Annotated in this window: 47 protein-coding genes, 5 tRNA genes, 3 rRNA genes and 1 riboswitch (1 of these 56 cut by a window edge); of the genes, 34 read left to right on the top strand and 21 right to left on the bottom strand. The window is 55.7% G+C overall.

What is annotated here, in order from left to right; all coding sequences use genetic code 11:
* Window positions 1-489, bottom strand: partial view of a type I pantothenate kinase gene (coaA, locus tag BWI95_RS00820; protein ID WP_076768837.1) — the 5' portion only. Its footprint begins 462 nt before the window's first position; the window shows 489 of its 951 coding nt (coding positions 1-489); its start codon is at window positions 487-489; its stop codon lies off the left edge, out of view.
* A 411-nt stretch (window positions 490-900) separates the two neighbouring features.
* Here coaA and BWI95_RS00815 point away from each other — a divergent pair.
* From BWI95_RS00815 to BWI95_RS00740, 14 genes are all read left to right on the top strand, one after another.
* A tRNA-Thr gene (locus tag BWI95_RS00815) sits at window positions 901-976 on the top strand.
* An 8-nt stretch (window positions 977-984) separates the two neighbouring features.
* Window positions 985-1069 (top strand) — tRNA-Tyr (locus BWI95_RS00810).
* Between the two features lie 111 nt (window positions 1070-1180).
* Window positions 1181-1255 (top strand) — tRNA-Gly (locus BWI95_RS00805).
* Between the two features lie 5 nt (window positions 1256-1260).
* A tRNA-Thr gene (locus tag BWI95_RS00800) sits at window positions 1261-1336 on the top strand.
* 114 nt (window positions 1337-1450) lie between these two features.
* The gene (tuf, locus tag BWI95_RS00795; protein WP_076768836.1) at window positions 1451-2635 is read left to right on the top strand and encodes an elongation factor Tu; all 1185 of its coding nucleotides are present in this window, start codon (window positions 1451-1453) and stop codon (window positions 2633-2635) included.
* A 228-nt stretch (window positions 2636-2863) separates the two neighbouring features.
* Entirely contained in the window at window positions 2864-3247 is a 384-nt protein-coding gene (gene secE, locus BWI95_RS00785; RefSeq protein WP_003033128.1) for a preprotein translocase subunit SecE, read from the top strand.
* 1 nt (window position 3248) lies between these two features.
* The gene (gene nusG / locus BWI95_RS00780) at window positions 3249-3794 is read left to right on the top strand and encodes a transcription termination/antitermination protein NusG (RefSeq protein WP_006816549.1); all 546 of its coding nucleotides are present in this window, start codon (window positions 3249-3251) and stop codon (window positions 3792-3794) included.
* A gap of 141 nt (window positions 3795-3935) precedes the next feature.
* The gene (gene rplK, locus BWI95_RS00775) at window positions 3936-4364 is read left to right on the top strand and encodes a 50S ribosomal protein L11 (protein WP_054804427.1); all 429 of its coding nucleotides are present in this window, start codon (window positions 3936-3938) and stop codon (window positions 4362-4364) included.
* 3 nt (window positions 4365-4367) lie between these two features.
* Window positions 4368-5072, top strand: a complete 705-nt coding sequence (gene rplA, locus BWI95_RS00770; RefSeq protein ID WP_023479399.1) for a 50S ribosomal protein L1 — start codon at window positions 4368-4370, stop codon at window positions 5070-5072.
* A gap of 298 nt (window positions 5073-5370) precedes the next feature.
* On the top strand, window positions 5371-5868 hold the full coding sequence (rplJ, locus tag BWI95_RS00760) for a 50S ribosomal protein L10 (protein WP_007704673.1): 498 nt from the start codon (window positions 5371-5373) through the stop codon (window positions 5866-5868).
* A 66-nt stretch (window positions 5869-5934) separates the two neighbouring features.
* Window positions 5935-6303, top strand: a complete 369-nt coding sequence (gene rplL / locus BWI95_RS00755) for a 50S ribosomal protein L7/L12 (protein ID WP_023479395.1) — start codon at window positions 5935-5937, stop codon at window positions 6301-6303.
* 321 nt (window positions 6304-6624) lie between these two features.
* Complete coding sequence (rpoB, locus tag BWI95_RS00750; protein ID WP_023479402.1) at window positions 6625-10653, top strand: DNA-directed RNA polymerase subunit beta; 4029 nt, start codon at window positions 6625-6627, stop codon at window positions 10651-10653.
* A gap of 76 nt (window positions 10654-10729) precedes the next feature.
* Window positions 10730-14953: a DNA-directed RNA polymerase subunit beta' gene (rpoC, locus tag BWI95_RS00745; RefSeq protein WP_023479382.1), complete on the top strand. Its 4224-nt coding sequence runs from the start codon at window positions 10730-10732 to the stop codon at window positions 14951-14953.
* A gap of 142 nt (window positions 14954-15095) precedes the next feature.
* Complete coding sequence (locus BWI95_RS00740) at window positions 15096-16157, top strand: alpha/beta hydrolase family protein (protein ID WP_076768835.1); 1062 nt, start codon at window positions 15096-15098, stop codon at window positions 16155-16157.
* Here BWI95_RS00740 and BWI95_RS00735 read toward each other — a convergent pair.
* The 10 genes from BWI95_RS00735 to BWI95_RS00690 all read right to left on the bottom strand — a co-directional run bounded on the left by BWI95_RS00735 (window position 16087) and on the right by BWI95_RS00690 (window position 24386).
* On the bottom strand, window positions 16087-17124 hold the full coding sequence (locus BWI95_RS00735; protein ID WP_076768834.1) for a helix-turn-helix domain-containing protein: 1038 nt from the start codon (window positions 17122-17124) through the stop codon (window positions 16087-16089). The two genes, BWI95_RS00740 and BWI95_RS00735, sit on opposite strands and share 71 nt — an antisense overlap.
* Before the next feature lie 136 nt (window positions 17125-17260).
* Window positions 17261-17578, bottom strand: a complete 318-nt coding sequence (locus BWI95_RS00730; RefSeq protein WP_023479392.1) for a PTS lactose/cellobiose transporter subunit IIA — start codon at window positions 17576-17578, stop codon at window positions 17261-17263.
* Window positions 17579-17582: 4 nt separating this feature from the next.
* Entirely contained in the window at window positions 17583-17888 is a 306-nt protein-coding gene (locus BWI95_RS00725) for a PTS sugar transporter subunit IIB (RefSeq protein WP_023479403.1), read from the bottom strand.
* Window positions 17889-18225: 337 nt separating this feature from the next.
* Window positions 18226-19380 carry a 2-iminoacetate synthase ThiH gene (thiH, locus tag BWI95_RS00720; protein ID WP_076768833.1) on the bottom strand — a complete coding sequence of 385 codons (1155 nt, stop codon included), beginning with the start codon at window positions 19378-19380 and terminating at the stop codon, window positions 18226-18228.
* Window positions 19377-20147 carry a thiazole synthase gene (gene thiG / locus BWI95_RS00715; RefSeq protein ID WP_054804423.1) on the bottom strand — a complete coding sequence of 257 codons (771 nt, stop codon included), beginning with the start codon at window positions 20145-20147 and terminating at the stop codon, window positions 19377-19379. The genes thiH and thiG overlap by 4 nt, the downstream gene beginning before the upstream one ends.
* A gap of 1 nt (window position 20148) precedes the next feature.
* Complete coding sequence (gene thiS, locus BWI95_RS00710) at window positions 20149-20349, bottom strand: sulfur carrier protein ThiS (RefSeq protein ID WP_054804422.1); 201 nt, start codon at window positions 20347-20349, stop codon at window positions 20149-20151.
* Window positions 20333-21088, bottom strand: a complete 756-nt coding sequence (locus BWI95_RS00705; protein ID WP_054804421.1) for a HesA/MoeB/ThiF family protein — start codon at window positions 21086-21088, stop codon at window positions 20333-20335. Before BWI95_RS00705 ends, thiS begins: the two co-directional genes overlap by 17 nt.
* The gene (gene thiE, locus BWI95_RS00700) at window positions 21081-21716 is read right to left on the bottom strand and encodes a thiamine phosphate synthase (protein WP_076768831.1); all 636 of its coding nucleotides are present in this window, start codon (window positions 21714-21716) and stop codon (window positions 21081-21083) included. The genes BWI95_RS00705 and thiE overlap by 8 nt, the downstream gene beginning before the upstream one ends.
* Entirely contained in the window at window positions 21716-23608 is a 1893-nt protein-coding gene (gene thiC / locus BWI95_RS00695) for a phosphomethylpyrimidine synthase ThiC (RefSeq protein ID WP_076768830.1), read from the bottom strand. Before thiC ends, thiE begins: the two co-directional genes overlap by 1 nt.
* Before the next feature lie 83 nt (window positions 23609-23691).
* Window positions 23692-23828: riboswitch (TPP riboswitch) on the bottom strand.
* A 54-nt stretch (window positions 23829-23882) separates the two neighbouring features.
* On the bottom strand, window positions 23883-24386 hold the full coding sequence (locus BWI95_RS00690) for an Rsd/AlgQ family anti-sigma factor (RefSeq protein ID WP_023479394.1): 504 nt from the start codon (window positions 24384-24386) through the stop codon (window positions 23883-23885).
* A gap of 79 nt (window positions 24387-24465) precedes the next feature.
* Here BWI95_RS00690 and nudC point away from each other — a divergent pair, with 79 nt between their 5' ends.
* From nudC to BWI95_RS00660, 6 genes are all read left to right on the top strand, one after another.
* Complete coding sequence (gene nudC, locus BWI95_RS00685; RefSeq protein WP_054804420.1) at window positions 24466-25239, top strand: NAD(+) diphosphatase; 774 nt, start codon at window positions 24466-24468, stop codon at window positions 25237-25239.
* A gap of 39 nt (window positions 25240-25278) precedes the next feature.
* Window positions 25279-26343, top strand: a complete 1065-nt coding sequence (hemE, locus tag BWI95_RS00680; RefSeq protein ID WP_023479397.1) for a uroporphyrinogen decarboxylase — start codon at window positions 25279-25281, stop codon at window positions 26341-26343.
* A gap of 9 nt (window positions 26344-26352) precedes the next feature.
* Window positions 26353-27033 (top strand): deoxyribonuclease V, encoded by a 681-nt coding sequence (gene nfi / locus BWI95_RS00675; protein WP_034812663.1) that lies wholly within the window; start codon window positions 26353-26355, stop codon window positions 27031-27033.
* 33 nt (window positions 27034-27066) lie between these two features.
* Window positions 27067-27657 carry a YjaG family protein gene (locus BWI95_RS00670; RefSeq protein ID WP_023479398.1) on the top strand — a complete coding sequence of 197 codons (591 nt, stop codon included), beginning with the start codon at window positions 27067-27069 and terminating at the stop codon, window positions 27655-27657.
* A 186-nt stretch (window positions 27658-27843) separates the two neighbouring features.
* Window positions 27844-28116, top strand: a complete 273-nt coding sequence (gene hupA / locus BWI95_RS00665; protein WP_002884342.1) for a nucleoid-associated protein HU-alpha — start codon at window positions 27844-27846, stop codon at window positions 28114-28116.
* 12 nt (window positions 28117-28128) lie between these two features.
* Window positions 28129-28821, top strand: a complete 693-nt coding sequence (locus BWI95_RS00660) for a DUF1481 domain-containing protein (protein WP_180344366.1) — start codon at window positions 28129-28131, stop codon at window positions 28819-28821.
* Window positions 28822-29007: 186 nt separating this feature from the next.
* Here the strand turns inward: BWI95_RS00660 and purD are convergent, their stop codons facing one another.
* A complete protein-coding gene (gene purD / locus BWI95_RS00655) occupies window positions 29008-30303 on the bottom strand; it encodes a phosphoribosylamine--glycine ligase (RefSeq protein ID WP_076768829.1) in 1296 nt (431 codons plus the stop codon).
* A 15-nt stretch (window positions 30304-30318) separates the two neighbouring features.
* Window positions 30319-31908, bottom strand: a complete 1590-nt coding sequence (gene purH, locus BWI95_RS00650) for a bifunctional phosphoribosylaminoimidazolecarboxamide formyltransferase/IMP cyclohydrolase (RefSeq protein WP_054804419.1) — start codon at window positions 31906-31908, stop codon at window positions 30319-30321.
* A gap of 569 nt (window positions 31909-32477) precedes the next feature.
* Between purH and BWI95_RS00635 the strand changes: the two genes are divergently transcribed.
* The 5 genes from BWI95_RS00635 to BWI95_RS00615 all read left to right on the top strand — a co-directional run bounded on the left by BWI95_RS00635 (window position 32478) and on the right by BWI95_RS00615 (window position 39097).
* A 16S ribosomal RNA gene (locus BWI95_RS00635) occupies window positions 32478-34019 on the top strand.
* Window positions 34020-34103: 84 nt separating this feature from the next.
* A tRNA-Glu gene (locus BWI95_RS00630) sits at window positions 34104-34179 on the top strand.
* Window positions 34180-34380: 201 nt separating this feature from the next.
* Window positions 34381-37290: ribosomal RNA gene (locus BWI95_RS00625) — 23S ribosomal RNA — on the top strand.
* 91 nt (window positions 37291-37381) lie between these two features.
* Window positions 37382-37497: ribosomal RNA gene (gene rrf / locus BWI95_RS00620) — 5S ribosomal RNA — on the top strand.
* Together the 16S, 23S and 5S rRNA genes with 1 tRNA gene alongside form the textbook arrangement of a ribosomal RNA operon.
* Before the next feature lie 301 nt (window positions 37498-37798).
* Window positions 37799-39097, top strand: a complete 1299-nt coding sequence (locus BWI95_RS00615; protein ID WP_054804436.1) for an MFS transporter — start codon at window positions 37799-37801, stop codon at window positions 39095-39097.
* Here the strand turns inward: BWI95_RS00615 and BWI95_RS00610 are convergent.
* The 5 genes from BWI95_RS00610 to trxC all read right to left on the bottom strand — a co-directional run bounded on the left by BWI95_RS00610 (window position 39094) and on the right by trxC (window position 44814).
* A complete protein-coding gene (locus tag BWI95_RS00610) occupies window positions 39094-39417 on the bottom strand; it encodes a YfiM family lipoprotein (protein ID WP_054804437.1) in 324 nt (107 codons plus the stop codon). The two genes, BWI95_RS00615 and BWI95_RS00610, sit on opposite strands and share 4 nt — an antisense overlap.
* Before the next feature lie 47 nt (window positions 39418-39464).
* Complete coding sequence (gene pssA / locus BWI95_RS00605; protein WP_042714812.1) at window positions 39465-40820, bottom strand: CDP-diacylglycerol--serine O-phosphatidyltransferase; 1356 nt, start codon at window positions 40818-40820, stop codon at window positions 39465-39467.
* A 113-nt stretch (window positions 40821-40933) separates the two neighbouring features.
* Complete coding sequence (locus BWI95_RS00600) at window positions 40934-43594, bottom strand: bifunctional acetate--CoA ligase family protein/GNAT family N-acetyltransferase (RefSeq protein ID WP_076768828.1); 2661 nt, start codon at window positions 43592-43594, stop codon at window positions 40934-40936.
* 32 nt (window positions 43595-43626) lie between these two features.
* Window positions 43627-44325: a tRNA-uridine aminocarboxypropyltransferase gene (locus BWI95_RS00595; protein WP_054804438.1), complete on the bottom strand. Its 699-nt coding sequence runs from the start codon at window positions 44323-44325 to the stop codon at window positions 43627-43629.
* A 69-nt stretch (window positions 44326-44394) separates the two neighbouring features.
* Window positions 44395-44814, bottom strand: a complete 420-nt coding sequence (gene trxC, locus BWI95_RS00590) for a thioredoxin TrxC (protein WP_054804439.1) — start codon at window positions 44812-44814, stop codon at window positions 44395-44397.
* Between the two features lie 204 nt (window positions 44815-45018).
* On the opposite strand from trxC, the gene BWI95_RS00585 reads away from it, so the two are divergent.
* Window positions 45019-46113, top strand: coding sequence for a tRNA/rRNA methyltransferase (locus BWI95_RS00585; RefSeq protein WP_042714816.1), 1095 nt, complete (start codon window positions 45019-45021; stop codon window positions 46111-46113).
* A gap of 248 nt (window positions 46114-46361) precedes the next feature.
* On the opposite strand, the gene ung is transcribed toward BWI95_RS00585, so the two are convergent.
* A complete protein-coding gene (gene ung, locus BWI95_RS00580; RefSeq protein WP_076768827.1) occupies window positions 46362-47051 on the bottom strand; it encodes a uracil-DNA glycosylase in 690 nt (229 codons plus the stop codon).
* 315 nt (window positions 47052-47366) lie between these two features.
* On the opposite strand from ung, the gene grcA reads away from it, so the two are divergent.
* The gene (gene grcA / locus BWI95_RS00575; protein ID WP_023481164.1) at window positions 47367-47750 is read left to right on the top strand and encodes an autonomous glycyl radical cofactor GrcA; all 384 of its coding nucleotides are present in this window, start codon (window positions 47367-47369) and stop codon (window positions 47748-47750) included.
* 42 nt (window positions 47751-47792) lie between these two features.
* Here the strand turns inward: grcA and srmB are convergent, their stop codons facing one another.
* Entirely contained in the window at window positions 47793-49127 is a 1335-nt protein-coding gene (gene srmB / locus BWI95_RS00570; RefSeq protein ID WP_042716759.1) for an ATP-dependent RNA helicase SrmB, read from the bottom strand.
* A gap of 130 nt (window positions 49128-49257) precedes the next feature.
* On the opposite strand from srmB, the gene trmN reads away from it, so the two are divergent.
* Entirely contained in the window at window positions 49258-49995 is a 738-nt protein-coding gene (gene trmN, locus BWI95_RS00565) for a tRNA(1)(Val) (adenine(37)-N(6))-methyltransferase TrmN (RefSeq protein ID WP_054804440.1), read from the top strand.
* Here the strand turns inward: trmN and nadB are convergent.
* Complete coding sequence (gene nadB / locus BWI95_RS00560; protein WP_054804441.1) at window positions 49980-51599, bottom strand: L-aspartate oxidase; 1620 nt, start codon at window positions 51597-51599, stop codon at window positions 49980-49982. The two genes, trmN and nadB, sit on opposite strands and share 16 nt — an antisense overlap.
* Window positions 51600-52015: 416 nt before the next feature.
* On the opposite strand from nadB, the gene rpoE reads away from it, so the two are divergent.
* The 6 genes from rpoE to lepB all read left to right on the top strand — a co-directional run bounded on the left by rpoE (window position 52016) and on the right by lepB (window position 57636).
* Window positions 52016-52591 carry an RNA polymerase sigma factor RpoE gene (rpoE, locus tag BWI95_RS00555; RefSeq protein ID WP_042716751.1) on the top strand — a complete coding sequence of 192 codons (576 nt, stop codon included), beginning with the start codon at window positions 52016-52018 and terminating at the stop codon, window positions 52589-52591.
* Between the two features lie 31 nt (window positions 52592-52622).
* Window positions 52623-53273, top strand: a complete 651-nt coding sequence (gene rseA / locus BWI95_RS00550) for an anti-sigma-E factor RseA (protein ID WP_023481278.1) — start codon at window positions 52623-52625, stop codon at window positions 53271-53273.
* Window positions 53273-54226, top strand: a complete 954-nt coding sequence (gene rseB / locus BWI95_RS00545) for a sigma-E factor regulatory protein RseB (RefSeq protein ID WP_023481233.1) — start codon at window positions 53273-53275, stop codon at window positions 54224-54226. Before rseA ends, rseB begins: the two co-directional genes overlap by 1 nt.
* Window positions 54223-54702 (top strand): SoxR-reducing system protein RseC, encoded by a 480-nt coding sequence (rseC, locus tag BWI95_RS00540; protein ID WP_023481219.1) that lies wholly within the window; start codon window positions 54223-54225, stop codon window positions 54700-54702. The genes rseB and rseC overlap by 4 nt, the downstream gene beginning before the upstream one ends.
* A 144-nt stretch (window positions 54703-54846) precedes the next feature.
* The gene (lepA, locus tag BWI95_RS00535) at window positions 54847-56646 is read left to right on the top strand and encodes a translation elongation factor 4 (RefSeq protein ID WP_023481268.1); all 1800 of its coding nucleotides are present in this window, start codon (window positions 54847-54849) and stop codon (window positions 56644-56646) included.
* Window positions 56647-56661: 15 nt separating this feature from the next.
* Window positions 56662-57636, top strand: coding sequence for a signal peptidase I (lepB, locus tag BWI95_RS00530; RefSeq protein WP_023481224.1), 975 nt, complete (start codon window positions 56662-56664; stop codon window positions 57634-57636).
* Window positions 57637-57671: the final 35 nt, after the last annotated feature.

Here is a 57671-nt window from a genome sequence, read left to right as displayed (position 1 = left end):
GATATCTGACACGAATTTCACAAGGCGATGCATATCATAGGATTGCGGAAAGCCCTTCTTCTTCATCAGACCGCGATCTTTCAACACCTGGTTTGGATGCAAAAAACCATCGGTAGTAATGAGTTCAACGCGACGATGCTCGGGCCAGCGGCTCAACAAGGCTTGCAGTACACGTGCCGTGGTGCTTTTACCTACCGCCACGCTTCCGGCAATGCTGATGATATAAGGAATGCGCTGCCCATTAGTGCCAAGGAATTGTTCAAGCACGGCCTGGCGGCGCAAGTTAGAGCTGATATAGAAATTGAGTAAACGGGAAAGAGGGAGATAAATTTCCGCCACTTCTTCTAAAGAAAGGTCTTCATTAATGCCTTTTAATCTCGCGATTTCGCCCTCGGTCAGGGTCATAGGAACCGAAGCACGAAGGGCAGCCCACTGGCTGCGATTAAACTGTAGGTAGGGCGTCATTAACGTTTGCTCTTTTTTACTCATACGCTTTTATCAGCCTGCCATGGCTCTCTGCGGTGCGCCCGGCGGCGCGCAACGAGAGCATCTCTTTAGATAATGCTATGGCTCGGCGTTATTAAATAAGTGGGAACAATGGGCAGGAGGTTAACACCAGATGACAGTGAATAATATGAAAAATCACGCCCCGGAGAGTGTTTCCCACACATCGCTCATGCCTATTAAGATGGATCCTCAAACAGGCAATGTAATCAAAGGGGACGAGTGGACCTTTTGGCGCACCCAATTCGCGAGCAGAAATGGTGGTTTTTTCCACGGTGTTGCATGAAATTACAGCATTTATTCGTGTTGTCGTGCAAAATGTGAGCGATAGAGCATTTTGTGCAATTTTTTTGTTGCATCCCTCCGCAGGTCTCCCTAGAATGCGCGCTACTTGATGCCGACTTAGCTCAGTAGGTAGAGCAACTGACTTGTAATCAGTAGGTCACCAGTTCGATTCCGGTAGTCGGCACCATCAAGTCCGGTGGGGTTCCCGAGCGGCCAAAGGGAGCAGACTGTAAATCTGCCGTCACAGACTTCGAAGGTTCGAATCCTTCCCCCACCACCATTTTCGGTTACGCTAAAACGTAACCTGAGTTGGTGTCAGTAGTGAATCAGCTCTCAGGGAGAGAATCTTCTCCCGGCAATACAGAAGCACTGGGTAGCCGAGTTTCAGGATGCGGGCATCGTATAATGGCTATTACCTCAGCCTTCCAAGCTGATGATGCGGGTTCGATTCCCGCTGCCCGCTCCAGACGTGCTGATATGGCTCAGTTGGTAGAGCGCACCCTTGGTAAGGGTGAGGTCCCCAGTTCGACTCTGGGTATCAGCACCACTTCACTTCTCCTTCCTGGTTTCTCTTCTGTTATTTAGCATTCAACGAGTCGGGCATGTTGCCTGGTTGATGTGGTGATATCACCGATTTATCCGTGTCTTAGAGGGACAATCGATGTCTAAAGAAAAGTTTGAACGTACAAAACCGCACGTTAACGTCGGTACTATCGGCCACGTTGACCATGGTAAAACAACGCTGACTGCTGCAATCACTACCGTACTGGCTAAGACCTACGGCGGTGCTGCTCGCGCATTCGACCAGATCGATAACGCGCCGGAAGAAAAAGCTCGTGGTATCACCATCAACACCTCTCACGTTGAATATGACACCCCGACTCGCCACTACGCGCACGTAGACTGCCCGGGCCACGCCGACTATGTTAAAAACATGATCACCGGTGCTGCGCAGATGGACGGCGCGATCCTGGTTGTTGCTGCGACTGACGGCCCGATGCCGCAGACCCGTGAGCACATCCTGCTGGGTCGTCAGGTAGGCGTTCCGTTCATCATCGTGTTCCTGAACAAATGTGACATGGTTGATGACGAAGAACTGCTGGAACTGGTTGAGATGGAAGTGCGTGAGCTGCTGTCTCAGTACGACTTCCCGGGCGACGACACCCCGATCGTTCGCGGTTCCGCGCTGAAAGCGCTGGAAGGCGAAGCTGAGTGGGAAGAGAAAATCATCGAGCTGGCTGGCTACCTGGATTCCTACATCCCGGAACCAGAGCGCGCGATTGACAAGCCGTTCCTGCTGCCGATCGAAGACGTATTCTCCATCTCCGGTCGTGGTACCGTTGTTACCGGTCGTGTAGAGCGCGGTATCATCAAAGTTGGTGAAGAAGTTGAAATCGTTGGTATCAAAGACACCGCGAAATCTACCTGTACCGGCGTTGAAATGTTCCGCAAACTGCTGGACGAAGGCCGTGCTGGTGAGAACGTTGGTGTTCTGCTGCGTGGTATCAAACGTGAAGAAATCGAACGTGGTCAGGTACTGGCTAAGCCGGGTTCCATCAAGCCGCACACCAAATTCGAATCTGAAGTGTACATCCTGTCCAAAGATGAAGGCGGCCGTCATACTCCGTTCTTCAAAGGCTACCGTCCGCAGTTCTACTTCCGTACAACTGACGTGACTGGCACCATCGAACTGCCGGAAGGTGTTGAGATGGTAATGCCGGGCGACAACATCAAAATGGTTGTTACCCTGATTCACCCGATTGCGATGGACGATGGTCTGCGTTTCGCAATCCGTGAAGGCGGCCGTACCGTTGGCGCGGGCGTTGTAGCAAAAGTTCTCAGCTAATCGCTGATAACATTTGACGCAATGCGCAAGAAAAGGGCATCATTTGATGCCCTTTTTGTACGCTTTCGACCCAGAACCTGGCTCATCAGTGATTTTTTTGTCCATAATCATTGCTGAGACAGGCTCTGAAGAGGGCGTGAGTCCGAAACTCGCCAGAGCATTTCGGTTTGGTTGCCTCGCTTATGCGGGGCAAAAATGTTTGTCTGAATTCTTGTGACAGGTTGGTTTATGAGTGCGAATACCGAAGCTCAAGGGAGCGGGCGCGGCCTGGAAGCGATGAAGTGGGTTGTTGTTGCAGTACTGCTGCTCGTGGCTATCGTTGGCAACTATCTTTATCGTGACATGATGCTGCCGCTCCGCGCGCTGGCAGTTGTAATTCTGATTGCTGCAGCAGGTGGTGTCGCGCTGTTGACGACGAAGGGAAAAGCGACCGTTGCTTTTGCCCGTGAAGCGAGAACCGAAGTACGTAAAGTGATTTGGCCCACTCGTCAGGAAACATTGCACACCACGTTGATTGTGGCTGCGGTCACCGCAGTTATGTCACTGATCCTGTGGGGGCTGGATGGTATTCTGGTCCGCCTGGTTTCCTTTATCACTGGCCTGAGGTTCTGAGATGTCTGAAGCTCCTAAAAAGCGCTGGTACGTCGTTCAGGCGTTTTCCGGTTTTGAAGGCCGCGTAGCAACGTCGCTGCGCGAGCATATCAAATTACACAACATGGAAGAGTTGTTTGGCGAAGTTATGGTGCCGACCGAAGAAGTGGTCGAAATCCGTGGCGGCCAGCGTCGCAAAAGCGAACGCAAATTCTTCCCGGGCTACGTACTTGTCCAGATGGTAATGAACGACGCCAGCTGGCACCTGGTGCGCAGCGTTCCGCGCGTAATGGGCTTCATCGGTGGCACCTCCGATCGTCCGGCGCCGATTAGCGACAAAGAAGTGGATGCGATCATGAACCGCCTGCAGCAGGTTGGTGATAAGCCGCGTCCGAAAACGCTGTTCGAGCCGGGTGAAATGGTCCGCGTTAGCGATGGTCCGTTTGCCGACTTTAACGGTGTGGTTGAAGAGGTGGACTACGAGAAGTCCCGCCTGAAAGTTTCCGTTTCTATCTTCGGTCGTGCGACCCCGGTAGAGCTGGACTTTAGCCAGGTCGAAAAAGCCTAAATATTCGGCGATCAAACGTTGCACAAGGCGCGAAATTGACATACAATTTCGCGCCTTTTGTTTTTACGGGTTCTGAACCGGTAAAACAGTTTTAACCACGGGGAGCCTTTCGGGGCGCTATACCCAAACGAGGAAATTTCAATGGCTAAGAAAGTCCAGGCCTACGTCAAGCTGCAGGTTGCAGCTGGCATGGCAAACCCGAGCCCACCGGTTGGTCCGGCTCTGGGTCAGCAGGGTGTTAACATCATGGAATTCTGCAAAGCGTTCAACGCAAAAACAGAATCCATGGAAAAAGGTCTGCCGATTCCGGTTGTTATTACCGTTTACGCTGACCGTTCCTTCACTTTCATTACCAAAACGCCTCCGGCAGCAGTTCTGCTGAAGAAAGCGGCTGGTATCAAGTCTGGTTCCGGCAAGCCGAACAAAGACAAAGTGGGCACCATCTCCCGCGCTCAGCTGCAGGAAATCGCTCAGACTAAAGCCGCGGACATGACCGGTTCTGACATTGAAGCGATGACTCGCTCAATCGAAGGTACTGCGCGTTCCATGGGCCTGGTAGTGGAGGATTAAGAAATGGCTAAACTGACCAAGCGTATGCGCGTGATCCGTGACAAAGTTGATGCGACCAAACAGTACGACATCAACGAAGCCATTGCTCTGCTGAAAGAGCTGGCCACTGCTAAATTCGTAGAAAGCGTAGACGTTGCCGTTAACCTCGGCATCGACGCACGTAAATCTGACCAGAACGTACGTGGTGCAACTGTACTGCCGCACGGTACTGGCCGTTCTGTTCGCGTAGCCGTATTTGCCCAGGGCCCGAACGCTGAAGCTGCTAAAGCAGCTGGCGCTGAGCTGGTAGGTATGGAAGATCTGGCTGACCAGATCAAGAAAGGCGAAATGAACTTTGACGTTGTTATTGCTTCTCCGGATGCAATGCGCGTTGTTGGCCAGCTGGGCCAGGTTCTGGGTCCGCGCGGCCTGATGCCGAACCCGAAAGTTGGTACTGTAACGCCGAACGTTGCTGAAGCGGTTAAGAACGCTAAAGCGGGTCAGGTTCGTTACCGTAACGACAAAAACGGCATCATCCACACCACCATCGGTAAAGTGGACTTTGACGCTGACAAACTGAAAGAAAACCTGGAGTCTCTGCTGGTTGCGCTGAAAAAAGCAAAACCGTCTCAGGCGAAAGGCGTGTACATCAAGAAAGTTAGCATCTCCACCACCATGGGTGCTGGTGTTGCGGTAGACCAGGCTGGTCTGAACGCAGCGGCGAACTAATATTCGCCTTTACGTGGGTGGCGGATTTGTCTACAATCTTCCCCCACGTTTTGCTCGCGTAAGCTAGCAAACAAACAGATTTGTTCGTTGGAGCCTGGCCTATCCAGGCCTCCGTCGAAGACCGCAGGTGTTTCGCAAGAGACTTAATTCCCTGCGTAGACGGTGACAGAACCTGAAGAATATTTTTTAAGTACTCTTTGGCTTGTTTCTGCTCACCGTATTAAGACGCTCTTTTCGTTGAAAAGAGTGAAGTGAGTTCCAGGGCATGAGCCCTGGCAAACATCCAGGAGCAAAGCTAATGGCTTTAAATCTTCAAGACAAACAAGCGATTGTTGCTGAAGTCAGCGAAGTAGCCAAAGGCGCGCTGTCTGCGGTTGTTGCGGATTCCCGTGGCGTTACCGTAGATAAAATGACCGAACTGCGTAAAGCAGGTCGCGAAGCCGGCGTTTACATGCGTGTTGTTCGCAACACCCTGCTGCGCCGTGTTGTTGAAGGTACTCAGTTCGAGTGCCTGAAAGACGCGTTCGTTGGTCCGACCCTGATTGCATATTCTATGGAACACCCGGGCGCTGCTGCTCGTCTGTTCAAAGATTTCGCGAAAGCGAATGCAAAATTTGAGGTCAAAGCCGCTGCCTTTGAAGGTGAGTTGATCCCGGCGTCCCAGATCGATCGCCTGGCAACCCTGCCGACCTACGAAGAAGCAATTGCACGCCTGATGGCAACCATGAAAGAAGCCTCTGCTGGCAAACTGGTTCGTACTCTGGCTGCTGTACGCGATGCGAAAGAAGCTGCTTAATCGCAGTTTTCTCTATAACGCATTCGCTTACGTATAAACTTATTCTGATATTCAGGAACAATTTAAATGTCTATCACTAAAGATCAAATCATTGAAGCAGTTTCCGCTATGTCCGTAATGGACGTTGTTGAACTGATCTCTGCAATGGAAGAAAAATTCGGTGTTTCTGCTGCTGCCGCTGTAGCTGTTGCTGCTGGCCCGGCTGCTGAAGCTGCTGAAGAGAAAACTGAATTCGACGTTATTCTGAAAGCTGTTGGCGCTAACAAAGTTGCTGTTATCAAAGCAGTACGTGGCGCAACTGGCTTGGGTCTGAAAGAAGCTAAAGACCTGGTAGAATCTGCTCCGGCCGCTCTGAAAGAAGGCGTGAGCAAAGATGACGCTGAAGCTCTGAAAAAATCTCTGGAAGAAGCTGGCGCTGAAGTTGAAGTTAAATAAGCCAACCCTTCCGGTTGCAGCCTGAGAAATCAGGCTGATGGCTGGTGACTTTTTGGTCACCAGCCTTTTTGCGCTGTAGAAGGCGCTGGTAGTGTTTCACACTGTTTGACTACCTGTTGCCTTTTCAATGCTTGTTTCTATCGACGACTTAATATACTGCGACAGTCGCTCGGCGCTGTGTAAATCGCAATGAAATGATTTAAGCGTGATAGCAACAAGCATTGCGGAAAGTGCTCCACTTTCCGGTCAAAAAAATAGTGTTGCACAAACTGTCCTTTCCCTGGGCAGATGGGTCGACTTGTCAGCGAGCTGAGGAACCCTATGGTTTACTCCTATACCGAGAAAAAACGTATTCGTAAGGATTTTGGTAAACGTCCACAAGTACTGGATGTTCCCTATCTCCTTTCTATCCAGCTTGACTCGTTCCAGAAGTTCATCGAGCAAGATCCTGAAGGCCAGTACGGGCTCGAAGCGGCATTCCGCTCCGTGTTCCCGATCAAGAGCTACAGCGGCAATTCGGAACTGCAATACGTCAGCTACCGTCTTGGCGAACCCGTATTTGACGTTAAAGAGTGTCAAATCCGTGGTGTGACGTACTCCGCCCCGCTGCGCGTAAAACTGCGTCTGGTGATCTACGAGCGCGAAGCGCCGGAAGGCACCGTAAAAGACATTAAAGAACAAGAAGTCTACATGGGCGAAATTCCGCTCATGACCGACAACGGTACCTTTGTTATCAACGGTACTGAGCGTGTTATCGTTTCTCAGCTGCACCGTAGCCCGGGCGTCTTCTTTGACAGCGACAAGGGTAAAACCCACTCTTCCGGTAAGGTGCTCTATAACGCACGTATCATCCCTTACCGTGGGTCATGGCTGGACTTTGAGTTCGATCCGAAAGACAACCTGTTCGTTCGTATCGACCGTCGTCGTAAGCTGCCGGCCACCATCATTCTGCGCGCGCTGAACTACACCACTGAACAGATCCTTGACCTGTTCTTTGAAAAAGTGGTCTTTGAGATCCGCGACAACAAGCTGCAGATGGAACTGGTACCGGAACGTCTGCGTGGCGAAACCGCCTCCTTCGATATCGAAGCCAACGGCAAAATGTATGTTGAGAAAGGCCGCCGCATCACCGCGCGCCACATTCGTCAGCTGGAAAAAGACGAAATCCAACATATCGAAGTGCCGGTTGAGTACATCGCAGGCAAAGTTGCGGCGAAAGACTACGTTGACGAATCCACTGGCGAGCTGATCTGCCCGGCTAACATGGAGCTGTCGCTCGATCTGCTGGCTAAACTGAGCCAGGCTGGTCACAAACGTATCGAAACGCTGTTCACCAACGATCTGGATCACGGCCCGTACATCTCTGAAACCGTACGCGTCGACCCAACTAACGATCGTCTGAGCGCGCTGGTAGAAATCTACCGCATGATGCGCCCGGGTGAGCCGCCGACTCGCGAAGCGGCTGAAAGCCTCTTCGAAAACCTGTTCTTCTCCGAAGACCGCTACGACCTTTCTGCGGTAGGCCGCATGAAGTTCAACCGTTCTCTGCTGCGCGACAGCATTGAAGGTTCCGGTATCCTGAGCAACGACGACATCATTGAAGTGATGAAGAAGCTCATCGGTATCCGTAACGGCATCGGTGAAGTGGATGATATCGACCACCTCGGCAACCGTCGTATCCGTTCCGTAGGCGAAATGGCGGAAAACCAATTCCGCGTTGGCCTGGTGCGTGTAGAGCGTGCGGTGAAAGAGCGTCTCTCTCTGGGCGATCTGGATACCCTGATGCCGCAGGACATGATCAACGCCAAGCCGATTTCAGCGGCGGTGAAAGAGTTCTTCGGTTCCAGCCAGCTCTCCCAGTTTATGGATCAGAACAACCCGCTGTCTGAGATTACGCACAAACGTCGTATCTCTGCACTTGGCCCGGGCGGTCTGACCCGTGAGCGCGCAGGCTTTGAAGTTCGAGACGTACACCCGACCCACTACGGTCGCGTATGTCCAATCGAAACGCCTGAAGGTCCGAACATCGGTCTGATTAACTCCCTCTCCGTCTATGCACAGACTAACGAATACGGCTTCCTCGAAACGCCGTACCGTAAAGTGACTGACGGCGTGGTGACTGACGAGATCCATTACCTCTCTGCAATTGAAGAGGGTAACTACGTTATCGCTCAGGCGAACACCAACCTGACGGAAGAAGGGCGTTTTGCAGAAGATCTGGTAACGTGCCGCAGCAAAGGCGAATCAAGCCTCTTCAGCGCAGACCAGGTTGACTACATGGACGTATCCACCCAGCAGGTGGTTTCCGTCGGTGCATCCCTGATTCCGTTCCTGGAACACGATGACGCCAACCGTGCATTGATGGGTGCGAACATGCAACGTCAGGCGGTTCCGACTCTGCGCGCTGATAAGCCGCTGGTTGGTACCGGTATGGAACGTGCTGTTGCCGTTGACTCCGGCGTAACTGCCGTTGCGAAACGTGGCGGTACTGTTCAGTACGTGGATGCTTCCCGTATCGTTATCAAAGTTAACGAAGACGAGATGTACCCGGGCGAAGCAGGTATCGACATCTATAACCTGACCAAATACACCCGTTCTAACCAGAACACCTGCATCAACCAGATGCCGTGTGTTTACCTGGGTGAGCCGATTGAGCGCGGCGACGTGCTGGCAGATGGTCCGTCCACCGACCTCGGTGAACTGGCGCTCGGTCAGAACATGCGCGTAGCGTTCATGCCGTGGAACGGTTACAACTTCGAAGACTCCATCCTCGTCTCCGAGCGTGTGGTTCAGGAAGATCGTTTCACCACTATTCACATCCAGGAACTGGCTTGTGTGTCCCGTGACACCAAACTGGGGCCGGAAGAGATCACCGCTGATATCCCGAACGTGGGTGAAGCTGCGCTCTCCAAACTGGATGAATCCGGTATCGTTTACATCGGTGCAGAAGTGACCGGCGGCGACATTCTGGTTGGTAAGGTAACGCCGAAAGGTGAAACCCAGCTGACACCAGAAGAGAAACTGCTGCGCGCTATCTTCGGTGAGAAAGCGTCTGACGTTAAAGACTCTTCTCTGCGCGTACCAAACGGTGTTTCCGGCACGGTTATCGACGTTCAGGTCTTCACCCGCGATGGCGTGGAAAAAGACAAGCGTGCGCTGGAAATCGAAGAAATGCAGCTCAAACAGGCGAAGAAAGACCTGTCTGAAGAACTGCAGATCCTCGAAGCTGGCCTGTTCAGCCGTATCCACTCCGTGCTGGTATCCGGTGGCGTTGAAGCTGAGAAGCTCGACAAACTGCCGCGCGACCGCTGGCTGGAACTCGGCCTGACCGACGAAGCGAAACAGAATCAGCTGGAACAACTGGCTGAGCAGTACGACGAACTGAAACACGAGTTCGAGAAAAAACTCGAAGCGAAACGCCGTAAGATTACTCAGGGCGACGATCTGGCACCGGGCGTGCTGAAGATTGTTAAGGTTTATCTGGCCGTTAAACGTCAGATCCAGCCTGGTGATAAGATGGCAGGTCGTCACGGTAACAAGGGTGTTATCTCCAAGATCAACCCGATCGAAGATATGCCATACGATGAAAACGGCACGCCGGTAGACATCGTACTGAACCCGCTGGGCGTACCGTCTCGTATGAACATCGGTCAGATCCTTGAAACCCACCTGGGTATGGCTGCGAAAGGTATTGGCGACAAGATTAACGCCATGCTGAAACAGCAGCAGGAAGTCGCGAAACTGCGCGAGTTCATCCAGCGTGCATACGATCTGGGCGCTGACGTTCGTCAGAAAGTCGACCTGAGCACCTTCAGCGATGACGAAGTGCTGCGTCTGGCTGAAAACCTGCGTAAAGGCATGCCGATCGCAACGCCGGTCTTCGACGGTGCGAAAGAGTCTGAAATCAAGGAACTGTTACAGCTGGGTGGCCTGCCGACTTCCGGTCAGATCACTCTGTTCGACGGTCGTACCGGTGAGCAGTTCGAGCGCCAGGTTACCGTTGGCTACATGTACATGCTGAAACTGAACCACCTGGTTGATGACAAAATGCATGCGCGTTCCACCGGTTCCTACAGCCTGGTTACTCAGCAGCCGCTGGGTGGTAAGGCGCAGTTCGGTGGTCAGCGCTTCGGGGAGATGGAAGTGTGGGCGCTGGAAGCATATGGCGCGGCATACACCCTGCAGGAAATGCTCACCGTTAAGTCTGATGACGTGAATGGTCGTACCAAGATGTATAAGAACATCGTGGACGGCAACCATCAGATGGAACCGGGGATGCCAGAGTCCTTCAACGTACTGTTGAAAGAGATTCGTTCGCTGGGTATCAACATCGAGCTGGAAGACGAGTAACTCTCGCTCAAACAGGTCACTGGTGCCGGGGTAACACCCGGCACCAGATTGTGCTAACTCCGACGGGAGCAAATCCGTGAAAGACTTATTAAAGTTTCTGAAAGCGCAAACTAAAACCGAAGAGTTTGATGCGATCAAAATTGCTCTGGCTTCGCCAGACATGATCCGTTCATGGTCTTTTGGTGAAGTTAAGAAGCCAGAAACCATCAACTACCGTACGTTCAAACCTGAGCGTGACGGCCTTTTCTGTGCGCGTATTTTCGGGCCAGTAAAAGATTATGAGTGCCTGTGCGGTAAGTACAAGCGCCTGAAACACCGCGGTGTGATCTGTGAGAAGTGCGGCGTTGAAGTGACCCAGACTAAAGTGCGACGTGAGCGCATGGGCCACATCGAACTGGCTTCCCCGACCGCGCACATTTGGTTCCTGAAATCACTGCCGTCCCGTATCGGTCTGCTGCTGGATATGCCGCTGCGTGATATCGAACGCGTTCTCTACTTCGAATCCTATGTGGTTATCGAAGGTGGGATGACCAACCTGGAACGTAACCAGATCCTGACTGAAGAGCAGTATCTGGACGCGCTGGAAGAGTTCGGTGACGAATTTGACGCGAAGATGGGCGCCGAAGCGATCCAGGCCCTGCTGAAAAGCATGGATCTGGAGCAAGAGTGCGAACAGCTGCGTGAAGAGCTGAACGAAACCAACTCCGAAACCAAACGTAAGAAGCTGACCAAGCGTATCAAGCTGCTGGAAGCGTTCGTACAGTCTGGTAACAAGCCGGAGTGGATGATCCTGACCGTTCTGCCAGTGCTGCCGCCGGACCTGCGTCCGCTGGTTCCGCTGGACGGTGGTCGTTTCGCAACGTCGGATCTGAACGATCTGTACCGTCGCGTGATCAACCGTAACAACCGTCTGAAACGTCTGCTGGATCTGGCGGCGCCGGACATCATCGTACGCAACGAAAAACGTATGCTGCAGGAAGCGGTCGACGCCCTGCTGGATAACGGCCGTCGCGGTCGTGCGATCACCGGTTCCAACAAGCGTCCGCTGAAATCTTTGGCCGATATGATCAAAGGTAAGCAGGGTCGTTTCCGTCAGAACCTGCTCGGTAAGCGTGTTGACTACTCCGGTCGTTCTGTAATCACCGTAGGTCCATACCTGCGTCTGCATCAGTGCGGTCTGCCGAAGAAAATGGCGCTGGAGCTGTTCAAACCGTTCATTTACGGCAAGCTGGAACTGCGTGGCCTCGCCACCACCATCAAAGCCGCGAAGAAAATGGTTGAGCGCGAAGAAGCTGTCGTTTGGGATATCCTTGACGAAGTTATCCGCGAACACCCGGTACTGCTGAACCGTGCACCAACACTGCACCGTCTGGGTATCCAGGCGTTTGAACCGGTACTGATCGAAGGTAAAGCGATCCAGCTGCACCCGCTGGTTTGTGCGGCATACAACGCCGACTTCGATGGTGACCAGATGGCTGTTCACGTACCGCTGACGCTGGAAGCACAGCTGGAAGCGCGTGCGCTGATGATGTCTACCAACAACATCCTCTCTCCGGCGAACGGCGAACCAATCATCGTTCCGTCTCAGGACGTTGTACTGGGTCTCTACTACATGACCCGTGACTGTGTTAACGCCAAAGGCGAAGGCATGGTGCTGACTGGCCCGAAAGAAGCTGAGCGTATTTATCGCGCTGGCCTGGCCTCTCTGCATGCGCGCGTTAAAGTGCGTATCACCGAATATGAAAAAGATGCTAACGGCGAGTTCGTTGCGACCACCAGCCTGAAAGACACGACCGTTGGCCGTGCCATTCTGTGGATGATCGTACCGAAAGGTCTGCCTTTCTCCATCGTCAACCAGGCGCTGGGCAAGAAAGCGATCTCCAAAATGCTGAACACCTGTTACCGCATTCTGGGTCTGAAGCCGACCGTTATCTTCGCTGACCAGACGATGTACACCGGCTTTGCTTATGCAGCGCGTTCAGGTGCATCCGTTGGTATTGATGACATGGTCATCCCGGAGAAGAAACACGAGATCATCTCCGAAGCGGAAGCTGAAGTTGCTGAAATTCAGGAGCAGTTCCAGTCTGGTCTGGTAACCGCGGGCGAACGCTATAACAAAGTTATCGATATTTGGGCCGCGGCGAACGATCGCGTATCCAAAGCGATGATGGATAACCTGCAGACTGAAACCGTTATTAACCGTGACGGCGTTGAAGAGCAGCAGGTTTCCTTTAACAGCATCTACATGATGGCCGACTCCGGTGCGCGTGGTTCTGCGGCCCAGATTCGTCAGCTTGCTGGTATGCGTGGTCTGATGGCGAAGCCGGATGGCTCCATCATCGAAACGCCGATCACCGCGAACTTCCGTGAAGGTCTGAACGTACTCCAGTACTTCATCTCCACGCACGGTGCGCGTAAAGGTCTGGCGGATACCGCACTGAAAACCGCGAACTCCGGTTACCTGACCCGTCGTCTGGTTGACGTGGCACAGGATCTGGTTGTAACCGAAGACGATTGTGGCACCCTCGAAGGGATCACCATGACGCCGGTTATCGAAGGTGGCGACGTTAAAGAGCCGCTGCGCGATCGCGTTCTGGGTCGTGTGACCGCTGAAGATATTCTGAAGCCGGGCACCGCAGACATTCTGGTTCCGCGCAACACGCTGCTGCACGAACAGTGGTGTGACCTGCTGGAAGCGAACTCTGTCGACTCCGTGAAAGTGCGTTCCGTTGTATCCTGCGACACCGACTTTGGTGTGTGCGCCCACTGCTATGGTCGTGACCTGGCGCGTGGCCACATCATCAACAAAGGTGAAGCAATCGGCGTTATCGCAGCACAGTCCATCGGTGAGCCGGGTACACAGCTGACGATGCGTACGTTCCACATCGGTGGTGCGGCATCGCGTGCGGCTGCTGAATCCAGCATCCAGGTGAAAAACAAAGGTAGCATCCGTCTGAGCAATGCGAAGTCGGTTGTTAACTCCAGCGGTAAGCTGGTGGTCACCTCCCGTAACACTGAGCTGAAACTGATCGACGAATTCGGTCGTACCAAAGAGAGCTATAAAGTGCCTTACGGTGCGGTGATGGCGAAGGGTGATGGCGAGCAGGTTGCCGGCGGTGAAACCGTTGCAAACTGGGATCCGCACACCATGCCGGTAATCACCGAAGTGGCTGGTTTCATCCGCTTCACCGACATGATCGATGGTCAGACGATTACCCGTCAGACCGACGAACTGACCGGTCTCTCTTCGCTGGTGGTTCTGGACTCTGCAGAGCGTACCGCTGGCGGTAAAGACCTGCGTCCGGCACTGAAAATCGTTGATGCCAATGGTAACGACGTACTGATCCCAGGCACCGATATGCCTGCCCAGTACTTCCTGCCGGGTAAAGCGATTGTTCAGCTGGAAGATGGCGTACAGATCAGCTCCGGTGACACCCTGGCACGTATTCCGCAGGAATCCGGCGGTACCAAGGATATTACCGGTGGTCTGCCGCGCGTTGCGGATCTGTTCGAAGCACGTCGTCCGAAAGAGCCGGCAATCCTGGCTGAAATCAGCGGTATTATTTCCTTCGGTAAAGAGACCAAAGGGAAACGCCGTCTGGTGATCACGCCGGTTGACGGTAGCGATCCGTATGAAGAGATGATCCCGAAATGGCGTCAGCTCAACGTGTTTGAAGGTGAACGTGTAGAACGTGGTGACGTGGTTTCCGACGGTCCGGAAGCACCGCACGACATTCTGCGTCTTCGTGGCGTACACGCGGTAACGCGTTATATCACCAACGAAGTACAGGACGTTTACCGTCTGCAGGGCGTTAAGATCAACGATAAGCACATCGAAGTTATCGTTCGTCAGATGCTGCGTAAAGCCACCATCGTGAACGCGGGCAGCTCCGAGTTCCTGGAAGGCGAGCAGGTTGAATACTCTCGCGTCAAGATTGCTAACCGCGATCTCGAATCGAACGGCAAAATCAGTGCAACCTATGCACGCGATCTGCTGGGTATCACCAAAGCGTCTCTGGCGACCGAGTCCTTCATCTCCGCGGCATCGTTCCAGGAGACGACTCGTGTGCTTACCGAAGCAGCCGTTGCGGGCAAACGCGACGAACTGCGCGGTCTGAAAGAGAACGTTATCGTGGGTCGTCTGATCCCGGCCGGTACCGGTTATGCGTACCACCAGGATCGTATGCGCCGTCGCGCCGCTGGCGAACTGCCGGCAGCACCGCAGGTCACTGCGGAAGACGCGTCCGCGAGCCTTGCAGAACTGCTGAACGCAGGTCTGGGTGGTTCCGACAACGAGTAATCGTTTCTCGTTATAAAAACCCGCTTCGGCGGGTTTTTTTATGCCCGAAATCCGCTAAACCGGTCCTCGATCGCGTTTCAGGACGCCCGCCGCACAAGGGACGGGCACACTCAGCGTTCTGTTAACCCATCAGGAACGCATGATGTCCCTACGCACACTCATTCTCTGTTTTACGCTTCTTCTGAGCGGCATAACCCATGCCGACACCGCCTTCCGCCAGCTGCATCTGCAAGAGGATAAAGCCCGCCCGCTTGATGTCGCCATCTGGTATCCGACTGCACAAACCGGCACCCCGGAAACGGTGGGCGACAACCCGGTTTTTGTCGGCACACTGGCTCTGCGTAACGCACAGCCCGCAACCGGTAAACATCCCTTATTACTGCTGTCACACGGTTACGGCGGCAACTGGCGCAACCTGAACTGGCTGGCGCAGCGCATGGCGGCGCAGGGGTATATCGTCGCTGCGCCCGATCATCCGGGCACCACCACCCGCAATAAAGCGCAGCAGGATGCCTGGCAGCTCTGGCAGCGGCCGCGCGATTTGCGCCGCGTAATGAATGACCTGATTGGCGATCCTGCTATTGCTGGTCAAGTGGATACCCGACGCATTGCTGCGCTCGGCCACTCGCTGGGTGGCTGGACGGTGATGGAGCTGGCAGGCGCCCGTTTCGATGCCGGGCGTTTTCAAACGGATTGTAAAAGCCATCCCGCGCTGGCGGGCTGTAAGCTGATCCCAGCCCTCGGCATCAATCGTCCTGAGTCGTCTGCCCCGTTGAGGGAGAGCCAGCGCGAGCCGCTGATCAAAGCCGTTGTTTCGCTGGATTTGGGGCTGGCGCGCGGTTTCACGCCGGAGAGCCTCGCGCAACTGAATGTGCCGGTGCTGATTCTCTCCGCGCAGGCCGACAGCGACGAGTTACCTGCCCGGCTGGAGTCCGGCTATCTGCAACACTACATTCCGGCGACGAAGCAGCAGGCACAAAGCGTTACGGGCGCAACCCACTTTAGTTTTATGCAACTCTGCAAGCCCGGCGCGAAAGCATTGATTGAGGCGCAGGATCCGGGCGAAGGGATTGTGTGTGAGGATGGCGGTTCGCTAAGCCGGGCTGACATTCATCAGCGGCTTAGCGACACGATCACGGCTTTTCTGCAACAGGCACTGGATTACCCACCGCGCGGCGAAACTCCGTCGGACTCACGCCGCTGATACGCACAAACTCGCGGTTAAAGTTGGATTTGGTGGCAAAGCCAGCATCCAGCATGATGCTGGTGACGGGCGCGTCGGTGGTGAGCAGCAGATGTTGGGCATAGTGAATGCGAAAGCCGTTAATCCACTGTGAGACATTGCAGCCGCGCACCGCATTAACCGCCCGCGAAATCTGGCGCGCAGGGATCACCCATTTTCTCGCCAGCAGATCGAGCGTCAGGTCGCTATTGAGAAACAGCTGCTGTTCAGTAAGGCGCCTCTCCAGCTTTTCGCAGAGCGTCACCAGATCGCTGTCCAACTCCACGCTTTGTACGTCGGCTGGCGGTATTAGCGGTGTTTCAGCAGCGGCGGGCATTTTCTTGCCGCTGTAGAGAATAGCGAGGCAGATAAACGGCAGCAGTATCGCCTGCGAGAGGGCGACGAGGCGCGGTGCCTGCAAGCCGTCATACCAGGCGAAGTCGAGCATAATCGCCAGATCGGTCAGGCCGCTAAAGCAGAGAAACGCCCCGGCAAGAAAGGCCATCACCGAGGTGCTACGCGCATCTGTTAACCGCGCCAGCACAAAGGCATCCGCGCCCCGGTGAGCGGTCCAAATCAACGCGCCGCCGTAACCGATGTAGAGCAGCATCAGAACAAAGTCGGTAGACATAGGCGCAATCAGGTTCAGCGCCAGCGCGATGGCAGGTGGCAGCAGCGAGGCAAGGCGTTCAGAGGTACGGCTTTGATCGGTGACGCGGGCAAAACAGCGCCATGCCAGCGGCGGTAGCGCAATCGCCAGCATCGACTGTAGTTGTCGCAAAATTAGCGCATCAAATTGCCAGCGCAGCGCCGTCATCAGCACCAGCAGCGTACAGCCGGTGATAAAGGTGGCGAGAGTGCGATAGCCGGAGGGGCGTTGTAGCCAGACCTTCGCCAGCAGCATCAGTAGCAGGGAGAGGGTAAAAAACGGAACGGGAATGGCGGGCATCAGGCACCTGCGGTGGTGATTACGATCGGCGAATGCCATGTTGTGCCATAAAACGACGCGGAATACACCTCACCGTTTTGGCAGCAATAAAAAACGCCCGGTAAAGCGGGCGTCTCTTATGGGACTGAAGCGACAATCAAGCGCGCGGGGGAAGCCTGCGGTAGATCTCAATCAGGTCGTCGGCCAGATCCTGGATGACCATCGCGTTCATCAGGTGGTCCTGCGAGTGAACGGTGATCAGATTGACCGGCAGTTTACCGGTGCCTTCGTCCAGACCGATTAGCTGGGTCTGGATTTTGTGGGCGGCTTTAACAAATTCGCGTGACTCCTCCATCGCTTTTTCCGCGTCGTCGAAATCGCCTTTGCGCGCCATCTGCAGCGCGGTCAGTGCCTGGCTGCGCGCCGCACCGGCGTTGACCAGCAGTTCCATAATGATGGTTTCTAACTCTTCCACGCGCTCACTCCAGCAGCTTAAGGGCTTTTTCCAGTACGACATCGCCTTTCATCATGCCGTAATCCATCATATCGATCACCGCCACCTTCTTGCCCAGCGGCTCGGCCTGCGCCTGCAGTTTTGCCTGCTCATACTTCACCTGCGGCCCCAGCAACACGATATCTGCCGTTGCAATCTCATCTTTAAAGTCCGCAACAGGAACCGCTTTGATGGTGACCTCGACGCCTTTCTTTTGCGCCGCGTCTTTCATTCGTTGCACCAACATGCTGGTGGACATACCTGCTGCACAGCATAAAACGATGTTTTTCATAGTCAGCCTCGGTGTTGATGGGATAATTGATAATTATCCGTCGGCGTTGACTTCAACAACCGCTTTACGGTGATTGTGTGTCTGGCATCACAAAGAAAGGGCAGCGAATGTGAAACCGGTTACAACCTGACATCACTTCGTTTCACTCCTTGCATGACCGTCGTTGGTCGCGCTGTTTTTCAGCGTGATAAGCAGCGTACCTGCCAAAGGGGGGGCGGAGCGGGAGAGGGGAACGGCGCCCGCTCCGGTCAGTGTACGCTGACGAAGCAAGGTTGCCGCAGCGGGCGCTGTGGTGCCAGCGCCCGAATTTCACTTTACGTAACAGGCCGCAAGAAAATTAACTGTTTATCAGCGTATTACTCTTTTTTTGCGGCACCCGTCCCAGCCAGCTATCCCAGTCTTTCCACACCGGTTGCAGCCCACGGGCGATCAGCGCATCGGCGACCGCCTCCGGGCGACGTCCATCATGGGGCGAGAACTGCTCCAGCTCCGGGTGATCGTCGGCATAGCCGCCGGGCTGCGTTTTAGAAAACGCACTGACATTGTTGATGGCGAGGGGAATAACATGATCGCGAAAGTGCGGCGACTCGCGCGTCGATAACGACAGTTCGGTATCCGGTGCTAGCAGGCGAAAGGCGCAAATGGTCTGCACCAGTTGTTTCTCGTCCATGATTGACGCCGGTTCGATCCCGCCCGCGCAGGGGCGCAGGCGAGGAAACGACACCGAGTAGCGGCTCTGCCAGTAGTGCTGCTGTAACCAGAGCAGATGCTCCGCCACCATGTAGCAGTCGACACGCCAGCTATCGGATAACCCCATCAGCGCGCCAAGGCCGATCTTGTCGATCCCCGCACGGCCAAGGCGATCCGGCGTCTCCAGCCGCCAGAAAAAGTCCTGCTTTTTGCCGCGCAGATGATGCCGGGCATACTGCGCCTCGTGGTAGGTCTCCTGGTAGACCATCACGCCATCCAGCCCAAGCCCTTTTAGTTCACGATACTCCTCTTCGGAGAGCGGCTGCACTTCCATCTGCAATGAGGCGAACTGGCGGCGAATAGCGGGGAAATGGCGGCGAAAATAGTCCATTCCCACTTTTCCCTGATGCTCGCCGGTGACCAGCAGCAGATGCTCAAACCCCAGTTCACGCAGGGCAGCGCACTCGCGAGCGATCTCCTCCTCATCCAGCGTTTTGCGCTTCAAATGGTTGCTCATGGAGAAACCGCAATAGGTGCAGTCATTAGCGCAGAGATTCGACAGATAGAGCGGGACATAAAAACTGACGGTGTTGCCAAAGCGCTGGCGGGTCAGGCGCTGCGCTTTTTGCGCTAGCGGCTCCAGCAGCTCGCTGGCCGCCGGGGAGAGCAGGGCCATCATATCGTCGTGGGTCACTTGCCGGGCGTTAAGCGCGCGCTCGACGTCAGCGGTGGTCTTGCTGTGAATACGCAGGCGGATATCATCCCAGTTCAGCTGCCGCCAGCGGTCGGTAAACGTATTCATTGCAGCGTCTCCAGAAAACCGGTCAGCGGGCTGGTGGCCGCGGCGTAGTGTTGGCGGGCGCCCGGAACGGCACGACGCGCCAGTGCCCCGGCTTCCACCGCCAGACGAAACGCGCGCGCCATGGCGACCGGATCATCCGCAACGGCGATGGCGGTGTTGACCAGCACTGCATCCGCGCCCATCTCCAGCGCCAGTGCGGCGTGGCTTGGCGCGCCGATGCCGGCATCGATCACCACCGGAACATTGGCCTGCTCAATGATGATCTCCAGCATGGCGCGGGTCTCCAGGCCCTGATTCGAGCCAATCGGCGCGCCGAGCGGCATTACGGCTGCGCACCCCACCTCTTCCAGCCGTTTGCATAACACCGGATCTGCGCCGCAGTAGGGCAGCACCACAAACCCGCTCTGCACCAGCTTTTCTGCCGCGCGCAGGGTTTCGATAGGGTCCGGCAGCAGCCAGCGCGCATCGGGGTGGATCTCCAGCTTCAGCCAGTGTGTGCCCAGCGCTTCTCGCGCCAGTTGGGCGGCAAAGATCGCCTCTTCGGCATTTTTCGCGCCGGAGGTGTTTGGCAGCAGGGTGACGCCCGCGTCTATCAGCGGCTGCAAAATGGCGTCATTGCGCTGGCGTAAATCGACGCGCTTCATTGCCAGCGTCACCAGCTCGCTGCCCGCAGCCTGAATCGACTCCACCATCAGCTGCGGCGTGGCGAATTTTCCCGTGCCGGTAAAGAGGCGTGAAGAAAAGGTTTTATCTGCAATACGTAACATCTCAACCCCCTGCGATAACCTGAAACAGCAGGATGCGATCGCCATCCTGCAACTGTTGTTCTTCCCAGCGCTCGCGCGGCAGAATCGCCTCGTTTAGCGCCAGCGCGACGCCCGGCTTTAACTGTTCAAGCTCCTTAAGCAGGTCGGCAACGCTGAGCATTTGTGCGCAGGTCATCGGTTCATCATTAACGCGAATCTGCATGATGCCCTCCGCAGACCGGGCAGACGCTGGCGCGCTGCAATGCGAGGGTGCGCCACAGGTTGGTGCGGGCGTCAAACAGCCGCAGCTCCCCCTGCGCCGCCTGCATGCCGGTTAACAGCTTGATCGCTTCCAGTGCCTGCATCGCCCCCATAATGCCGACCACCGGGCCGACAATGCCCGCCGTACGGCAGTTACGTTCCGGTTCGCGCTCATCGGGCCACAAGCAGCGGTAGCAGCCCTGCTCCCAGGGCGGGGTGAGTACCAGCAACTGGCCGCCAAAACCGACGGCGCTGGCGGAAACCAGCGGCGTATTACGCGCTACGCAGGCGGCGTTAATCGCCTGGCGGGTCTGCATGTTATCGCTGCAATCGAGCACCACATCGGCGCGTGAGACCTCTTCGAGCAGCGCGTCGCCGCTGAGCCGCTGTGAGAGGGAGACCAGTTCAATCTCCGGGTTTAGCTGATGCAGCCGCTCTGCTGTCACCGAGGCTTTTGGCTGGTTGATGTCGCGCGAGGTAAAGAGGATCTGTCTTTGCAGGTTGCTCAGGTGCACGGCATCGTCATCCGCCAGCACCAGCATGCCGACACCCGCGCCCGCCAGGTAGGCGGCGGCCGGCGCGCCAAGACCGCCAAGGCCGACAATCAATACCCGGCTGTCGAGCAGCTTCTGTTGCCCGGCGATGGCGATCTCCTCCAGCAAGATCTGGCGGCTGTAGCGCATAAAGTCGTGATCATTCATCGCCCACCCCCGCGAGATCCAGCAGCTGCCGCGTGGCCTGCTGCCACTCATCCGCCTGGGTAATGGCGCTGACCACGGCAATGCTGCCGACGCCCGTTGCCAGCACCTCTGGCGCGCGCGCAAGGCTGATACCGCCAATCGCTACCGTCGGGTAGTCGCCGAGCCGCGCAACGTGGCGCGTAAGCGTTGCCAGCCCCTGCGGAGCGGAAGGCATCTGCTTGGTTTGCGTCGGGAAAACGTGGCCCAGGGCGATATAGGAGGGGCGTGCCGCCAGCGCGACATCAATTTCCATATCATCATGGGTGGAGAGGCCGAGCCGCAGCCCGGCCTGGCGAATGGCGGTTAAGTCGGTAGTGGCCAGATCCTCCTGACCGAGATGCACGCCGTAGGCCTGGTGTTTAATCGCCAGCCGCCAGTAATCGTTGATAAACAGCCGCGCGTTGTAACGGCGCGCAAGGGCAATAGCGGCCATCACGTCCGCTTCCACCTCTTCGTCGCGCTTATCTTTGATACGCAGTTGCAGGGTGCGCACACCTGCATCCAGCAGGCGGGCGATCCACTCCACGCTATCGACCACCGGATAGAGCCCGAGGCGAAAGGGCACCGGCGGGAAATCAGGCTGGTACATTACGCCTCCTCCTGTTTCAGGTAGATCTCCCCGCCGCGGGCGCGGAAGTCGCTGGCTTTATCCGCCATGCCCGCGTCGATGCTCTGCGCGGCGGCGTAGTCACGTACCTCCTGCGAAATCTTCATCGAGCAGAATTTCGGCCCGCACATCGAGCAGAAGTGCGCCACTTTGCCCGACTCCTGCGGCAGGGTTTCATCGTGATAGGCGCGGGCGGTGAAGGGGTCGAGGGCGAGGTTAAACTGATCTTCCCAGCGGAACTCAAATCGCGCTTTAGACATGGCGTTATCGCGGATCTGCGCGCCAGGGTGGCCTTTGGCCAGATCCGCAGCGTGGGCGGCGATTTTGTAGGTAATCAGCCCCTGTTTGACATCCTCTTTGTTCGGCAAGCCGAGGTGCTCTTTCGGCGTGACATAGCAGAGCATCGCGCAGCCAAACCAGCCAATCATTGCCGCGCCGATGCCAGAGGTGAAGTGGTCATAGCCCGGCGCGATATCGGTGGTGAGCGGCCCAAGAGTGTAGAAGGGCGCTTCGTGGCAGCTCTCCAGCTCTTCGGTCATATTGCGGCGGATCATCTGCATCGGCACATGGCCAGGGCCTTCAATCATCACCTGCACGTCATACTCCCAGGCGATTTTGGTCAGTTCACCCAGCGTATGCAGCTCGGCGAATTGCGCTTCGTCATTGGCGTCCTGAATCGATCCCGGGCGCAGGCCGTCTCCCAAAGAGAGAGAGACGTCGTAGGCGGCGCAAATCTCGCAGATCTCGCGGAAGTGGGTGTAGAGGAAGTTCTCCTGATGGTGCGAAAGGCACCACTTCGCCATGATTGAGCCGCCGCGCGAGACAATGCCCGTCAGGCGCTGCGCGGTCATCGGCACATAGCGCAGCAGCACACCGGCATGGATGGTGAAGTAGTCGACTCCCTGTTCCGCCTGCTCCAGCAGGGTGTCGCGGAACACTGACCAATTGAGATCTTCAGCGATCCCATTAACCTTTTCGAGCGCCTGGTAGATCGGAACCGTGCCGATCGGCACCGGGCTGTTACGCAGGATCCACTCGCGGGTTTCATGAATATAGCGACCGGTAGAGAGATCCATCACCGTATCCGCGCCCCAGCGGGTTGACCACACCAGCTTCTCCACTTCTTCTTCAATTGATGAGGTGACGGCTGAGTTGCCGATATTGGCGTTCACTTTCACCAGGAAGTTGCGGCCAATGATCATCGGCTCTGATTCTGGATGGTTGATGTTGGCGGGAATAATGGCCCGGCCCGCCGCCACTTCAGCGCGGACAAACTCCGGCGTAATGTTCTCCGGCAGCCGCGCGCCAAACCCTTCGCCCGGATGCTGGCGACGCAGCACTTCACTGCGAATGCGCTCACGCCCCATGTTTTCGCGCAGGGCGATAAATTCCATTTCGGGGGTAATGATGCCCAAACGGGCATAGTGCAGCTGCGTCACGCATTTATCTGCTTTGGCGCGACGCGGCGTCAGCAGGCCGCTAAAACGCAGCGCATCAAGGCCGTCATCCGCCAGGCGCTGGTTGGTATAGGCCGAGCTGCGATGGTCCAGCTCTTCGCTGTCATCGCGGGCGGCGATCCACGCTGCGCGCAGCTTAGCCAGCCCCTGCTGCACATCAATGGCAATCGCCGGATCGCCGTACGGACCGGAGGTGTCATACACCGGCACCGCCTCGTTCTCTTCATACTGCGGGGCGGTTTTGGCACCGCCGACGAGCGTCGGGCTGAGCTGGATTTCACGCATTGGCACGCGAATATCGGGCTGTGAGCCAGTGAGGTAGATGCGGCGGGAGTTGGGGAAAGCGGTGCCTTCCAGCGTATCGATAAAGTGTTGCGCCTGGGCGCGTTGTTCACGGCGTGAAGTAGTAGTAGACATAGCTCATTCCAGTGTCAAAGGAGATGGCTTGTCAGACGACGGATGGAGTAATAGCAGCAAACCGCCCGTGAGGGTGGAGTGGTGGATGGATTACTCTTGTTCCCTTCGCAGGTATTAGCCTGATCAGGTTCCGCGGATCCCGAATTAACGGTCTCAGCCTTTTTACACCTCAGCTTTCAGAAAGCGTGGGTGTAAAAGAGTGGCACTCCGACAAGAAAAACCCCCGCCCGAAGCGGGGGACTGTTTTTTAAACTACGCGTTATTGGTTAAGAACTCAAGCCGGGCGCGCCATCCCGGTTTCATCATTGGCGCTTTCGCTGAGGTGGTTATCAAACGCCAGCGTGATCAGCTGATCTTCCAGCGTAAAACGCGCCGCCAGCGCTTCACCGATGTCTGAGAGAGCCTGCTGGAACTCCATGCAGTTGTCATCATCGATGGACTGTTCGAGGCTGGAATCATAATGTTTCATGATTTCAACGGTATTGGCTTCGAGCTGCGGGTAGAGCTGAGTCGCCGCTAAAAGTGGGCTGGCGCCTTCCATTTCATTGATGATGCGTTCATAAATAGTGAAATGACCGGCGGAAAGGTATTCAACCAGGTTATGGCAAAAATCATCCAGCGCTTTTTCGTTAAGCTGCATGTACGACCCTTTGCCCGGCTTGATTCCCACCAGATTGTAATAGGAGATAAGCAACTGCTTACGTTCGTTGAGCCAGAAATCGATAAGCTTGTTACTTCCCCCCAGTCGTTCTGTCAGGCTTTCTAACTGGTTCAGCATAAATGACTCCGCAAAATGTAAGATTAAAAATGATGTAATAATAATGTTAATAACATGCCAGTGAAGCTAAGGTCGCGCAATGGTACAAACTCTTGAAGCTCATCACCGTGGCTGGTGGATAGTCAGCCATGAACAAAAATTATGGTTGCCCGCTGGAGAATTACCACATGGAGAGGCAGGAAATTTCGATCTTGTGGGTCAACCCGCGCAAATTATCGGCGAATGGCAGGGAGAGAGCGTCTGGCTTGTTCGCCAGCAGCGCTCCAACGAGATGGGATCGGTACGTTTACTGATCGATCAGGATACCGTGCTGTTCCAGTTAGCCGGGCGCGGCGTGCAGCTGGCCGAGTTTTACCGATCGCATCAGTTTTGCGGCTACTGTGGGCACACCATGCACCCCAGCAAAACCGAGTGGGCGATGCTCTGCGACCAATGCCGGGAACGCTACTATCCACAAATTGCCCCCTGCATTATTGTCGCTATTCGCCGCGATGATAGCCTGCTACTTGCCCAGCATACGCGTCATCGTAATGGTGTGTATACCGTGCTGGCCGGATTTGTTGAGGTCGGCGAGACGCTGGAGCAGGCGGTAGCACGCGAGGTGATGGAGGAGAGCGGGATTAAAATCAAGAACCTGCGTTATGTCACCTCCCAGCCGTGGCCCTTCCCGCAATCATTAATGACTGCGTTTATGGCCGAGTACGAGAGCGGTGAGATCGTCATTGATACCAAAGAGCTGATCGATGCTGGCTGGTATCGCTATGACGACCTGCCGCTGCTCCCACCGCCGGGTACCGTCGCGCGCCGCCTGATCGAGGATACCGTGGCGATGTGTCGGGCAGAGAGCGAATAAGGTGTATATACTGGCGGCCTGACGCTTGAGGAACTGACAATGACCGAACTGAAAAACGATCGTTACCTGCGCGCGCTTCAGCGCCAGCCAGTAGATATGACGCCGGTATGGATGATGCGCCAGGCAGGCCGCTATTTGCCGGAATATAAGGCGACCCGTGCGCAAGCCGGCGACTTTATGTCGCTGTGCCGCAATGCGGAGCTGGCCTGTGAAGTGACGATGCAGCCCCTGCGCCGCTACAAGCTGGATGCGGCGATCCTCTTCTCTGACATCCTGACGGTGCCAGACGCGATGGGGCTGGGGCTCTATTTCGAAGCCGGTGAAGGACCGCGTTTTAGCCATCCCATCACCTGTAAAGCGGATGTGGACAAGCTGCCGGTGCCGGACCCGGAAGATGAGCTGGGTTACGTGATGAACGCCGTGCGCACTATCCGCCGTGAGCTGAAAGGCGAAGTGCCGCTGATTGGTTTCTCCGGCAGCCCGTGGACGCTGGCGACCTATATGATTGAAGGCGGCAGCAGCAAAGCGTTCACTAAAATCAAAAAGATGATGTACGCCGAGCCGCTGGTGCTGCATGCACTGCTGGATAAGCTGGCGCAGAGCGTCACCTCCTATCTCAACGCGCAGATCCGCGCTGGCGCACAGTCGGTAATGATTTTCGACACCTGGGGCGGCGTGCTGACCGGACGCGATTACCAGCAGTTCTCTCTCTACTACATGCATAAAATCGTCGATGGCCTGCTGCGTGAAAACGAAGGGCGTCGCGTGCCGGTGACCCTGTTTACCAAAGGCGGCGGCCAGTGGCTGGAAGCGATGGCGGCGACCGGCTGCGATGCGCTCGGCCTTGACTGGACCACCGATATTGGCGATGCGCGCCGTCGCGTTGGCGACAAAGTGGCGCTGCAGGGCAACATGGATCCCTCTATGCTTTATGCGCCGCCTGCACGCATTGAGGAAGAAGTGTCTACAATTCTCTCTGGCTTTGGCAAAGGCGAAGGCCATGTATTTAACCTCGGTCACGGCATCCATCAGGATGTCCCGCCGGAACATGCAGGAGTATTTGTCGAGGCGGTTCACCGTCTGTCGGCCCCCTGGCATCAATAAGGAGTGAATATGGATCTCGCGTCGCTACGCGCACAACAACTTGAACTGGCCTCTTCCGTGATCCGCGAGGATCGTCTTGATAAAGATCCGCCGACGTTGATCGGCGGGGCGGATGTCGGTTTCGAGCAGGGTGGCGAAGTGACGCGGGCGGCAATGGTGCTGCTCACCTGGCCTTCGCTGGAACTGGTTGAGTATCAGGTGGCGCGTATCGCCACCACCATGCCCTATATTCCCGGCTTCCTCTCATTTCGTGAGTATCCCGCGCTGCTGGCGGCGTGGGAGATGTTGTCGCAAAAACCCGATTTACTCTTTGTCGACGGGCATGGGATCTCCCATCCGCGCCGTCTTGGCGTTGCCAGCCATTTTGGCCTGCTGGTGGATGTGCCGACCATCGGCGTGGCGAAAAAACGGCTGTGCGGGAAGTTCGAACCGCTGGCCGATGAGCCCGGTGCGCTATCGCCGCTGATGGATAAAGGCGAACAGCTGGCGTGGGTATGGCGCAGCAAAGCGCGCTGTAATCCGCTCTTCGTCGCTACCGGTCATCGCGTCAGCCAGGATACTGCGCTGGCGTGGGTGCAGCGCTGCATGAAGGGCTACCGCTTGCCGGAGCCAACGCGCTGGGCAGACGCCGTGGCATCGGGTCGCCCCGCCTTTGCGCGATGGCAGGCAATTCAGCGCGATATCGGGTAAACTGCGGCGCATTACCGTTTTTGAGAAGCGATCATGTTACAAAACCCGATTCATCTGCGACTGGAAAAGCAGGAAAGCTGGCAGCACGTTGTTTTCATGGCCTGTCTGTGCGAGCGCATGTACCCCAACTATGCGCTGTTCTGCCGCCAGACCGGCTTTGGCGATGCGCAGCTCTATCGCCGTATCCTTGACCTGGTGTGGGAAACAGAGACCGTCAAAGATGCGAAGGTCAATTTCGACAGCCAGCTTGAGAAGCTGGAAGAGGGGATCCCCGCCGCAGAGGATTACGATCTCTACGGTGTCTACCCGGCGATTGACGCCTGTGTGGCGCTGAGCGAGTTGATTCATTCGCGTCTGAGCGGTGAAACGCTGGAACACGCCATTGAAGTCAGCAAGACCTCAATCACCACCGTGGCGATGCTGGAAATGACGCAGCAGGGCCGCGAAATGACCGATGAAGAGCTGGGTCTTAACCCCGCTGTAGAGCAGGAATGGGATATCCAGTGGGAGATTTTCCGCCTTTTGGCCGCCTGCGAAGAGCGCGATATTGACCTGATCAAAGGCTTGCGCGCAGACCTGCGCGAGGCTGGCGAGAGTAATATCGGTATAAATTTGCAGCAATGAGACAATAAAACGTGATTTAAGGCCTGTTTTGTCGCGCCTGAAGGCTTCCCTTCTGACCCCCGTCTGGTCTACATTTGGGGGGCGAAAAAAAGTGGCTATCGGTGCGTGTATGCAGGAGAGTGCTTTTGAGGCATTTCCGTCGCACTCGATGCTTAGCAAGCGATAAACACATTGAAAGGATAACTTATGAACAAGACTCAACTGATTGATGTAATTGCAGACAAGGCTGATCTGTCTAAAGCGCAAGCGAAAGCTGCACTGGAATCCACCCTGGCTGCCATTACTGAGTCTCTGAAAGAAGGCGATGCGGTACAACTGGTTGGTTTCGGCACTTTCAAAGTGAACCACCGCGCTGAGCGTACTGGCCGCAACCCGCAGACCGGTAAAGAAATCAAAATCGCCGCAGCTAACGTGCCGGCATTTGTTTCTGGCAAAGCACTGAAAGACGCTGTTAAGTAAGACAGCATGGCAGTGAACAGTTTTGTCGAAGGGGCGGTAACGCCCCTTTTGTCATACTGGCGTCGCCCGCTTTTGCTGGTCGGCGCACTGCTGCTTGCCGCCTGTAGCCACGATTCGTCATTGCCGCCCTTTACCGCCAGCGGTTTCGCCGGCGATCAGGGCGCAATACGCATCTGGCGTAAAGATTCAGGCGGTGAGACCCACCTGCTCTCCGCATTTAGCCCGTGGCACCGCGGGAACACCTCTTTAGCTGAGTATCGCTGGCAAGGCGATGCGCTAACCCTTATTGAACTCAATATCTACGCCAACCCGCCTGAACATATTCGCGTGCGTTTTGACGATCGCGGTGAGTTGAGCTTTATGCAGCGTGAAGTGAACGGCCAGAAGCAGCAGCTCTCCAGCGACCAGATTGCGCTTTATCGCTACCGCGCCGAACAGATCCGCCAGACCAGCGATGCGCTGCGTCAGGGACGTGTTGTATTGCGTCAGGGGCGATGGCAGGCAAATAACACGGTGCAGACCTGTGAAGGACAGACCGTGAAGCCAGAGCTTGATACGTGGGCGTTAAACCATATTGCGCAGCGCCAGAGCCGTTCGTCGCTGGCGGTGAGCGTGGCGTGGCTGGAAGCGCCGGAAGGGGCACAGCTGTTGCTGGTGGCGAATGAGGATTTCTGTCACTGGCAGCCGACGGAGAAGAACTTTTAGCGTTGGCGTCATCGGTGTGTTGCCCGATGGCGGCGATGCCTTATCGGGCCTACGAAAAGCACTTTCACGACAGTGAGGTGTGTTCCGTAGGCCGGATAAGCGAAGCGCCATCCGGCAATCACGCAACTTATGAGCGTTGTCATGTAAGCCGGGTCAGCAAAATCCCACCCGGCCGTGGATCGCGTATTACTTGCTGCCCTGTTCGCGGGCAATCGCGCGGTAACCAATATCGCTGCGGCTAAAGCTGCCATCCCAGTGGATATCGGTCATCAGCGCATAAGCGCGCTGCTGCGCTTCGGCAACGGTGTCACCGAGCGCGGTCACGCACAGCACACGTCCGCCGTTGGTCAGCACCCGATCGTCGTCAGCAAGCGTGGTACCGGCGTGGAACACTTTCCCGTCCGCAACCTCTTCCAACGGCAGGCCGTGGATCTGCTCGCCATTGCGATAGTTACCCGGATAGCCTCCGGCAGCCATCACCACACCAAGCGATGCGCGCGCATCCCATTTCGAGACTTTCTCATCCAGCTTGCCGTCACAGGCTGCCAGGCAGAGTTCTACCAGGTCTGATTGCAGGCGCAGCATAATCGGCTGCGTCTCCGGGTCGCCAAAGCGGCAGTTGAACTCGATCACCTTTGGGTTGCCCTGCTTATCGATCATCAGCCCGGCATAAAGGAAACCGGTGTAGGTATTCCCTTCTGCCGCCATGCCGCGCACGGTGGGCCAGATGACCTGATCCATTGCCCGCTGGTGCACTTCATCGGTCACCACCGGCGCCGGGGAGTACGCGCCCATACCGCCGGTATTCGGGCCGGTATCGCCGTCGCCGACGCGTTTGTGATCCTGGCTGGTCGCCATTGGCAGCACATGCTCGCCGTCGACCATCACAATAAAGCTCGCCTCTTCGCCGTCGAGAAACTCCTCAATCACAATGCGGTGGCCCGCATCGCCAAAGGCGTTACCGGCCAGCATATCGTTGACTGCCGCTTCCGCCTCTTCCAGCGTCATGGCGACAATCACCCCTTTACCTGCTGCCAGACCGTCCGCTTTAATGACGATCGGCGCGCCTTTCTTGCGCAGGTAAGCCAGCGCTGGCTCTACCTCGGTAAAGTTCTGGTACTCCGCCGTCGGAATATTGTGGCGGGCGAGGAAATCTTTGGTGAAGGCTTTGGAGCCCTCCAGCTGTGCCGCGCCCTGCGTCGGGCCAAAAATTTTCAGCCCCTGCGCGCGAAAGGCATCAACCACGCCAATCACCAGCGGCGCTTCCGGGCCAACGATGGTCAGATCGATCTTCTCGCTCTGGGCGAAATTAACCAGCGCCGGAATATCCGTCGCGCTAATCGCCACGTTTTGCAGCGTCGGCTCCAGCGCTGTGCCTGCGTTACCCGGTGCGACAAAGACAGTTTCAACCCGTTTCGACTGGGCCGCTTTCCAGGCCAGCGCGTGTTCGCGCCCGCCGTTACCAATCACTAATACTTTCATTCTCTGCTCCGTGGATTAATGGCGGAAGTGACGCATGTCGGTGAAGATCATCGCGATGCCGTGCTCGTCGGCGGCGGCAATCACTTCGTCATCGCGGATAGATCCGCCCGGCTGGATAACGCAGCTCACGCCGACAGCGGCAGCGGCATCAATACCATCACGGAACGGGAAGAAGGCGTCAGAGGCCATTGCGGAACCTTTCACTTCCAGCCCTTCGTCAGCGGCTTTGATACCAGCGATCTTCGCAGAGTAGACACGGCTCATCTGGCCTGCGCCAATGCCAATAGTCATGTTCTCTTTGGCATAGACGATGGCGTTGGATTTAACGAACTTCGCTACCTTCCAGCAGAACAGCGCATCGCGCAGCTCCTGCTCGGTCGGCTGGCGCTTGCTGACCACGCGCAGCTCATTGGCGGTTACCATGCCCAGGTCGCGATCCTGAACCAGCAGGCCGCCATTGACGCGTTTGAAATCGAGGCCCGGTACGCGCGCTGTCCACTGGCCGCAGACCAGTACGCGGACGTTCTGTTTGGCGGCGGTAATGCTCAGCGCTTCCTTAGTGGCAGAAGGGGCGATAATCACTTCCACAAACTGGCGGGAGATAATGGCCTGCGCCGTTTCAGCATCCAGTTCGCGGTTGAAAGCGATAATGCCGCCGAACGCTGAGGTCGGGTCGGTTTTATAAGCGCGATCGTAAGCTTCGAGAATCGAGCCACCGACTGAGACACCGCACGGGTTGGCGTGTTTCACAATCACGCAGGCGGGTTCATCAAACTCTTTCACGCACTCCAGCGCCGCGTCGGTGTCGGCGATGTTGTTATAGGAGAGCGCTTTGCCCTGCAGCTGCTGCGCGGTGGCAACGGAAGCCTCTTTGATCTCTTCTTCTATATAGAAGGCAGCATGCTGGTGGCTGTTTTCACCGTAGCGCATATCCTGCTTCTTGATGAAGTTGAGGTTTAACGTGCGCGGGAAGCGGCCGGCTGGCTCTTTGCTCTCGCCATGATAGGCGGGCACCAGGCTGCCGAAGTAGTTGGCGATCATGCTGTCGTAAGCGGCGGTGTGCTCAAAGGCTTTGATCGCGAGGTCGAAACGGGTTTCCAGCGTCAGCGAGCCGTCGTTGGCATCCATTTCATTAATGATAGTGGTGTAGTCGCTGCTCTTAACCACGATGGCGACATCTTTATGGTTCTTTGCGGCGGAGCGCACCATGGTTGGGCCGCCGATATCGATATTCTCAACGGCGTCTTCCAGCGAGCACCCTTCACGGGCAACGGTCTGGGCGAAGGGGTAGAGGTTAACCACCACCATGTCGATTGGGGCGATGGCGTGCTGCGCCATGATGTCATCATCCTGGCCGCGACGGCCGAGAATGCCGCCGTGCACTTTCGGGTGCAGGGTTTTTACGCGTCCATCCATCATTTCCGGGAAACCGGTGTAGTCGGAGACTTCGGTCACCGGCAGGCCTTTATCTGCCAGCAGGCGAGCGGTTCCGCCGGTAGAGAGCAGTTCGACGCCACGCTGGGAGAGCGCCTGGGCGAATTCGACGATACCGGCCTTATCAGAAACACTGAGCAGGGCGCGGCGGACTGGACGACGTTGTTGCATGGTAAATCCCCTGGATTTGACTTTAACAGAGAGCGTTAGCTGAATTTTCGCTTCTTTATTATGGGAAGATTCAGCTAACACCCCAGGCAGGGCGGATTAATTTTGCGCGGGCATTGTAACGAAAACGTTTGCGCAACGCTCGGGAATTTTTCCACTTTTGGCGCTTTGTGGATAACTCTGTGTGTAAATGCGTATAAGGGCGGCTTTTGCTGTGGAATGCAGCAGTCAGTCATTTTTATGTCATTTTTCTATTGCGGGGTGCGGAGAACTCCCTATAATGCGCCTCCATCGACACGGCGCTAAGCAAACAACAGCTTGCAGCGACGTTAAGTCGGAAGAGAAAAAATCCTGAAATTCAGGGTTGACTCTGAAAGAGGAAAGCGTAATATACGCCACCTCGCGACAGAGCGCTGAAGCGCGTCGCAACTGCTCTTTAACAATTTATCAGACAATCTGTGTGGGCACTCAGGTGACATGGATTCTTAACGTCCTCGGACGATAAATGAATACCAAGTCTCACGGGTGAACACGTAATTCATTACGGTTTAATTCGATGAGCATCAAACTTTAAATTGAAGAGTTTGATCATGGCTCAGATTGAACGCTGGCGGCAGGCCTAACACATGCAAGTCGAACGGTAACAGGAAGCAGCTTGCTGCTTTGCTGACGAGTGGCGGACGGGTGAGTAATGTCTGGGAAACTGCCTGATGGAGGGGGATAACTACTGGAAACGGTAGCTAATACCGCATAACGTCGCAAGACCAAAGAGGGGGACCTTCGGGCCTCTTGCCATCAGATGTGCCCAGATGGGATTAGCTAGTAGGTGGGGTAACGGCTCACCTAGGCGACGATCCCTAGCTGGTCTGAGAGGATGACCAGCCACACTGGAACTGAGACACGGTCCAGACTCCTACGGGAGGCAGCAGTGGGGAATATTGCACAATGGGCGCAAGCCTGATGCAGCCATGCCGCGTGTATGAAGAAGGCCTTCGGGTTGTAAAGTACTTTCAGCGGGGAGGAAGGCGATGCGGTTAATAACCGCGTCGATTGACGTTACCCGCAGAAGAAGCACCGGCTAACTCCGTGCCAGCAGCCGCGGTAATACGGAGGGTGCAAGCGTTAATCGGAATTACTGGGCGTAAAGCGCACGCAGGCGGTCTGTCAAGTCGGATGTGAAATCCCCGGGCTCAACCTGGGAACTGCATCCGAAACTGGCAGGCTTGAGTCTCGTAGAGGGGGGTAGAATTCCAGGTGTAGCGGTGAAATGCGTAGAGATCTGGAGGAATACCGGTGGCGAAGGCGGCCCCCTGGACGAAGACTGACGCTCAGGTGCGAAAGCGTGGGGAGCAAACAGGATTAGATACCCTGGTAGTCCACGCCGTAAACGATGTCGACTTGGAGGTTGTGCCCTTGAGGCGTGGCTTCCGGAGCTAACGCGTTAAGTCGACCGCCTGGGGAGTACGGCCGCAAGGTTAAAACTCAAATGAATTGACGGGGGCCCGCACAAGCGGTGGAGCATGTGGTTTAATTCGATGCAACGCGAAGAACCTTACCTGGTCTTGACATCCACAGAACTTTCCAGAGATGGAAAGGTGCCTTCGGGAACTGTGAGACAGGTGCTGCATGGCTGTCGTCAGCTCGTGTTGTGAAATGTTGGGTTAAGTCCCGCAACGAGCGCAACCCTTATCCTTTGTTGCCAGCGGTTAGGCCGGGAACTCAAAGGAGACTGCCAGTGATAAACTGGAGGAAGGTGGGGATGACGTCAAGTCATCATGGCCCTTACGACCAGGGCTACACACGTGCTACAATGGCGCATACAAAGAGAAGCAATCTCGCGAGAGCCAGCGGACCTCATAAAGTGCGTCGTAGTCCGGATTGGAGTCTGCAACTCGACTCCATGAAGTCGGAATCGCTAGTAATCGTGAATCAGAATGTCACGGTGAATACGTTCCCGGGCCTTGTACACACCGCCCGTCACACCATGGGAGTGGGTTGCAAAAGAAGTAGGTAGCTTAACCTTCGGGAGGGCGCTTACCACTTTGTGATTCATGACTGGGGTGAAGTCGTAACAAGGTAACCGTAGGGGAACCTGCGGTTGGATCACCTCCTTACCTTAAAGAACCTTTCCCTGTAGTGTCCACACAGATTGTCTGATGAAAAGTAAATAGCAAGGCGTCTTGCGAGTGAGACTTTGTGTCCCCTTCGTCTAGAGGCCCAGGACACCGCCCTTTCACGGCGGTAACAGGGGTTCGAATCCCCTAGGGGACGCCACTTGCTGGTCTGTGAGTGAAAGTCACCTGCCGATGTATCTCAAACCTGATTCCTGTCTGACAGCGAGTCATGTATGAGATATTTGCTCTTTAAAAATCTGGATCAAGCTGAAAATTGAAACACAGAACAATGCGAATTGTTCCGTGAGTCTCTCAAATTTTCGCAACTGATGATGTTTTACGAAACGTCTTCGGGTTGTGAGGTTAAGCGACTAAGCGTACACGGTGGATGCCCTGGCAGTCAGAGGCGATGAAGGACGTGCTAATCTGCGAAAAGCGCCGGTAAGGTGATATGAACCGTTACAGCCGGCGATGTCCGAATGGGGAAACCCAGTGCAATCCGTTGCACTATCACAGCATGAATACATAGTGCTGTGAGGCGAACCGGGGGAACTGAAACATCTAAGTACCCCGAGGAAAAGAAATCAACCGAGATTCCCCCAGTAGCGGCGAGCGAACGGGGAACAGCCCAGAGCCTGAATCAGCCTGAGTGTTAGTGGAAGCGTCTGGAAAGTCGCGCGATACAGGGTGACAGCCCCGTACACAAAAGCACTCTTGCTGTGAGCTCGATGAGTAGGGCGGGACACGTGGTATCCTGTCTGAATATGGGGGGACCATCCTCCAAGGCTAAATACTCCTGACTGACCGATAGTGAACCAGTACCGTGAGGGAAAGGCGAAAAGAACCCCGGCGAGGGGAGTGAAACAGAACCTGAAACCGTGTACGTACAAGCAGTGGGAGCCTCTTTTATGGGGTGACTGCGTACCTTTTGTATAATGGGTCAGCGACTTATATTCTGTAGCAAGGTTAACCGTATAGGGGAGCCGCAGGGAAACCGAGTCTTAACTGGGCGTTAAGTTGCAGGGTATAGACCCGAAACCCGGTGATCTAGCCATGGGCAGGTTGAAGGTTGGGTAACACTAACTGGAGGACCGAACCGACTAATGTTGAAAAATTAGCGGATGACCTGTGGCTGGGGGTGAAAGGCCAATCAAACCGGGAGATAGCTGGTTCTCCCCGAAAGCTATTTAGGTAGCGCCTCGTGAATTCATCTCCGGGGGTAGAGCACTGTTTCGGCTAGGGGGCCATCCCGGCTTACCAACCCGATGCAAACTACGAATACCGGAGAATGTTATCACGGGAGACACACGGCGGGTGCTAACGTCCGTCGTGAAGAGGGAAACAACCCAGACCGCCAGCTAAGGTCCCAAAGTCATGGTTAAGTGGGAAACGATGTGGGAAGGCACAGACAGCCAGGATGTTGGCTTAGAAGCAGCCATCATTTAAAGAAAGCGTAATAGCTCACTGGTCGAGTCGGCCTGCGCGGAAGATGTAATAGTCACTGTCGAGCGCTGCGCGGAGATACGGCTAAACCATGCACCGAAGCTGCGGCAGCGACACTATGTGTTGTTGGGTAGGGGAGCGTTCTGTAAGCCGTCGAAGGTGGCCTGTGAGGGCTGCTGGAGGTATCAGAAGTGCGAATGCTGACATAAGTAACGATAAAGCGGGTGAAAAGCCCGCTCGCCGGAAGACCAAGGGTTCCTGTCCAACGTTAATCGGGGCAGGGTGAGTCGACCCCTAAGGCGAGGCCGAAAGGCGTAGTCGATGGGAAACAGGTTAATATTCCTGTACTTGGTGTTACTGCGAAGGGGGGACGGAGAAGGCTATGTCGGCCGGGCGACGGTTGTCCCGGTTTAAGCGTGTAGGTGTGTGTTCCAGGTAAATCCGGTTCACTTTAACACTGAGGCGTGATGACGAGGCACCACGGTGCTGAAGTGACAAATGCCCTGCTTCCAGGAAAAGCAGCATCAGGTAACACGAAATCGTACCCAAACCGACACAGGTGGTCAGGTAGAGAATACCAAGGCGCTTGAGAGAACTCGGGTGAAGGAACTAGGCAAAATGGTGCCGTAACTTCGGGAGAAGGCACGCTGGTGTGTAGGTGAAGCGACTTGCTCGCGGAGCTGAAACCAGTCGAAGATACCAGCTGGCTGCAACTGTTTATTAAAAACACAGCACTGTGCAAACACGAAAGTGGACGTATACGGTGTGACGCCTGCCCGGTGCCGGAAGGTTAATTGATGGGGTCAACCGCAAGGTGAAGCTCTTGATCGAAGCCCCGGTAAACGGCGGCCGTAACTATAACGGTCCTAAGGTAGCGAAATTCCTTGTCGGGTAAGTTCCGACCTGCACGAATGGCGTAATGATGGCCAGGCTGTCTCCACCCGAGACTCAGTGAAATTGAACTCGCTGTGAAGATGCAGTGTACCCGCGGCAAGACGGAAAGACCCCGTGAACACACTGAACATTGAGCCTTGATGTGTAGGATAGGTGGGAGGCTTTGAAGCGTGGACGCCAGTCTGCGTGGAGCCAACCTTGAAATACCACCCTTTAATGTTTGATGTTCTAACGTGGACCCGTGATCCGGGTTGCGGACAGTGTCTGGTGGGTAGTTTGACTGGGGCGGTCTCCTCCTAAAGCGTAACGGAGGAGCACGAAGGTCAGCTAATCCTGGTCGGACATCAGGAGGTTAGTGCAATGGCATAAGCTGGCTTGACTGCGAGCGTGACGGCGCGAGCAGGTGCGAAAGCAGGTCATAGTGATCCGGTGGTTCTGAATGGAAGGGCCATCGCTCAACGGATAAAAGGTACTCCGGGGATAACAGGCTGATACCGCCCAAGAGTTCATATCGACGGCGGTGTTTGGCACCTCGATGTCGGCTCATCACATCCTGGGGCTGAAGTAGGTCCCAAGGGTATGGCTGTTCGCCATTTAAAGTGGTAGAGCTGGGTTTAGAACGTCGTGAGACAGTTCGGTCCCTATCTGCCGTGGGCGCTGGAGAATTGAGGGGGGCTGCTCCTAGTACGAGAGGACCGGAGTGGACGCATCACTGGTGTTCGGGTTGTCATGCCAATGGCACTGCCCGGTAGCTAAATGCGGAAGAGATAAGTGCTGAAAGCATCTAAGCACGAAACTTGCCCCGAGATGAGTTCTCCCTGAGACTTTAAGTCTCCTGAAGGAACGTTGAAGACGACGACGTTGATAGGCCGGGTGTGTAAGCGCAGCGATGCGTTGAGCTAACCGGTACTAATGAACCGTGAGGCTTAACCTTACAACGCCGAAGATGTTTTGGCGGATGAGAGATGATTTTCAGCTGATACAGATTAAGCCGTCCGGCTGACGCGGGATGGCAACAGAATTTGCCTGGCGGCACTAGCGCGGTGGTCCCACCTGACCCCATGCCGAACTCAGAAGTGAAACGCCGTAGCGCCGATGGTAGTGTGGGGTCTCCCCATGCGAGAGTAGGGAACTGCCAGGCATCAAACCAAGCCGAAAGCCTCATGCGAAAGCATGAGGCTTTTTGCTATTCTTTTTCCACGATAGCCTGCCTTGCTGGAAAAGATCATTTAACCTCAACACGTACAATCCTGCTGCCGTTACCAGGCATGACAAACGTACCCGCCGGGTCATAATCTTAATTACTAACCTACCTAAGTCGAAATGGGATCTTTATCACCTTTTAACCATAACAAACATGTAACATCTCCCTCTTTTATCCACATTGAGCAGGGACGTTCGCTCTAAAAATAATACCTATTGTAAGCAGGAGTTACATACGAATGGCTGAAAACAGCATGAAAAATAGTGAATCTCTCACCAGCAGCGATACGCGTCGCCGGGTATGGGCCATCGTTGGCGCCTCATCGGGTAACCTGGTAGAGTGGTTCGATTTTTACGTCTACTCTTTTTGCTCCCTCTATTTCGCGCACATCTTTTTCCCGCAAGGTAACCCTACTACTCAACTGCTTCAGACTGCCGGTGTTTTTGCCGCAGGTTTCCTGATGCGCCCCATCGGCGGGTGGTTATTTGGTCGTATTGCCGATCGTCATGGGCGTAAAAGATCGATGCTGATCTCGGTCTGCATGATGTGTTTAGGCTCGTTAGTGATCGCGTGCTTACCGGGGTATGAAACCATCGGTACTTTGGCTCCGGCATTACTGCTATTGGCACGTCTCTTCCAGGGGCTGTCGGTCGGCGGGGAGTATGGTACAAGTGCGACCTATATGAGCGAAGTGGCAGTTGAGGGACGCAAAGGGTTTTATGCCTCATTCCAGTATGTCACCCTGATCGGCGGACAACTGCTGGCATTGCTGGTTGTTGTGATCCTGCAGCAAGTGATGGAAGACTCAGAACTCAGGGCCTGGGGATGGCGTATACCTTTCGCGCTGGGCGCAGCGCTGGCCATTGTCGCGCTCTGGTTACGTCGCCAACTGGATGAAACCTCCCAGCAGGAAGTGCGATCCCTGAAAGAAGCTGGCTCTATGAAAGGGCTGTGGCGCAACCGCAAAGCATTTTTGATGGTGCTTGGCTTTACCGCCGGCGGCTCGCTCACCTTCTACACCTTTACCACCTATATGCAGAAATACCTGGTCAATACTGCCGGTATGCATGCGAATGTTGCCAGTATCATCATGACCGCGGCGCTATTCCTCTTTATGGTGATCCAGCCGGTTATCGGTGCGTTATCCGACCGCATCGGGCGGCGCACCTCCATGCTGCTGTTTGGTGGGCTGGCGACCGTTTGTACGGTGCCAATCCTCACGGCGTTGCACAGCGTAACTTCACCCTATGCTGCTTTCGCACTCGTCATGCTGGCGCTGGTAATCGCCAGTTTCTACACCTCAATCAGCGGGATATTAAAAGCGGAGATGTTCCCGGCGCAGGTGCGTGCCCTGGGCGTTGGCTTATCTTACGCTGTGGCGAATGCAGTGTTTGGCGGATCGGCTGAATACGTGGCGCTGTCATTAAAATCAATCGGTTTCGAAACGGCTTTCTTCTGGTACGTCACCGCAATGGGCGCAGTGGCATTTCTGGTATCGCTGACGCTGCACCGCAAAGGGAAGGGCATACGCCTTTAATGTTCAGCCAGCTGCCACACGGCATAGCCCGTTGTGGCACCGGCGACATCCCATGCGAAATCTTTCCAGCTCCAGCCGCTCCCCGCCGGGCGGCTGTCCCACAACTCCTTCGACGCACCAAGACTTACTGAAAACATCACACCGATAAGGGCGCTGCGATCGCGGCTGATATCCTGATGCTGCGCATACTCATTGCCTGCGGCAGAGAGCATGGCCGAGGCCAGAAAGTGCTGCGCTTTATCCTGGCCGCTCCAGCTATCGTTCGCCATGTGGCTACAGCCGGTTAATAAGAGGGTGCTTAACAGATAAGCTTTGTTCATACGCAGAGACCTGAAAAAAAGCCCCGTCATAAGACAGGGCTTCAATATTAGAGGATCCGGCTGATCAGTTTATCGATACGAATACGGCGCAAGCGACGAATAAGCTTACGCACTTTTACCGGGTACTCGGCGATGCTTTGCAGATCGCGATAGTGGTTCACCACTGTCGTATGGGTGCGGATAAGTTCCAGCTCTTTATCGCGCTGCGCCGCCAGCTGCTGTTTCGGATCGTGGATCAACACCGCGTTTTCCAGATCCAGACGCCAGGCGCGCGGGTTAAGATTATTACCCGTCAGCAGCATCCACTCATCGTCGACCCACATCCCTTTCAGGTGATAACTGTTATCGCCATCTTTCCACAGGCGAACCACAAGCTGGTCGGTATTAACGTAGTACTGCAGGCGGCTCAGGAAGCGGCGCAGGTTAATCTCATAAAGATAGGGCAGCGCGCCGATGATTTTGAACGGCTCATCTTCCGGGATAAAAAAGTCATTCGCCGTTTTATCGCCAACGATAATCTCCACCTTTTTCCCATCGCGCAGCAGCTGAATAATGTTGCGAACCAGCACTGCTGGCAGGTTGAAGTACGGAGTACAGATAGTCAGTTTCTGTTCCGCACACGGCATCAGATGAAAGATGGTTTTATTCAGCAGGCTCGATTTTCCGAGGCCAACCAGCGGCGTAACCGCCAGCTCGTCATTACTGGCGTTGCCCTCAAAATGGAACGAGGCATCGCGCAACGCCTGGCGGAACTGGCGAATATCATTTTTAATTTCCGGGCTTTTTGGCCGCGCTGGATCGTCAAGACGATTAACACCGCGCCCGTGAATCAGGTTTGACTCCAGCCAGCCGCGCATCACTTCCGCCATCTGCGGATTGCGGATCAGCTGATAGCGGTCATAGCGGTATTTATCATGCTGATGGAGGTAAACATCATTGAGGCTCGCGCCGCTGTAAAGCACCGCGTCATCGATAATAAAGCCTTTGAAATGGAGAACGCCGAGAGCTTCGCGCGTATTGACCGGCACGCCATAAACAGGAACATCAACGCCTGGATTCTCCTGCGCTAAACGGCAGTACCAGTCAGCGTTAGTGTTCGACGCCGCCGCACCAATGCGGCCACGCTGGGCGCGATGCCAGTCAACCAGTACGCGCACGTCCAGCTCCGGACGCTGACGTTTTGCTTCATACAGCGCGTTCATCACGCCTTTGCCGCCATCGTCCTGTTCCAGATACAGAGCGATGATATAGATTTGGCGCGTCGCGCTCGCTATCCGGGCAAGCAACGTCTCCCTGAAATCGGCCGGTGAGTAGAAGAACTCTACCTCATCAACTGACTGAGAAAGCTTGGGGAGTTGGGCAAGGTGTTGTTGATGTTTATTACGCTTAAATTTTGACAACATCACAGTGCGTTTCTTCTCTGTTTATTGAAGGGTCTTCTGTACCATGCAGACGACATAAGCGGGCAATAATAACACCGTGTCCACTAAAGTGGTCAACATTTCCAGTACCTTACTCAGGATTGCGCCGTCTGTGCCAGAGGAAGCGAAAGCCCTACAATCCCGTCTTCCATCTGGATATCGACATCAAATCCCAGTTTACGCGCCAGCGTTACCATACCGCGATTGTTGGGCATAGTAATACCATTCAAACGCTTAAGTCCGTGATCCCGGGTATAGGCAATAAGTTTTTCCAGCAGACGCCGCCCAAGCCCAAGACCTTTTAAATCAGAACGCACTAACACGGAAAATTCGGCATCAACGTTATCCGGATCGGATATCGCACGGGTTACGCCGAGGATCTCTTCACCCTGCTCCGTGCGGCGTACTGCGACAAATGCCATTTCCCGATCGTAGTCGATTTGCGTCATATTCGCTAAATCATCATGGGTAAATTCGTTGATCTCGCTAAAGTAACGGTAATAGAGATCCTCTTTTGTTACCTGCGAGATAAATTGCTGCAGCAGAGGCTCATCTTCCGGCAGGATCGGGCGGAACAGGCAGTGCTCGCCGTTTTTCATCGTCACCTGCTCTTCGAGATATTGCGGGTAGGGGCGGATCGCCAGCCGCGCTTCGCCATTTTCGCTGGCCGCCGCTAACGTCATCGAGACATCCAGCGCCGTAAATTCGCTGCCGGACGCCAGCAGAGGGTGAATATCGAGCCGCGCGATCTCCGGGCAATCAATAATAAGATTGGAGACCTGCACCAGAAACTGGCTCAGCCCGGCAATATCCAGCGAGCGCAAGGCGCTGCGGCCACGGATCTTTTTACGCTTAATTGCCTGAATCACCAGATAGCGGGCGAGGTTCATATTGAGCGGCGGTAATGCCACCGCAGCCTGATCCTCAGCACGCCACTCGACGCCGCCTTCGCCGAGCATAATCAGCGGGCCAAACACCGGATCGTGCTCTACCACCACCCGCAACTCCTGCGCGCCTGCGCGGTTCGCCATGCTCTGCACCTGCAAACCCTGAATACGCGCCTGCGGCCAGTTAAGCTTAACGCGCTCAATAATGGCATCCGCCGCCTGCTGCACCTCTTTGGCGGTACGCAGATAGAGCATTACCCCCTGCACCTCAGATTTATGAGGAATATCGGGCGAGCGCAGCTTTAGCGCGACGGGGTAGCCAATCTGCTCGGCAATATGTACCGCTTCGGCACTGTCGCCCGCAATCCAGGTTGGCAGCGTTTGCAGCCCCCAGGCGCGCAAAATTGGCTGCACTTCATGGGTATCGAGCGTCGTTGCGCCCTCGGCCAGTGCCTGTTGCAGCAGTTTCCGCGCATCGGCGGTATCCGCCGTCAGGCGTTGGGAGAGCGCCGGGGTTTCACGCAGCTGCTTCTGGTTACGGCGATACTCAACCATATGCATAAAGGCGGTAATGGTCCCTTCCGGTGTACGGTAAGTCGGCAGACCCGCTTCGCTAAAGAGCCGACGCGCCTCCTGCGACGAGAACTCGCCACACCAGTTAGTCAGCACGGTGACATATTTGCCGCGCGGGTGTTTTTTCAATATGTCGATTAACGCCAGCGCGCTTTCGCTGCCCGGTGCCGCGGCGCTCGGCGCGTGGATCACCATCAGCGCATCATAATCGTGGCTGTCGAGCAGGATGTTGAGTGCGGCGGCGTAGCGTTCGCTACTGGCGTCATCGCGCAGATCGAGCGGGTTGCCGGCGGCGACAGACTCCGGCAGCACAGCAGAGAGTTGCGCCAGCGTCTCTTCGCTTAGCGTCGCCAGCTTGCCATTGCGTGACCAGAGCTGATCCAGTGCCAGCGCTGCGGGTGCCGCACCGTTGCTGATGATCATTAGCCGCTCGCCGCGCAGCGGGCGCATATGGCTTAGCGTCTCAACGGCGGAGAAGAGTTCATGGGTATCCTGTACGCGCAATAAACCGGCGCGCTGGATTGCCGCGTCCCAGGCGGGATCGAGCCCTGAATGGGCATGCAGCAAGCGCTGCGCTTCGGGGCTGCGGCCGCTCTTGATCACCAGGATCGGTTTATTGCGCGACGCGCTGCGGGCGGCGGAGACAAAACGGCGCGCATCGCTGAGATGTTCAAGGTAGAGCAGGATGGCGCTGGTCTTGCTGTCGCGGGCCAGGAAATCGAGCAGCTCATCAACGTCGATATCCAGGCTGTCGCCAAGCGCAATAAAGTAGGAGAAACCCATCTCGCGCTGCTGCGCCCAGTCAAGAATGGTATTAGAGACGGCAGCAGACTGGGAAATAAACGCCAGCTTGCCGCGCGTAATCGGCACCGGTGAGAAACTGGCGTTCAGACCCTGCCACGGCGCGAGCAGCCCTAAGCTGTTTGGCCCGAGCAGGCGCATCTGATAGCGGCCTGCGCAGGCGAGTAATTGAGCATGCTGTTCCGGCGGGGCAGAGAGAATAATGCAGGTTTTACACCCTTTTTCGCCAAGCGCCTCCAGCAGCGCCAGATTGCGTTTCGCATGGGTGCAGAGCACCGCGAGATCGGGGGTAAAGGGGAGGCTGGCGATATCTGGCCAGGCGAGCACGCCCTGCACGGCTTTATAGGCGGGCGTGACCGGCAGCACTGGCCCGGCAAAGCCGCCGGCGAGAAGATTGCGCATCATCAGAAAACCGGCGCGATCCGGTTTCATGGATGCGCCAATAACCGCAATCGAACGGGGACGTAATAACGCTTCCAACCCTCGCTGGCTCATACCGGCCTCCACAAATGAGTGACCCGATGATTTTAAACGCTTTCTTCCGCTTTTGCTGTGACGGTGGACGAATGATGCGGTTTCCCGGCCAGATAGCGCTCACGAAACAGCGTGAAATGATCGCCCAATGCCTGTGCCGCGGCGTTATCACCGGCCAGATCGAGCAGGGCAATGGCTACTTCCGCCGTGCAGTATTGATCCTCGGCGTGCGCTTCCCGCAGGCGATAGGCCGAAACCCGCGACAGATCGACGGAGATAATCGGCAGGGCATCAAGATAGGGGCTTTTGCGGAACATCTTGCGCGCTTCGGTCCAGGTACCGTCGAGCATAATAAACAACGGCGGTTTTCCTGCGGGCGGCGCGCTCAGCACTTGTCGTTCACTGCCAGCATAAGAAGCGGGAAACACCACCATCGGTTGATAGGCATCGCTGGTACATAAATCAATGAGCTCCTGCGGCGGTTCGGTGCGCGACCACTGAAACGCCAGTGTATCAGGCAGCACATCGGCAATTAAACGCCCGGTATTGCTCGGCTTCATCGGCTCGGTATCGAACATCACCAGGCAGAAGCGGCTGGCGACAGCGGTTGGCTTTAAGGTGTCGCACAGGCAGTTACGCAGCGGCAGCAGACAGCGCTGACAGCGACGGATGCGATTACCGCGCGCAAGAAAAGGGCGGGTCGAGCGGGCAAGGCGCTCAGCGCGGAGTTTGAGAACGGCGTTATCAGTCATGGCGGTCGCACAGGAAAAACGCCATTGTCGCAGAGGTAAAAACGGGGCACAAGATGCGCCCCGACAGGATCAAAGTGATTCGTTCAGCCAGCTGTCGAACGGGGCTTTCGGTACCGCGCCGCTCAGCATGTCCACCACTTCGCCATTTTTGAACAGCATGATGGTCGGAATGCTGCGAATGCGAAACCGCGCGCTCAGTTCACGCTCTGCTTCGGTGTTCACTTTCACAAAGCGTACCTGGCCACTGCGCTCTTCCGCCACATCTTCAAAGATCGGCGCAAAGCTACGGCACGGGCCGCACCACGGCGCCCAGAAATCGACGACCACCGGTAGATCATCTTTCAGGAGTTTATCGAGCGTGTCGCCGGTGGCGTTGATCACGTCGCCGTCGAACAGCTCGTGCCCGCAACGCCCACATTTCGCTGTATCTTGCATGCGTTCTTGTGGGATACGGTTCAACGCCTGGCAGCTTGCACATACGGTATTCATAACTAACCTCAGGGAAGCGGTGGTACACAGCGGCATGATGCCGTTATGTTTCTACAATGTTACGTATTATTGATGTACAGGTTTTAAACAACAACGTGGTTTATTCAATGAGTACAATAGTCGCTGGCTTTTGAATGAATTAATGGCGCAGCGTCGGCACATCAGGTAATCTGCGCGCTTCGCGCAGCGCTGGTGGAGAAAAGCATGAACGATGAGTTAAAGAACAAGAGCGGCAAGGTCAAAGTGATGTATGTCCGCAGTGATGATGATTCCGATAAACGAGGTCATAACCCGCGTACCGGGAAAGGGCCTGCTCGTACCGGAAACGCTTCCCGCAATGACAGAAGTCGCCCGGGCCGTGACGACAAAGGTCGTTCTGCACGTGATGACAGAGGTGGTCGTCCGCAACGCGATGAGAGAAGTCGCGCACCGCGTGATGATTACAGCGCGCGGGGTGATTCACCGTGGCGCACCGTGTCACGCGCACCCGGCGAGGAAACGCCGGAGAAGCCGGACCACGGCGGTATTAGCGGTAAAAGCTATATCGATCCTGAAGTATTGCGCCGTCAGCGCGCAGAAGAGACGCGCGTGTATGGCGAAAACGCCTGCCAGGCGCTGTTCAGCAGCCGCCCGGATTGCATCGTGCGCGCCTGGTTTGTGCAGAGCGTCACGCCGCGCTTTAAAGAAGCGCTGCGCTGGATGGCGGCTAACCGCAAAGCGTACCACGTGGTTGATGAGCAGGAGCTGGCAAAAGCGTCCGGCACCGAGCACCACGGCGGCGTCTGCTTCCTGATCAAAAAACGTAACGGTCTGAGCGTTGAGAAGTGGGTGGCGAGCGCAGGCGAAGAAGATTGCGTACTGGCGCTGGAAGATGTGGGTAACCCGCACAACCTCGGCGCGATTATGCGTAGCTGCGCGCACTTTGGCGTGAAAGGTGTGGTGTTGCAGGATGCGGGCGTGATCGAATCCGGTGCTGCGGTACGTACCGCAGAGGGCGGGGCGGAACACGTTCAGGCGATCACCGGCGAAAGTTTTGTCGGCGCGCTGGAAGCATTCCGTCAGGCGGGTTACGCGCTGGTGACAACATCCAGCCATAACGGCACGCCGCTGTTCAAAGCCGAACTGCCGAAGAAGATGGTACTGGTGTTAGGCCAGGAGCGTGATGGTATTTCCGATGAAACGCTGTCGCGCGCCGATCTGAGCGTCTCCATTGAAGGCACCGGCAACGTTGAAAGCCTCAACGTTTCGGTCGCAACCGGCGTATTGCTCGCCGAGTGGTGGCGTCAGAACAAGGCGTAAAGTATCAAGGTCGGGCGGCGCGTGCGTCTACCCGACCTTACCTGCAGCACTTCTGTAGGCCGGATAAGGCAACGCCGCCATCCGGCATATTTCCCGCATATTCTATTCGCGTTCCGCTGGCTGTTTCGTAGGCCGGATAAGGCAACGCCGCCATCCGGCATATTTCCCGCCTATCCTGTTCGCGTTCCACTGGCTATTGCGTAGGCCGGATAAGGCAACGCCGCCATCCGGCACATCACCCGCATACCCTATTCGCTTTCCGCCGGCAGTTCCGGCATCCAATTAATCGGCTTTTCGCCATGCTGCTCTAGCCACTCATTCGCCAGCACAAAATGGTTACAGCCAAAAAAGCCCCGATGAGCCGAAAGCGGCGACGGGTGCGGCGCGGTCAGCACATGATGGCGTTTCCTGTCGATAATCGCCCCCTTCTTCTGCGCATGCGATCCCCACAGCAAAAAGACCACGCCTTCACGGTGCTCATTAATCAGGCTGATAACTTTATCGGTAAAGGTTTCCCAACCGAGGCTGGCATGCGAGTGCGCCTGCCCGGCGCGTACGGTAAGCACCGTATTAAGCAGCAACACGCCCTGACGCGCCCAGCTCTCAAGATAACCATGAGTAGGGCGGGTAAAGCCCGGCACGGTTTTCTCTAACTCTTTGTACATATTCAATAAAGAAGGGGGAACGGCGACGCCGGGCCTCACGGAAAAGGCCAGCCCATGCGCCTGGCCGGGGCCATGATAGGGATCCTGTCCCAGGATCACGACTTTCACATCGCCAAGCTCGGTAAAACGAAAGGCGTTGAAGACATCTTTCTGCGGCGGATAGATCGTCGCGCCGGACTGGCGTTCAGCGGCCACGGTATTCAGGGTGTTCACAAAGTAGGGCTGCTGTTTCTCTTCTGCCAGTACGTCATGCCATGTCAATGAAGTCGTCATCCCGATCTCCTGCAAAGTTGGTTTGCCGTAGCTTAACTGCTTCTTTCTCCAGAACAAAATCAGCCGCTCTCGAAAGCGCACACCTCCTAAAAAATAGTTGAAAATTTACGTAAATTTTTAGTGCACCTGAGAAGTATAAATTGATATAAAACAAGAACAAACCCTAATAGCCATTTTTGCTGTATGGTTTTTATTGACTAAAATCAAAGAATGGCCCGGTACAGGCTGGTATACAGACAAACAGATAACAATGGTTTTACCAATTGGCCGGTATACGTCCGGTCAATCACCTAATCTGCCTAAGGGAGGCTATTTATGATTACGGGTATCCAGATTACAAAAGCGGCTAATGACGATCTGTTGAACTCATTCTGGCTGCTTGATAGCGAAAAGGGCGAAGCACGCTGCGTCTGCGCGAAAGCTGGTTTCGCTGAAGATGATGTTGTTGCAGTAAGCAAACTGGGCGATATCGAATACCGCGAAATTCCGATGGAAGTACAGCCGGAAGTACGCGTTGAAGGGGGCCAGCATCTGAACGTTAACGTGCTGCGTCGTGAAACGCTGATGGACGCCGTTGAGCATCCGGAAAAATACCCGCAGCTGACGATTCGTGTTTCCGGTTACGCTGTGCGTTTCAACTCGCTGACACCGGAACAGCAGCGCGACGTTATTGCTCGTACCTTTACTGAAAGCCTGTAATCGCAGGCACTAATAAAAACGCCGGGTCTCCCCGGCGTTTTTTTACTTTTCGCTCTTCTGCTGTTCGCTGCCCGCCGTGCTCGGCTTGCGGCGCTTACCAATATTCTTGGTATCGCGATGGCGCTGCTTAACGCGCGGCTTCTCTTTATCTTTCTCTTTTTTCTTCTCATCGCGCTTCGCTAACGCCTTTTTCGACGGTTTGCCGTTCAGTTTTTCACTTGGCGGACGGCTTGTCGGGCGCAGCTCATCAATGACGCGCGCTTTCAACGGCTCTTCAACGTAACGGCCAACTTTGCCCAGCAGCAGGTGATCGTGCGCTTCAACCAGTGAAATGGCGATGCCCTTACGTCCCGCGCGACCGGTACGGCCGATACGGTGCAGGTAAGTATCACCGCTGCGCGGCATATCGAAGTTAATCACGTGGCTGACATCGGGAATATCAATCCCGCGCGCGGCAACGTCGGTTGCGACCAGAACATTGACACGGCCTTCGGTCAGGCGCTTGATCGCTTCGTTACGCTTGATCTGTACCATCTCGCCTTCGAGATAGCAGTTGTTAATGCCCGCTTCACGCAGCCAGGTCGCCAGTTCATGCACGCGCTCACGCTTGCGTACAAAGACGATGGTGCGGGTGGCGTCCGGCTGTTTCAGCAGGTGCACCAGCAGCGCGGTTTTGTGCTGCACATCATCGGCACGGTAGTACCACTGATGAATTTTTTTACGCTCGCGGGTCGATGGTGTGGCTGAGACCTCAACCGGCTCTTCCAGCAGGCGCTCGGCAAAATCTTTGATCGCGTCGCCTTCCAGCGTGGCGGAGAAGAGCATCGTCTGCTTGCGCCAGCGCGTTTCAGCCGCAATGGTCTCGATATCCTGCGCGAAGCCCATATCCAGCATGCGGTCCGCTTCGTCAAGAATCAGCGTCTCGACCGCCCGGCAGTCGAAGTTCTCTTCTTTTATATACTGCAACAGGCGGCCGGTTGTCGCGACCACGATATCCTGGTTTTCGCTGAATACTTCGGCGTGGTTCATATACGCCACACCGCCGGTAATGGTGGCGATATCAAGATGAGTGTTAGCCGCCAGTTCACGCGCGTGGTCGGCAACCTGCATCGCCAGCTCACGGGTTGGCGTCAGGATCAGGATACGCGGCGGGCCGGATTTCTTACGCGGAAAGTCCAGAAGGTGTTGCAACGCCGGCAGCAAAAAGGCTGCGGTTTTACCTGTCCCGGTGGGCGCAGAACCGAGGACATCACGCCCTTCAAGCGCAGGCGGAATAACAGCGGCCTGGATAGCGGTTGGGCGTGTAAAGCCTTTATTCTGGAGCGCGTCCAGAAGGCTGTCGTCAAGTTCGAGTTCGGAAAAAGTCGTTACAGTCATGTTCTACCTCTGTGTGGGGCGCTGATTATAGACGTTACGGCTGCAATCTTCATCTGTTGTCTGCTTATCGCTTTTCTGACGCTACGCTTTCCCCTATGCTACAGCGGTTTTCCGTTTTGAGGTTGTAAAGATGTCTCAGCCAAAGGCTCAGCTTCGCCGCGATGGCTTCACGTTTAAATCATTTTTCGTCGCGCATGACCGCTGTGCCATGAAAGTCGGTACCGATGGTGTGATGTTAGGCGCCTGGGCACCGGTCTCCCGCGCCCGTCATATTCTCGATATTGGTAGCGGCAGCGGCTTACTGGCGCTAATGCTGGCGCAGCGTACCGCAAATGATGTAACCCTCGATGCGGTTGAGCTTGATGAGCAGGCGGCAGGGCAGGCGCAGGAGAACGTGCAGGCTTCTATGTGGGCCGATCGCATTCGCGTCCATTGCGCCGATATTCTCGCCTGGAGCCAGCAGAACACCACGCGTTTTGATCTCATCGTCAGTAATCCGCCCTACTTTGAAGAGGGCGTTAAGTGCGCCACGCCTGAGCGCGACCGCGCGCGCTACACCACCACCCTCGATCACCAGACGCTGCTGGAGATCGCCGCGACGCTTATCACCGAAGAGGGGTTTTTCTGTGTGGTACTGCCGGTTGAAACCTGTGAAGGCTTTAGTGAGAAAGCGCGACAGCTCGGCTGGCATTTGCGTCTTCGTACCGATGTCGCGGAGACAGAAGGGCGCCTGCCGCACCGCGTGCTGCTGGCCTTCTCGCCGCGACAGGGCGAGCTGTTTGCCGACAGGCTGGTGATCCGCGGCGCGGATCAGCGCTATTCAGAAAGCTTTAGCGCGCTGACCCAGACCTTCTATCTTTTTATGTAACTTTGCGGCGAGAGCACCGTTGGCCCAGATTCCGGCAACTGATGCGGGTAATCCAGCGTGTAGTGCAGGCCTCGGCTCTCTTTGCGCATCATTGCGCAGCGCACAATCAGCTCCGCCACCTGCACCAGGTTGCGCACTTCAAGCAGGTTATTTGACACGCGGAAGTGCGCGTAATACTCGTCAATTTCCTGCTGCAACAAGTTAATGCGCCGCAACGCCCGCTCAAGGCGTTTGGTGGTCCGCACGATCCCGACGTAATCCCACATAAATAGCCGTAGCTCATGCCAGTTATGTTGCAGGATCACCCGCTCATCGGCATCGTCGACACGGCTCTCATCCCACGCCGGTAACGCAGGCACGTTTTCGATGTCCGGCATACGGTGCGCAATATCTTCAGCGGCCGACCAGCCATAGACCAGACACTCCAGCAGTGAATTAGAGGCCATGCGATTAGCGCCATGCAGCCCGCTGTAGCTCACTTCGCCAACCGCATAGAGACCATCAACATCGGTACGGCCGCAATCGTCAATCATCACCCCGCCACAGGTGTAGTGTGCCGCTGGCACAATCGGCACCGGCTCTTTAGTCAGATCGATACCGAGGCCAAGCAGTTTCTCGTAGATCATCGGGAAGTGGTGGCGCACAAACTCAGGCGGTTTGTGGCTGATATCCAGGTACATGCACTCGACGCCGAGGCGTTTCATTTCATGGTCGATGGCGCGCGCCACTACATCACGCGGAGCGAGTTCGCCGCGCGGGTCGAAGTCCGGCATAAAGCGCGTGCCATCCGGGCGTTTCAGATGCGCGCCTTCGCCGCGTAACGCTTCCGTCAGCAGGAAATTGCGCGCCTGCGGGTGAAACAGTGCGGTGGGGTGAAACTGATTAAACTCCAGATTCGCCACCCGGCAACCCGCGCGCCAGGCCATGGCGATACCATCGCCGGAAGCGATATCGGGATTGGTGGTGTACTGATAGACCTTCGATGCGCCGCCGGTGGCCAGCACCACCGCTTTTGCGCGACAGGTCTCAACCTGCTCTTTATTACGATTCCACACCCATGCGCCAACTATCCGGCGCGCACCGGGCAGGCCAATCTTGTCGGAGATAATCAGGTCAACCGCATTGGTGCGCTCAAGCAGGCGAATATTGGGGTGGCTCATCGCCTGGCTCACCAGCGTGTTCTCCACCGCTTTGCCGGTGGCATCAGCGGCATGAAGGATCCGGCGATGGCTGTGCCCGCCTTCGCGGGTAAGGTGATAGCTGGCATCGCCGTTTTCACTCAGCTCGGTATCAAACATCACGCCCTGATCGATAAGCCACTGCACGCAGTGACGCGCATGGCTGGCGACAAACTCCGCCGCGTGGCGATCGACAATACCGGCACCGGCAATCAGGGTATCTTCGACATGAGAGGCGATGCTGTCCGTTTTATCAAACACCGCCGCAATACCGCCCTGAGCGTAGAGTGTCGACCCTTCGCTGACCGGCCCTTTGCTTAAAACGATAACGGAATGGTGCTCAGCCAGACGTAACGCAACGGAGAGACCCGCCGCACCGCTGCCAATCACCAGCACATCACAGGAGAGTTCAGGAGTTGTTTGCATAGTGTGTTTAATTTACTAAACAAGTGTTGCCCGAGAATAGCACCACCCGCACAGCAAATGCACATTTTTTTGTTTTGTGTATTAAGCACTAAACATGGTGGGTCTCGCAGCCTGGAGATAGAGGATAAAATCTAAGAAAAGGCTGTTTGTTTACTAAGGTGTATTAAGGATGAAAAAAAGCATTAGTGCGGTAATCTCTGGCGATCTTAAGGTCTTTTCTTTGAGAACAGGGTGCAGTTGGTCGGCAGACTTATAATGAGTGATAACGAAAGTTCTGCGTAACTCTGCACAAAAACAAAGGCGTGACGGAACTTTCTTACCGGTCTGCTCTCTAATTGGCTGCTTGCTCATAATGCAGTTTTGGAGTGGCGTTCTGGCTACGCGTGGAAATGGGTTTTGGGGAGACTTTACCTCGGATGAGCGAGCAGTTAACGGATCAGATTCTTGTTGAAAGGGTCCAGAAGGGAGATCAGAAAGCCTTTAACTTACTGGTGGTGCGCTATCAGCATAAAGTGGCGAGTCTGGTCTCTCGTTATGTCCCTTCAGGCGATGTGCCTGACGTAGCACAAGAGTCCTTTATTAAAGCCTATCGCGCGCTTGATTCTTTCAGGGGTGATAGCGCTTTTTATACCTGGCTCTACCGTATTGCTGTGAATACAGCGAAAAATTACCTGGTTGCTCAGGGGCGCAGGCCGCCATCCAGCGATGTGGATGCGAATGAAGCGGAAAACTTCGAAAGCGGCGGCGCGCTGAAAGAAATTTCGAACCCTGAGAACTTAATGTTGTCAGAAGAACTGCGACAAATCGTTTTCCGCACTATTGAGTCTCTCCCGGAAGATTTACGTATGGCAATTACGTTACGGGAGCTGGATGGCCTAAGCTATGAAGAGATAGCGGTCATCATGGATTGCCCGGTGGGTACAGTTCGTTCTCGTATCTTCCGTGCGCGGGAAGCCATTGATAATAAAGTTCAACCGCTTATCAGGCGTTGACGATAGCGGGATACTGGAAAAGGTATTAGGCATGCAGAAAGAAAAACTTTCCGCTTTAATGGATGGTGAGACCCTGGATAACGAACTGCTCAGTGAGCTGTCCCGTGATCCAGAAATGCAGCGAACCTGGGCGAGTTACCACCTCATCCGTGATTCAATGCGTGGTGATACTGCCGACCTGCTGCATTTCGATATCTCCGATCGGGTTATGGCCGCGATTGAGAGTGACGCCGTGCAGCCTGCGACGCCGCTTATCCCTGAAGCGCAGCCGGCACCACAGCAGTGGCAGAAGATGCCGTTCTGGCACAAAGTACGTCCGTGGGCGAGCCAGCTCACCCAGATGGGCGTTGCGGCATGCGTATCGTTAGCTGTCATTGTTGGCGTTCAGCACTATAATGGCCAGGCTGAATCTACCCAGCAGCCCGAAGCGCCAGTGTTTAACACACTGCCGATGATGGGCAAAGCCAGCCCGGTGAGCCTGGGTGTTCCGGCTGATGCGACGGCAAGTGCCGGTCAGCAGCAGCAGGTTCAGGAACAGCGTCGTCGCATCAATGCGATGCTGCAGGATTACGAACTGCAACGCCGCCTGCACGCTGAGCAGCTTCAGTTTGAACAGGCGCAGACTCAGCAGGCCGCTGTCCAGGTGCCAGGAAATCAAACCTTAGGAACGCAATCGCAGTAATGAAGCAACTTTGGTGTGCCCTCTCTTTTGTGGCTGCTGGTCTACTTTGCTCAACTAACGCCTCGGCTGATGTTTCATCCGGGGCGTTGTTACAGCAGATGAATGTAGCGAGCCAGTCTCTTAATTACGAACTCTCCTTTATCAGCATCAACAAACAGGGTGTCGAATCGCTGCGCTATCGCCATGCGCGTCTCGACAACCAGGCGCTTGCGCAGCTGCTGCAGATGGATGGCCCGCGCCGCGAAGTGGTGCAGCGCGGCAATGAGATCAGCTACTTCGAGCCAGGCCTTGAGCCCTTCACGCTCAACGGTAACTACATCGTCGATTCGCTGCCGTCGCTGGTCTATACCGACTTCAAACGTCTTTCGCCGTACTACGACTTTATCTCCGTCGGGCGCACACGCATTGCCGACAGGCTGTGTGAAGTGATCCGCGTCGTGGCGCGTGACGGTACGCGCTACAGCTACATTGTCTGGATGGACGAAGAGAGCCGGCTGCCGATGCGCGTCGATCTGCTCGATCGCGATGGCGAAACCCTTGAGCAGTTCCGCGTGATTGCGTTTAACGTCAACGGCCAGGTAAGCGACAGCATGCAAACGCTGGCGAAAGCGAGCCTGCCGCCGCTGCTCTCGGTGCCGACGGGCGACAAAGTGAACTTTAACTGGGTGCCGTCATGGCTGCCGCAGGGCTTCACCGAAGTTGCCAGCAGCCGCCGTCAGCTGCCGACCGTCGATGTGCCCGTCGAATCACGCCTCTACTCCGATGGATTGTTCAGCTTCTCGGTTAACATCAACCGTGCAAATCAGAACAGCAGCGACCAGATGCTGCGCACCGGTCGACGCACTGTCAGCACTACCGTGCGCGACAATGCCGAAATTACTATCGTGGGCGAGTTGCCGCCGCAAACGGCAAAACGCATTGCGGATAACGTCAAATTCAGGGCTGCGCAATGATTAAAGAGTGGGCAACCGTCGTCTCCTGGCAGCATGGCCAGGCGCTGGTCGAGTGTGACGTGAAAGCCTCATGCAGCAGCTGTGCCTCGCGCGCCGGCTGCGGCAGCCGCGTACTCAACAAGCTTGGCCCGCAAACTACGCACACCATCGCTGTACCCTGCGCTGAGCCGCTGGAGCCGGGGCAGAAAGTGGAGCTGGGTATTGCGGAGAGCAGCCTGCTTGGCTCTGCAGTATTAGTCTATATGACCCCTCTGCTTGGCCTGTTTGTAATGGGCGCACTGTTCCAGACGCTGTTCGGCAACGATATGGCGGCGTTTAGCGGCGCCGTGCTGGGCGGTATCGGCGGTTTTCTGCTGGCGCGTGGTCTCTCGCCAAAGCTCGCCACCCGTAGCGAATGGCAGCCAATAATCCTTAGCGTCGGCCTGCCGCCGAACCTTATTCGCGTCGATGACGCATCCGCTGAAAGCCGCCCCTGATCCTGCCTGTTACCGCTTACAAAGTGTGGGCGGTTTGAGCATTTCCCCGCGTTGTGGTTGTAGTGTAGAATGCGGCGTTTCAGTACATTGACGTCAGGCGCGAACAGGCCTCTTAGTTACTCGTAAGGCATAAAATCTCACTCTATGAAGAATATTCGTAACTTTTCGATCATCGCTCACATCGACCACGGTAAATCGACGCTGTCTGACCGTATTATTCAGATTTGCGGTGGTCTCTCCGATCGCGAAATGGCAGCCCAGGTGCTGGACTCCATGGATCTCGAGCGCGAACGCGGCATTACCATTAAAGCCCAGAGCGTGACGCTGGATTACAAAGCCACCGACGGCGAAACCTATCAGCTGAACTTTATCGACACCCCGGGCCACGTTGACTTCTCCTACGAAGTTTCCCGCTCGCTGGCCGCCTGTGAAGGTGCGCTGCTGGTGGTTGACGCAGGCCAGGGCGTGGAAGCGCAGACGCTGGCGAACTGCTACACCGCGATGGAGATGGATCTGGAAGTGGTGCCGGTCTTGAACAAAATCGACCTGCCGGCGGCCGATCCTGAGCGCGTGGCGGAAGAGATTGAAGATATCGTCGGCATCGACGCCACCGATGCGGTGCGCTGCTCGGCGAAAACCGGCGTTGGCGTACCGGATGTTCTTGAGCGCCTGGTGCGCGACATTCCGCCGCCGGAAGGCGATCCTGACGCTCCGCTGCAGGCGCTGATCATCGACTCCTGGTTCGATAACTACCTCGGCGTGGTCTCGCTGGTGCGTATCAAAAACGGCACCATGCGCAAAGGCGACAAAATCAAAGTGATGAGCACCGGCCAGGTCTATAACGCTGACCGCCTTGGTATCTTCACGCCGAAGCAGATCGACCGTACCGAACTGAAGTGCGGCGAAGTGGGCTGGTTAGTCTGCGCCATCAAAGACATTCTCGGCGCGCCGGTAGGGGATACCCTGACCGCTGCCCGCAATCCGGCAGACAAAGCGCTGCCCGGCTTTAAAAAGGTGAAACCGCAGGTTTACGCCGGTCTCTTCCCGGTCAGTTCCGACGACTACGAGAACTTCCGTGACGCCCTCGGCAAGCTGAGCCTTAACGATGCCTCCCTGTTCTACGAACCGGAAAGCTCCACCGCGCTCGGCTTCGGTTTCCGCTGCGGCTTCCTCGGCCTGCTGCATATGGAGATTATCCAGGAGCGTCTGGAGCGTGAATACGATCTTGACCTCATCACCACGGCACCAACCGTAGTGTATGAAGTGCAGACCACCAACAAAGAGGTGATCTACGTCGACAGCCCCTCCAAGCTGCCGCCGCTGAACAACATCGAAGAGCTGCGCGAGCCGATCGCCGAGTGTCATATGCTGCTGCCGCAGGAGTTCCTCGGTAACGTCATTACCCTCTGCATCGAGAAACGCGGTGTGCAGACCAACATGGTTTACCACGGTAAACAGGTGGCGCTGACCTACGAAATCCCGATGGCAGAAGTGGTGCTCGACTTCTTCGACCGTCTGAAGTCCACCTCGCGCGGCTACGCCTCGCTGGATTACAACTTCAAACGCTTCCAGGCCTCCAACATGGTGCGCGTTGACGTGCTGATCAACGGCGATCGCGTCGATGCGCTGGCGCTGATCACCCACAACGATAACGCGCCGTATCGCGGTCGCGAGCTGGTCGAGAAGATGAAAGAGCTGATCCCGCGTCAGCAGTTTGATATCGCGATTCAGGCGGCGATTGGCAACCACATCATTGCCCGCTCAACCGTGAAACAGCTGCGTAAAAACGTGCTGGCGAAGTGCTATGGCGGTGACGTCAGCCGTAAGAAGAAGCTGTTGCAGAAACAGAAAGACGGTAAGAAACGCATGAAGCAGGTTGGTAACGTTGAGCTGCCGCAGGAAGCGTTCCTCGCCATTCTCCATGTTGGCAAAGAGAGCAAATAACCTAAAGGAGTTGGCATGGCGAACATGTTTGCCCTGATCCTGGTGATCGCGACGCTGGTGACAGGTTTTTTATGGTGCCTGGATAAGTTTATTTTTGCACCGAAACGCCGGGAGCGTCAGGCCGCTGCGCAGGCAGCGACGGGCGATGCGCTTGATGCGAAGACGCTGAAAAAAGTTGGCCCGAAACCGGGCTGGCTGGAGACGGGGGCTTCGGTTTTCCCGGTGCTGGCGATTGTGCTGGTGGTGCGTTCATTTATCTATGAACCCTTCCAGATCCCGTCAGGCTCGATGATGCCAACGCTTTTGATCGGCGATTTTATTCTGGTGGAGAAGTTTGCCTACGGCATTAAAGATCCTATCTACCAGAAAACGCTGATCGAAACCGGTCATCCGAAACGTGGCGACATCGCGGTGTTTAAATATCCGGACGATCCACGCCTCGATTACATCAAGCGCGTGGTCGGCCTGCCGGGCGATAAAGTGAGCTACGATCCGGTGACGAAACAGGTTACCGTGCAGCCAAATTGCAGTTCCGGCCAGGCGTGCGGCAATGCGCTGCCTGTCACCTACAGCAATGTGGAAGAGAGCGATTTTGTGCAGACCTTTGGCCGTCGTAACGGCGGCGAAGCGAGCAGCGGCTTCTTCCAGATGGCGAAAGGGCAGAGCATGGCAGACGGCGTGCGTCTCACCGAGCGTAAAGAGACGCTGGGCGACGTCACGCACCGTATTCTCAACGTGCCCATCGCGCAGGATCAGCTCGGTATTTACTACCGTCAGCAGAACCAGCCGCTGGCCACCTGGATTGTGCCGCCGGGTCACTACTTCATGATGGGTGACAACCGCGATAACAGCGCAGACAGCCGCTACTGGGGCTTTGTGCCGGAAGCGAATCTGGTTGGCCGCGCGACGGCAATCTGGATGAGTTTCGAGAAACAGGAAGGTGAATGGCCGACAGGCGTGCGCCTGAATCGTATCGGCGGAATTCATTGATTCAGCGGGGCGTAATTATTCTTGTTGCGCCCCGA

This window comes from Kosakonia cowanii JCM 10956 = DSM 18146 (genome assembly GCF_001975225.1).
GTDB lineage: Bacteria > Pseudomonadota > Gammaproteobacteria > Enterobacterales > Enterobacteriaceae > Kosakonia > Kosakonia cowanii.
The sequence above is the reverse complement of the archived record's forward strand: the minus strand, read 5'-3'. Positions and strand labels throughout refer to the sequence as shown.

What these genes read in the sequence shown, in the direction of transcription:
- tuf (WP_076768836.1), top strand. Translation starts at nt 1,451, where the DNA reads ATGTCTAAAGAAAAGTTTGAACGTACAAAACCGCACGTTAACGTCGGT.
- secE (WP_003033128.1), top strand. Translation starts at nt 2,864, where the DNA reads ATGAGTGCGAATACCGAAGCTCAAGGGAGCGGGCGCGGCCTGGAAGCG.
- nusG (WP_006816549.1), top strand. Translation starts at nt 3,249, where the DNA reads ATGTCTGAAGCTCCTAAAAAGCGCTGGTACGTCGTTCAGGCGTTTTCC.
- rplK (WP_054804427.1), top strand. Translation starts at nt 3,936, where the DNA reads ATGGCTAAGAAAGTCCAGGCCTACGTCAAGCTGCAGGTTGCAGCTGGC.
- rplA (WP_023479399.1), top strand. Translation starts at nt 4,368, where the DNA reads ATGGCTAAACTGACCAAGCGTATGCGCGTGATCCGTGACAAAGTTGAT.
- rplJ (WP_007704673.1), top strand. Translation starts at nt 5,371, where the DNA reads ATGGCTTTAAATCTTCAAGACAAACAAGCGATTGTTGCTGAAGTCAGC.
- rplL (WP_023479395.1), top strand. Translation starts at nt 5,935, where the DNA reads ATGTCTATCACTAAAGATCAAATCATTGAAGCAGTTTCCGCTATGTCC.
- rpoB (WP_023479402.1), top strand. Translation starts at nt 6,625, where the DNA reads ATGGTTTACTCCTATACCGAGAAAAAACGTATTCGTAAGGATTTTGGT.
- BWI95_RS00740 (WP_076768835.1), top strand. Translation starts at nt 15,096, where the DNA reads ATGTCCCTACGCACACTCATTCTCTGTTTTACGCTTCTTCTGAGCGGC.
- BWI95_RS00735 (WP_076768834.1), bottom strand. Translation starts at nt 17,124, where the DNA reads ATGCCCGCCATTCCCGTTCCGTTTTTTACCCTCTCCCTGCTACTGATG.
- BWI95_RS00725 (WP_023479403.1), bottom strand. Translation starts at nt 17,888, where the DNA reads ATGAAAAACATCGTTTTATGCTGTGCAGCAGGTATGTCCACCAGCATG.
- thiH (WP_076768833.1), bottom strand. Translation starts at nt 19,380, where the DNA reads ATGAATACGTTTACCGACCGCTGGCGGCAGCTGAACTGGGATGATATC.
- thiG (WP_054804423.1), bottom strand. Translation starts at nt 20,147, where the DNA reads ATGTTACGTATTGCAGATAAAACCTTTTCTTCACGCCTCTTTACCGGC.
- thiS (WP_054804422.1), bottom strand. Translation starts at nt 20,349, where the DNA reads ATGCAGATTCGCGTTAATGATGAACCGATGACCTGCGCACAAATGCTC.
- BWI95_RS00705 (WP_054804421.1), bottom strand. Translation starts at nt 21,088, where the DNA reads ATGAATGATCACGACTTTATGCGCTACAGCCGCCAGATCTTGCTGGAG.
- thiE (WP_076768831.1), bottom strand. Translation starts at nt 21,716, where the DNA reads ATGTACCAGCCTGATTTCCCGCCGGTGCCCTTTCGCCTCGGGCTCTAT.
- thiC (WP_076768830.1), bottom strand. Translation starts at nt 23,608, where the DNA reads ATGTCTACTACTACTTCACGCCGTGAACAACGCGCCCAGGCGCAACAC.
- BWI95_RS00690 (WP_023479394.1), bottom strand. Translation starts at nt 24,386, where the DNA reads ATGCTGAACCAGTTAGAAAGCCTGACAGAACGACTGGGGGGAAGTAAC.
- nudC (WP_054804420.1), top strand. Translation starts at nt 24,466, where the DNA reads ATGGTACAAACTCTTGAAGCTCATCACCGTGGCTGGTGGATAGTCAGC.
- hemE (WP_023479397.1), top strand. Translation starts at nt 25,279, where the DNA reads ATGACCGAACTGAAAAACGATCGTTACCTGCGCGCGCTTCAGCGCCAG.
- nfi (WP_034812663.1), top strand. Translation starts at nt 26,353, where the DNA reads ATGGATCTCGCGTCGCTACGCGCACAACAACTTGAACTGGCCTCTTCC.
- BWI95_RS00670 (WP_023479398.1), top strand. Translation starts at nt 27,067, where the DNA reads ATGTTACAAAACCCGATTCATCTGCGACTGGAAAAGCAGGAAAGCTGG.
- hupA (WP_002884342.1), top strand. Translation starts at nt 27,844, where the DNA reads ATGAACAAGACTCAACTGATTGATGTAATTGCAGACAAGGCTGATCTG.
- purD (WP_076768829.1), bottom strand. Translation starts at nt 30,303, where the DNA reads ATGAAAGTATTAGTGATTGGTAACGGCGGGCGCGAACACGCGCTGGCC.
- purH (WP_054804419.1), bottom strand. Translation starts at nt 31,908, where the DNA reads ATGCAACAACGTCGTCCAGTCCGCCGCGCCCTGCTCAGTGTTTCTGAT.
- BWI95_RS00615 (WP_054804436.1), top strand. Translation starts at nt 37,799, where the DNA reads ATGGCTGAAAACAGCATGAAAAATAGTGAATCTCTCACCAGCAGCGAT.
- BWI95_RS00610 (WP_054804437.1), bottom strand. Translation starts at nt 39,417, where the DNA reads ATGAACAAAGCTTATCTGTTAAGCACCCTCTTATTAACCGGCTGTAGC.
- pssA (WP_042714812.1), bottom strand. Translation starts at nt 40,820, where the DNA reads ATGTTGTCAAAATTTAAGCGTAATAAACATCAACAACACCTTGCCCAA.
- BWI95_RS00600 (WP_076768828.1), bottom strand. Translation starts at nt 43,594, where the DNA reads ATGAGCCAGCGAGGGTTGGAAGCGTTATTACGTCCCCGTTCGATTGCG.
- BWI95_RS00595 (WP_054804438.1), bottom strand. Translation starts at nt 44,325, where the DNA reads ATGACTGATAACGCCGTTCTCAAACTCCGCGCTGAGCGCCTTGCCCGC.
- trxC (WP_054804439.1), bottom strand. Translation starts at nt 44,814, where the DNA reads ATGAATACCGTATGTGCAAGCTGCCAGGCGTTGAACCGTATCCCACAA.
- BWI95_RS00585 (WP_042714816.1), top strand. Translation starts at nt 45,019, where the DNA reads ATGAACGATGAGTTAAAGAACAAGAGCGGCAAGGTCAAAGTGATGTAT.
- ung (WP_076768827.1), bottom strand. Translation starts at nt 47,051, where the DNA reads ATGACGACTTCATTGACATGGCATGACGTACTGGCAGAAGAGAAACAG.
- grcA (WP_023481164.1), top strand. Translation starts at nt 47,367, where the DNA reads ATGATTACGGGTATCCAGATTACAAAAGCGGCTAATGACGATCTGTTG.
- srmB (WP_042716759.1), bottom strand. Translation starts at nt 49,127, where the DNA reads ATGACTGTAACGACTTTTTCCGAACTCGAACTTGACGACAGCCTTCTG.
- trmN (WP_054804440.1), top strand. Translation starts at nt 49,258, where the DNA reads ATGTCTCAGCCAAAGGCTCAGCTTCGCCGCGATGGCTTCACGTTTAAA.
- nadB (WP_054804441.1), bottom strand. Translation starts at nt 51,599, where the DNA reads ATGCAAACAACTCCTGAACTCTCCTGTGATGTGCTGGTGATTGGCAGC.
- rpoE (WP_042716751.1), top strand. Translation starts at nt 52,016, where the DNA reads ATGAGCGAGCAGTTAACGGATCAGATTCTTGTTGAAAGGGTCCAGAAG.
- rseA (WP_023481278.1), top strand. Translation starts at nt 52,623, where the DNA reads ATGCAGAAAGAAAAACTTTCCGCTTTAATGGATGGTGAGACCCTGGAT.
- rseB (WP_023481233.1), top strand. Translation starts at nt 53,273, where the DNA reads ATGAAGCAACTTTGGTGTGCCCTCTCTTTTGTGGCTGCTGGTCTACTT.
- rseC (WP_023481219.1), top strand. Translation starts at nt 54,223, where the DNA reads ATGATTAAAGAGTGGGCAACCGTCGTCTCCTGGCAGCATGGCCAGGCG.
- lepA (WP_023481268.1), top strand. Translation starts at nt 54,847, where the DNA reads ATGAAGAATATTCGTAACTTTTCGATCATCGCTCACATCGACCACGGT.
- lepB (WP_023481224.1), top strand. Translation starts at nt 56,662, where the DNA reads ATGGCGAACATGTTTGCCCTGATCCTGGTGATCGCGACGCTGGTGACA.